Genomic DNA, 57,671 nt, shown 5'->3' on the forward strand with positions numbered 1-57,671 from the left:
GGTACTATTGTAAATCGAAGTAGTATGTTACTTTGCCTCGTTATAGTAATACATTTTTTAAGAAATTACTTTTTATTTTTGAAATTAAAATGGAGTTTCATTAAAAATATAAAAATAGTATATTTAATACCTTTGATTATTGTTTTTTTCAGTATACTTAGCATTGTCTATCCATCTACAAATCCTATATTTTCAAAAATTACATTATCGTTATTTTTGATTTTATTAATTGCCATTCTATATATTCTTGGAAGAGGTTATTTTACTTATAAAATCCCTCAATTTAAGATTTTTCTATTAAGCATTATTATCCCGTTCTTGCCATTTCTTTTTTTGTTTGCGGTACCAGAAATATTTTTTCAAAAGCATTTTCTTTCTGGAGAGGTGTGCTCACTTTTTCTAATGCTCATTCCTTTAAGCTTCTTATTCACTCAACTCACAGAACGTATATTTGATATGGAGTACTTTATATCGCGTATACGCTATTATTTTAATTTCTCATTTGCCTTTACTATTTGGCTTTTGGGTGGATTGTATTTATTGACGGATTTATCAATTACACGTATGACGGAGCTGTTCTTTTTTACGTTTCTCTCCTTAATGGCGTTGTTTTACATTAAGGAGCGGGTTGATTATCGTAAGCGAAAGATTTTGTTTTCTACAAAAGGTGACTATATCCACCGCTTATATACTACCGTCGATAGTATAGGGAGAGTTGTGAAGATTGAGGATTTATTGGAGAAGTTTGTCCAGGAAGTGGTGCTCCAGCTTGAAATGGAAAGTGTTTATGTTCTCACGTATGATTTTCAAACACATCAAGTTACATTAACGAACAAATCCAAGGAATACAATCAACATCAAATTGATGAGGTTTTACTTGAACAATTAGGTTTAGGGGATATTAAAAAAACAGATCATTTCTATATAGCCTTTATTCATCAGGATACAAGTTATAAACGAATTCTTGTTGTGGATCATAATAAATCTATTTATTTGAAGGATGAGGAATTGCTATGGCTGGAATTGTTACTGTTATATTTAAATAACTTTATAGAAAATACTAAAATGGTCGAGGACCTATTAGATCAGTTAAAGCATATGAAAGAGGCAGATAATCGGCAGCTGCCCTGGCTTAATAAATTACTTTGGCTTCGTTTTGAGGAGGAGAAGTATCAGTTAGCCCAAGAGCTTCATGATACGATTTTACAGGAGCAGCTTCATATCGCAAGAGAAATGGATGTCCTGATGCACATGAAGGATTCAGAAAATTTTTCAACTAAACTTGGGAAGCTTCATGAGCATATGATTACCTCCTTAAATGATTTACGAGGATACTGTGAAAATTTAAAGCCTCCTTTATTAGATACATTGGGCTTAAATGCTGCACTTGAGAAGCTTATTCAAAAAGTTCAAAAACGGGCAAATTTCGAATTGCTTTATACAATTGATCGTCTTTATTTAGAGGATGAACGTTTAAATTTAATGATCTATCGTTTGTTTCAAGAATTATTAAACAATGCATTAAAGCATTCCTATGCCAATGCAGTTACCATCCATTTACAAAGCACGGAAGAAGGCTTTGAGGTTTTGTATAGCGATGATGGTGTGGGGTGTAATTTAGATGATATTATACTGACAGAATCCATGGGCATTCAAGGTATGCAAGAGAGGGTTCAGGCGTTTAATGGAAAGTTCGCATTACATAGCAAAGTAGGAGAGGGAATGATGATTCGTATTCGCGTAAGTGAAACTCAGTATCCATATCCTTATGCGTATAGTACGCTGAACCGACCAACTTACATGATTCGAGGATAGCCCGATGAAGCAGAATACGCTATATGCCTACAATTTTCACCTTTTAATCTCTTCATAATTTTTATGAAAGTGGATTAGAAGGCTTTTGTTTTTTGAGTATGAAATAATATCAAAATATTATTATTGTAGAGATAAGAATACAGGAGAATATACACTTTTTTGAATTCTTTTCCCTGAATAAAGGAAATCAGGGAGATGTGGCCGATATAATTCAATAGAAGGATTGAGGAGGTCAACCGATTTGAATAAAAAATTATTTTTAACAGCAGCAGCAATACCCGTAGCACTTATTGTACCAACTGTTGCAAGTGCAGCGGAGACGGTGACGGTCACGGGGCAAAATATTGTAAATGAAACATTAACGGTTCATCAATTACCCAATAATGCCATAGTCAATGCCTACCAATGGTATTATCTAGAAAAGGTAGCTAGTGAAGATGGTTCAAAAACGTCTACGAATAAACCGATTGCAGGTGCTACTTCTGCTTCGTTAAAGGTGCCAGTAGAAGCAGCGGGTAAAACCATTTTTGTGGAGGCTACTACAACTGATGGAAAAAAATATCAAAGTGAGCCAAGAACCATTAATCAATTGGATCTTGCGATTACAACGCCGACTTTAGAGGGCTTTTCGACTTCAGATTTTGTTGCACCTGGCGAAACGGTGAAAGTAGCGGGTGTTACTGTAACGGATAAGGCAGGAGCGAAATTAACAAGCGGTCAAATTACATATAGTTATCAATGGTTTTATCAACTAGGCGAGGGTGAAAATTCCTTCACTATTATTGAGGGAGCTTCAGGTAGCACTTATACTATTCCGAAAGATGCCATAGAAAAGGGAATCAAAGATATTATTGTTAAGGTAAAAGCTCAGGTAGGCACTTCTTTTGTGGAATCGCCACGTTCTGAAGTGATTTCTATATCCAAAGAACCAACAGATACATTATCAAATGATATTAAAAATTTATTAGTGAATGATAACAAATACAATGTTTCTGATATAAAGTCGTTTGAGGAAAAAATTAAGGCATTAGAAAGTAAATATCAAGCATTGTCAGAGCCTGCTAAAGGGAATGTATCAAATTATGCTGTTCTCAAGCGAGCACTTGCAGATGTGGACCTTATCAATAAGTTAAATGAAAAAGTGGACAAGGTAGGGGGAATTAGCGACAAAGATTTGCCTGCCTATATAAAGGAAATTGAAGCGGCCTACGATAAGTTCGATTTATTACAACGTAGCTTAGATGTCAATGATGCTTTATATACTAGCATTAAAAACCTTTTAAATGAGCCCAATGATCTTGAGGAAATAAAAGAAGTCAGAAGACTTAATTTGGCAATCGTTAATTTACTTTCTTATTCGAATGGCATTTCACAGTATGTTCCTTCTGATAAGGATTCCTTACAAGGGGTCGTGAATACGATTGAGGCAGATATTGCTAAATTATCACAAAATTATCGTGGGGCTGTTCAAAACCTAACGATTCTCAATGAGGCTAAAACCGATATTAAAAAAGTGGAGCAATTTATTAAATCATTTGATAAATTATCCTCCAATAATACGCCAAATAAGCAGGTAACGGTTGCCAAGTCTATTCGTTCTACCTATGAAAAATTAACGTATAAACAATTAAAATTAGTGCCAGACAAGTATGGTCAGCTTTTAACGGCAGCTGAAAGTGCGGAAGAAAGTCAAATTGCTACATTAAACAATGATATCGATAGCTATATTGGGGATGATATTTATCCAATCAATCCATCTGCTAGTTCTTGGCAAAGTCATGTCAACAATGTGGCTCGCATGGTAAAAGAATATAAGAGCTTAACAAAAGCATCGGCAGCCCAAATAGAGGGGTATGACAGCCTTGTTACTTTACAAAAGGATTTAAAAACAGCTGAAAAAGTGATTAAAGATATGGATGCTTATCAAAAACTAACGGGCATCAGTGGTGTAACTGAAAGCAAACTGAATTCGAGCTATACGAATACATTAAAAGCTTATAATAAATTGACATCTTTACAGCAATCGCTTGTCTATAATGCTCAAGAGTTTTTACTCAATACGCCAAAAGTTTCTGTTGATGGAAAAGTACCGGCTGATAAGGCTGCAGCAGAGGCTTTGAAAGCAGATATTGTTAAATTTGCGGATGTCACTAAATTTACATTCAATCAATTAGAAAAAGCAGTTGATACGGCAGCACAATCCTATAAAAAGCTGTCATCTGGTGCAAGAAAGTATGTCACTAATAATTATTTACTAACTGCTGCTCAGAAGGACATTACAGGTGTCAAATCATTCTATAAAAAAATTCAAACCGCTAAAGAAGAAACAGATGCGGCGAAACAAGCTAAAAAAATAGAGTCTGTGCAAAAAGCGTATGCTAAATTACCTGCTAATCAACAGCATTTAGCAAAAGAGCAATACGAAGCACTGTTAAAGAATCAAATTATTGATGAAAATGCACCAAATATAAAGCAACTGAATGATGAAATAGCTACTATTGTTTCAAATGATCAGTATTTAGTGTCGATTGATAAAATTAATACTCTGTCTAAGCAATACAGTAGCCTAAGCTCAAGTGATAAAAAGCTGATTACGAATTATGATATTTTAAAAGCGGCAATCGCAGATGTGAAAAAAGCAGAGTCCTTTATGAAGACCTATGAAAAATCATTTAACACTAACCCAAGCACTGTCATCAAGGCATTTGAAAAACTTACATCTAAGCAAGTGAGCCTTATTCCTTCAGATATCCAAAGATGGGTTAGCGAAAAGCAACAAGGTCAACAGCAAACGAATGAACAGGCTTTGACATTAATTGAATCGATCAATTCACTCCTTGTCAATGGTGAGTATATAGCTGGTCTAGAGGATAAAGTAAAAGATATTCGTACTAAGTATGATGCCTTGAGCGCTCAAGATAAAAAGATTGTCAAAAACTATTCGAAGCTTACACAGGCCGAAAGTGATTTGAAGAAGGTTGCCGACGTCCATGCATTGTACAAGGCAGATGGTGATGAGGCGGCTCAAAAAGCCTGGCAATCCGCTTATGGGAAGCTTTCCAAAAAATTAGAATTACTTTATAAAAACATGTATCCACAGGATATTAAATGAGGTAAGCCCCGAGAAACTCGGGGTTTTTCTGTATAGATTTTTTATTTGTCTAGTAAATTGGTTGTCCGCTATACTATGAACAGAAGAGAAAAGAAATTTTTTACATAACTATTGCAGTTTCACAAAGAAGGTAGGAACAAAAAGATGTATAAAATAGGTGTTGTGGGTCCTGTCAAATCCGTCCAAAGAATTATTGCTTTAGCCAGAGAGATTGAACAGGATATGGAATTTATTCCATATATTTATACGATAGCGACAGAGACAAAGCATCTTGTGGAGACCTATGATCAAGATGTGGATTTCTGGCTGTTTTCTGGCTATATCCCCTATAAGATAGCGAGCCAAACAAACGTTTCACAGGATAAATTGGCTCATATCATTTTTTCGGAGGCGGCTATTTATAGAGGATTTTTAGAGCAATCCTATCGGCAAAAGAAGTTTATTGAAAATGTTAGTATCGATATTATACCTTCTCCCTCACAAATGGCTTCAGAGGGTCTAGCGGAGATCCAAAAGAATGTCAATCATATGTATTTAAAGGAATTTGATGTAGCCATTGATCCAAAAGAGTTATTTGATTTTCACTATACACTTTGGCAGGAGGGAAAGATCGATTTTGCCATCACTTGTTATCCATCTGTCGATGAAGAGCTGAAAGATCGAGGCGTTCCCTCCTATTGGGTATCTCCCACAAAAACAGAAATTTACCATACAGTTCAGCTATTTACGGAAAAAATTAAAACATCCTACTATAAAGAAACTCAAATTGGTGCAGTAATGCTTGAAATCAAGGATTTTGATTCCTTAAAGGAGCGTATGAAGCAAGGGTATCGCATCCAATATTTAGAGCTACGTACTAAGGAACATCTACTTCAACTTTGTGAACAAATTGACGGTTCCCTCATTGAAGAGGGGAATGGAAAATATACAATTTTTAGTACAAGGGGAGCCATTGAAGGGCAAATTAAATTTCTACAGGAAAAAATGTATCAGTTATCCATCGAAATGGAAGCAAAAGTAACTGCAGGTATTGGTTTTGCACAAACCGTATTCAATGCAGAACTACATGCTCATCGAGGGCTAAGGCAGACCAAGGAAAATGAGGCCATCGATATCGTTATGATTCAGGATGACGGTACGATTATTGAGTCGGTCGGAAATATGGAAGAGTTGTCTTATTCTTACCGAGCAGAAGATCCCGATATTTTAGAAAAGCTAAAAAAAGGTAATATTAGTATTAAAACGTATATGAAAATCCATGCGCTTGTGCAGAAAATGCGCTGGAAGCATTTTACGACAAAGGATTTAGCAACACAGCTTCAAATGAGTGAAAGAAATGCACAGCGTATTGTTGCGGATTTATGTAGTGTAGATTTAGCAAGAATTTGTGGCGAAGAATTACAGCATTTGCGTGGTAGACCAATCAAAATGTATCAGCTTGTCTAGAAACTAAAAAAATGTTCCAAACCAATGTGTGGTTTGGGACATTTTTTTTTCTAAAATTTTAGGATCGATAAAACAAAGACCAGTCCACAAGTTGTGCGCTTTTTTGAGCCGATCATTCATAGCTAGAGAAGCGACTATCTATTAGAAATTTTCAAAAAAATATTGTTTTTTTGGAGTACTTTGATTATTATACGAATATATAACGAAAATGTCGGTATATAAAAGGGGTTTTGATTTTACTAGATTTGCAAGGGGGCAAGAATCTTAAAGAACAACTGTAGCGGTGATGCAATCACTGCCATAAAGAGAAGGTTTTTGATCATGGGAGGGATATAAATGACAACAAATGAAGTAACGAAAAAATCTAGAAATGTTATCCTTGCGCTATTATTTTTAGGCTGGTCTTTAGGGAACTTAGATCGCTATATTATGAACTACGCAGTCGTTTCAATTACAGGCGATTTGCAACTGGATGCATCTTCTACGGGTATTATTTTAAGCGCTTTCTTTTTAGGCTATGCCATTATGCAAATACCAGGAGGTTGGCTAGCTGATAAATTTGGCGCAAAACGAATCTTGCTAATGGCTGTCATCATGTGGTCAATATTTACCGGACTTACGGCTATTGCCTGGTCTTTAACAGCGATGATTGTTATTCGTTTCTTATTCGGCATCGGAGAAGGTGGATTTCAACCATCTAGCTCTAAGATTATTGCCACGATTTTCCCGAAAGAAGAAAGAGGCAGAGCGATGTCAATTATGCTGACTTCTGGTGGGATTGTTTCGCTAATTGTACCGCTGTTGGCCGCTTATTTATTAGGAACGATTGGCTGGCGTATGATGTTTATCATTATCGGGGCTATTGGAGCGATTATTGCTTATTTATATTGGAAATACATTCAGCTCCCGAAAGCTGAAACAGTAGATGCTGCTGAGACAGGTAGTCCGGCTGTTAAGGTAAGCTTTAAAGAACTACTGAAAACACCGCTCATGTGGAATTTGATTATTGCTTATTTCTGTATTTATGCGGTGAACTGGGGATTAGTATCGTGGATTCCAACCTACCTTCAAAAAAATCGTGGACTAGACTTAATGTCCATTGGTTGGGCACAAACAATTCCTGCTATTACAACGATTATTGGGGTGTATGGTAGCGGATATATTATCGATAAGCTTCCAAGAGGAATGGAAAAGGTGTTAGGCTCTATTTCCTGTGCAGTCATCGGTCTTTTATTGTATTTAATGTTTACAGCGAAAACGGTGACATTATTTATTGGCTATCAAACAGTTGTTTCTATCTTTATTGCGTTTGTCATTACGCTACTACCCGTAATTGTTCTAAAGAAATTGCCTTCGTCTATAACAGGCTCAGCTATGGGGATCGCGAATACAGGCGGACAGCTAGCGGGGTTTGTTACACCTATGGCTATTGGTTTTATGGTCGATGCCTTTAATGGTTCGTTTGATGCAGCCTTTTGGATGTTAATTGGATTCGCGCTCATTTGTATTGTGTCGCTTGTAACGTTAAACGACCAAAAAGGAGCATTATTGAAAGCATAATGAATAAATTGGAGGGACAATAATGAGTTTTCAAGAAAAAATTTCTACATTTATTGAGGCAAAGAAGGATGCTAGTGTGGCATTAAGCGATGCAATTTGGGCTGTACCGGAGCTTCATTTTCAAGAAAAACGATCCATGCAATATATGAAAGAGGCACTCGAAAACGAGGGGTTTCAAACTGAGGTTGGCTTAGCTGGGCTTGATACTGCGCTTGTTGGAACTTTTGGGTCAGGAAAGCCAGTCATCGCCTTTTTAGGGGAATACGATGCACTACCAGGCTTGAGCCAAAAGGGCGGTGTTACCACTCATGAGCCTCTTGAGAATGGGGGAAGTGGTCATGGCTGTGGCCATAATTTATTAGGAACAGGAGCATTTGCAGCAGCTGTTGCCGTAAAAGATTATTTAGAGCAACATCCACAATCCGCAACCATCCGTTTTTACGGTTGCCCTGCAGAAGAAAATGGATCTGGTAAAGCTTATATGGCGAAAGCTGGCTTATTCGATGATGTAGATATCGCCATTTCTTGGCATCCTGGTACGTTTTCAACGGTGATGACTTGTAGCTCTCTAGCAAACTATGCTGTTACATTTAAGTTTACAGGTAAAAGTGCACATGCTGCAGCTGCTCCTCATCTGGGAAGAAGTGCATTAGATGCTGTTGAGCTGATGAACGTTGGGGTAAACTACTTACGAGAGCATATTATTCCAGAAGCAAGAGTGCATTATGCTATTACAAACTCTGGTGGAACATCTCCGAATGTTGTTCAACCATATGCTGAGGTTACCTATTTAGTGCGAGCACCTAAAAAGCAACAAGTGCAAGAAATCTATCAGCGCGTTGAACAAATAGCGAAGGGTGCAACGCTCATGACAGGTACTTCCCTAGAAATCGATTTTGAAGGTGCTGCCTCTAATTTAATAACGAATAAGACACTTTATGATGCCATGTATCAACAAATACTTGAAATTGGCATGCCAGACTATACAATAGAGGATGAACAGTATGCTCAGGCTATTTTCAATACGTTTTCTCCTGAAGTACAAGCCTCTTCATTAGTTGGTCTACATAAAGGTGATGTTCAACAATTACAAGGAAAAGTTATTGCTGATCATATTCCTCGAATGCTCCCTGAATTTATCATGGGTGGCTCTACTGATGTGGGAGATGTTAGCTGGAATGTGCCAACTGTTCAATGTACGACAGTATGTATGGCATTAGGAACGCCACTGCATACATGGCAAGTTGTTTCTCAAGGTGTCACACCAATCGCCCATAAAGGTATGCTACAAGCTGCTAAAATTATGGCGTGTACAGCTATTGAGTTATTGGGTAATCCAATACTGATTGAGGAAGCTAAAAAGGAATGGCAAGAACGTCTTGATGGGGAGACGTATGAATCGTTAATTCCGGAGGGGACAATGTCTCCAAAGCTATAAAAGGATAGCAAAAATATGGATAGAGTCTTCATAGGAGAACTATGAAGACTCTGTTTTTGCACATTTTGAAAGGAGTCCACAGTAATGTCAACACAACCTAGTCACGATCAGCTTGTGGCACAATCGGTCACACAGTTTCGCTCTGCCGCAAAAGAAGGACGGTGCGCTAACTATATCCCTGCATTAGCTAAAAAAGACCCAAATCAATTAGCTATAGCCATTATTGGCACTGAAGGGCATGAAATTAAAGCTGGTGATACGACGGAGTTATTTACGCTTCAAAGTGTTTCCAAAGTAATCACCTTTATACTGGCCTGTATGGATCGAGGATTGCCCTATGTATTAGAGAGGGTTGATGTTGAGCCAACAGGGGATACATTCAACTCTATTATTCGCTTAGAAAGTCATCAGCCAGGAAAGCCCTTTAATCCAATGATTAATGCTGGGGCGATTACTGTCTCCTCTATGATGATTGGTCATTCACCACAGGAGAAGATTGACAAAATCCTGCAATTTTTAGAGCAAATCATAGGTAAGCAATTAAGTGTCAACGAGGAAGTGTTTCAATCTGAGTGGCAGACAGCTAACCGTAATCGAGCACTAGCCTACTATTTAATGGATTCTGGTTTCTTAGACTGCCCAGTAGAAGCGGCTCTTGAGGTTTACTTAAAGCAATGTGCGATTGAAGTCAATGTATCCGATTTAGCAATGATTGGTTTAGTTATCGCTAATGATGGCTATCATCCGCTATTAAAGAAACAGTTATTTCCTAAACAAGTGGCAAAATTAGCAAAGGCTTTAATGGTAACATGCGGTATGTACAATGCTTCAGGAAAATTTGCGGCATTTATTGGACTTCCTGCTAAAAGTGGTGTTTCTGGTGCCATTCTTACTGCTGTCCCAGGCCATGCAGGGTTAGATTCACCATTCCCTGCTGGCTGTGGCATAGGTATTTATGGACCAGCCATCGATCCTATCGGGAATAGTGTCGCAGGTGTCCAATTACTGAAACATTTAGCGACAGAATGGGATATGACCATTTTTTAACGAGTAGAAGATGACTTCAGAGTGAGCTCTGAAGTCATCTTTTTTTCATTTTATATAGAATGAATAGGACAATAAACCAAATAGGTGTTAGGAGAAGAGCTGTACGTGTTGCCTCAGAAAAAAACATCACAATTAATAGGAAAGCAAAAAACGCAAGCACTACGTAGTTAATAAAAGGTGTCAGCGGTGCTTTGAAGCTTGAGGCTTCATGTAGGGCACGATTTTTCCGTTTATAGATGATGTGAGAAATGATGATAATACTCCACACCCATATGAAGCAAATCGCACTAATAGTCGTTGCGATACTAAAGGCATTCTCTGGCATTAGCTTACTTAACAGTGCCCCTACGGATACAACAATTGCAGAAATGACTAGTGCGTTACTTGGAACACTATTTTTATTGAGCTTAGCAAAAGCAGGTGATGCTTGTTTATTTTTACCAAGATTAAAGAGCATGCGACTTGTTGAAAATAAACCACTATTACCAGCAGAAGCGGCTGAAGTGAGCACAACAAAATTAATAATACCTGCAGCAATTGGAATGCCCGCTAACGTAAATACTTGGACAAATGGACTGCTTGTGGCAGACATTTCATACCATGGATTGATACATAGGATGACAAACAGTGCCCCTACATAAAAGAGTAGAATTCGAAATGGTATTTTATTAATAGCAGAAGGAATGTTTTTTTGTGGGTCTGCAGTCTCGGCTGCTGATACCCCTACTAATTCCACACCGACGAAAGCGAAAACAACCATCTGGAAGGCCATTAAAAAGCCATATACTCCATTTGGAAACAGGCCACCGTGGACCCAAAGATTATCTACTGAAACCGTCCCAGAGCTTGTTTGAAAGCCTGTCACTAACATAATTAGTCCAAGGATAATGAGCGCCACAATGGTAATCACTTTAATGATAGCAAACCAAAATTCTAACTCCCCAAATAGTTTGACCGTCAATAAATTCAGTAGTAGTAATACTACTAAACAACCAATAGCTGGAACCCACTGAGGGATATCAAACCAATATTGTGTATAAACCCCTACAGCGATAATATCCGCCATCGCTGTCATGATCCAACAGAACCAGTAGGTCCAGCCTGTTACATACCCTGCCCATGGCCCTATATATTCGGAGGCAAAATCCGTAAATGATGTATATCCTGAATTCGATAATAATAGTTCGCCCAATGCACGCATAACAAAAAAGAGTGCCGTTCCGACAATTAAATAGGCAAGGATGATCGAAGGCCCTGCTAATGCAATGGCTTTCCCAGAGCCTAGAAATAAACCGGTTCCTATTGTCCCACCAATGGCAATAAGCTGTACATGGCGATTTTTTAATTCACGTTTTAATTGTTGCTGTTCCACGTTAATCCCCCCAAAGATGCATAAAAAATGACTGGAAAAATAAAAAAAGAGACTAGTTGTGACACTAGTCTCGGAAAAACGTCAGAATAACAAATACCATTTGATCACGGATGGTTCATGAAATCATTCGTAACCATCGTATGGCATCGCTTAAAAAAGCTGTTATTACTCCTCTGTCCTTTTGCCTGAGATAGTGAACCCTTCGGCGACGCAAATTGCGCTCTCTCCAGAACTGCTCCTGCTATAGTTTGATCCATAGCATTCATAGCTTATTAATTTTTTAACATAAATATTATTTTAAGATATTATATATCCTAGCAGTGCTTTTACAAATATTCAACTAGAAATTTATATTATTTTCAGAAAAATAGAAGAATGTAGTGAATAAATGAAAATTACTAACGATAATTAGTATTTTTGGACATACAAAGATTTCCGAAGTATGCGCAAATGGGTAAATACGAAAGGTTTATGTGAAGAAATGGAGTGGGACAAGTGAGGGGAGAGAGGATCACTATAGTATGAAAGAGTGTAGGAATAGCCACTTAAAATTTTGCAATAGATATAATATAGTAGAAACTCTGAATTTTTTGTATAAAAAGAAGCCGTCTCCTAGTTCTTTGAGACGACTTTTTTTAGGGAAATATTAATATTTTTTGGCTTTTATTTTACCTGTCCAAGTTTTGAAACCGCCTTGAAGTTGGTAAATTTGGTTGTACCCACGTTTTTTAAGAAATAGTGCAGCACGTGAGCTACGGCCTGTATTTTGACAGTATAAATATACTGGTAAATCTGGGCGAATTTCTTTATAACGTTGACGTAATGTTGTGGAAGGAACATTTCGTGCGCCAAGAATGTGACCAGCATAAAATTCTTTTTGTTCACGAACATCGATTAGCTGCGCTTTACGATAGCCTTCAATAAATTGTTCTTGTGTTAAGTTGGTTACAGCTTTTTTGAGTCTTAGTGCATTAATACCGATGTATGCAATTACGACTACTAAAACGACACCGATTGTGATAAGTATGTCCAAGATTTTCTTACCCCTTTCTATCTTCTTTATTATTATAAAAGATGCGCTAGCGATAGTCCAATGAGTTTGATAAAATTAACTAGATTGTGGCGAATTCGTCGATATCGTTTGCAAAGCCACAACTTGAACTGTAACGTAATCTTCGTTAAGGTTGAACCGCAGGTGGGGCCTGAGGTATTTTTATAAATTGTAGGAGATGAACATATGACAACTTGGTATTTTTTAAATTCAGGGAAATGTAGTCCTTCTTTTAATATGGCACTAGATGAAGCATTACTTGATTGGCATAGTGAGGGGTTAATTCCACCTGTCATTCGTTTTTATGAGTGGGAACCGGCAACATTATCAATCGGTTATTTTCAGCAAGCCAAAAAAGATATAAATTTAGATGCTGTACGTGAGCAAGGCTTGGGTTTTGTACGTCGACCAACTGGTGGACGAGCTGTGCTGCATGAGCATGAGCTCACATATAGTGTCATCGTAACAGAAAGCTATCCAAATATGCCGGAGTCAGTGACAGAGGCGTACCGTGTGCTAAGTGAAGGCATCTTGCAAGGTTTCCATAACTTAGGGATGGATGCTTATTTTAGTGTCCCTGATACAGAGGAGAAAAGAGCAGACTTAAAGAGTCCGAAAAGTGCAGTATGCTTTGATGCTCCAAGCTGGTATGAGCTGGTAGTTGAAGGGAAAAAAATAGCGGGAAGTGCGCAAACACGTCAAAAAGGTGTTATATTGCAGCATGGTGCCATTTTATTAGATTTAGATCAGGAGAAGTTATTATCGGTCTTTAATTTTTCGAGTGAAGAAGCGAAGGATCGTATGCGCAGAAAATTACCAGAGAAAGCAGTAGCGATTAACAGTCTTGTGGATGAACCTGTGACAGTTGAACAATGTGTGACTGCTTTTCGAGATGGTTTTGCAAAATCGTTGCAAATTGAATTAAAACCATTTACACTTTCTGAGGAGCAGTTAGAATATGTCCGTGCATTAGAAGAAAAAAAATATGCATCTGATGAGTGGAACTTCAAAAAGTAAAAAATGGTATAAAAAAAATATTTTTAAGCGTTAAATCCTTGCTATTACAAGTAGTTACGATTCTATTGAAAAAAGCAAGAGTTGAATTGAAAATCTATATATAGTATCTTTTTTAAAGACATATACACAATATGTAGTGTTTAACGACACATGATATTGTGTATTTATTTTGTAAGGGAGGCAAAACGATGGTACTCACAAATCATCAACCCGATGTAAACAATCAATTTGAACAGTTAAACAAAGATATCGAACAATTCCCGCAGGTACACCCTGTAACGCCTGATATGCACATCACGCACAAAGGTGTATCAAGACTTGTCATGATCGATCGCTACTCGTTTAAAGACACAGAAAAGAAAACACTAAAAGCCGGTGACTTTGTTGTTTTAACGGTAAAAGCTGATCCAAAGTTCCCTGCACGTGGTTTAGGGACAATTCAAAAGCTGGACATGACTACAAAAACAGCTGATATTTTGATTGAGGAAGATTATCGTAGCGTTTTAGACGATCCACAGGAGCAAGAAACGGGTGTGATTACGCGTTCAATTGACGTGCTAGAGAAGCCTCTTGAGATTTTTTATGAACAAATCGCTAAACGAAATGCAACAGGACTGGCGGTTGTTGAAAAAACACCAGAAAAACGCCAAGAATGGTTTGAAAAATTTTATGAGCAATTAGTGTCCTTAAAGTTCATTCCTGCAGGACGAGTAATATACGGAGCAGGATCTGAAACAGATGTAACATTCTTTAACTGTTACGTAATGCCTTTTGTTGCGGATTCACGTGAAGGTATTAGTGATCACCGTAAACAAGTAATGGAAATTATGAGCCGTGGTGGTGGAGTAGGAACAAATGGTTCCACATTACGTCCTCGCAACACATTGGCACGTGGAGTAAACGGTAAATCATCAGGTTCTGTTTCTTGGTTAGATGATATTGCTAAATTAACACATCTTGTAGAGCAAGGTGGCTCACGTCGTGGAGCACAAATGATTATGCTTGCCGATTGGCATCCAGATATTGTGGAGTTTATTATTTCGAAAATGCAAAACCCACGTATTCTGCGTTACCTAATTGAAAATACAACGGATGAAACAATCATTCGTCTAGCTAAAGAGAAATTAAACTTCAAGCCACTTTCTATGCAGGAAGAAGCTATGTATCAAGGCATTGTAAACTATAAAAGCATTGAAGGTTTAGGTGGATTTGATACAGCCATTATTCGTGAGGCTGAAAATAAATTACGTGATGGTGGCACATATACTGTGCATAACTCAGAGTTTTTAACAGGTGCAAACATCTCCGTAACATTAACAAAAGAATTTATGGAAGCTGTTGAAAACGATGCTGATTTCGAACTGCGTTTCCCAGCGGTTGAAGAATACTCGAAAGAAGAAATGCATGCTTACAACACAGAATGGCATCATGTTGGTGACGTTCGTGAATGGGAGAAAATGGGCTATAAAATCCGCACATATCGCACGATCAAAGCGAAAGAATTGTGGAATTTAATTAACGTATGTGCAACATACTCTGCAGAGCCAGGAATTTTCTTTATCGACAATGCGAATGATATGACGAATGCAAAGGCATATGGTCAAAGCGTTGTTGCAACTAACCCATGTGGGGAACAGCCACTTGCGCCATACTCAGTGTGTAACTTGGCAGCGGTAAACCTTGCACAATTTGCGAATAAAGACAATCAAACTGTAGATTACGAAGCACTACGTGAAACGGTTCGTGTTGGTGTTCGTATGCAGGATAATGTTATTGATGCAACTCCATACTTCTTAGAGGAAAACCGTGTACAAGCACTTGGTGAGCGTCGTGTTGGTCTAGGCGTAATGGGCCTAGCTGATTTACTCATTTATTGTGAGAAAGAATACGGTTCTGAAGCAGGTAATGCTTTAGTCGATGAAATCTTTAAAACAATTGCTGAAACCGCGTATGAGGCGTCTACAGAGCTTGCTAAAGAGCGTGGAAGCTTCCCATTCTTAGTAGGTGCTACTGACGAAGAAACAGCTCGTTTACGTAAAGCTTTCACAGAAACAGGCTTCATGCAAAAAATGCCTGCTCACATCAAGGAGCAAATTTTAGCAACAGGTATCCGTAACTCCCATTTATTAACGGTTGCCCCAACAGGTTCAACAGGAACAATGGTAGGCGTAGCAACAGGTCTTGAGCCATATTTCTCCTTCACTTACTACCGTTCTGGCCGTCTAGGTAAGTTCATTGAAGTGAAAGCTGAAATTGTAAAAGAATATTTAGATCGTCATCCAGAGGCTAGTGAGCAAGAGCTTCCAGAATGGTTTGTAACGGCAATGGAGCTAAAACCAGAGGCACATGCGGATGTACAATGTATTATTCAAAAATGGATTGATTCATCGATCTCTAAAACAGTAAACGCGCCAAAAGGCTATACTGTACAACAAGTTGAAAAAGTATATGAGCGACTATATAAAGGTGGCGCTAAAGGTGGTACGGTCTATGTGGATGGTAGCCGTGATTCACAGGTACTTACGCTAAAAGCCGAAGAAAATGATATGGATCAACTATCATTTGAGGAAGAATTAGTAGAAGAACATACAACACGTCCAGTCGTATTAGTTGATACGATTCAAGCACTAGAGTCCACGACGGTAATTGGCTCGGACGTAGGAAATACATGTCCAGTATGTCGTAAAGGAACAGTCGAAGAAATGGGCGGCTGTAATACTTGTACAAACTGTGGCGCACAGTTAAAATGCGGCCTGTAAATTTTATGTTCTTGTTGCTTTGAATAAAAGAATGAAAACGGTAATAAATTTTGATTAAAAGTAACCTCTTCGGTATTATGGCCGTAAGAGGTTATTTTTTTATATTTTTCTGAAAATTATAGGTCTGATATGACTCCAGTAGAATCAAAACTTATTCGACTAAATGTTCATCATCTATTGTGAGGATATTGAAGAATGGGTTTTGGACAAAGTTCTGGTGCCGATTAGTATTGTACTTAAAGGAAGAGTGGAATACTTTTATAACAATGTTTCTGGTGAAAGGCTGATTATGTTGGAATATATATCCTTATGGTAAAATCTCCATTAAAGCAAGAAAGAATCATTACCAATCAAACATTTATATATATAGGAGTCGCATCAGGAAAGTGTGGATTTACAACAATAATTATAATAATTTCCAATTAAGGGCTGGGAACATCCTCATTACAATTTATGTCTATATTGAAAAGGGAGGTAGCATAATGTGGTTACTATTCGGACTTATTGCTATAGTAGCAACTTTTATAAATCTTTATTTGTATACAACAGGTAAAGATTATAAACTAGCGATGGCAATGGGGTTATCATTTACAGCATTGACACTTTGTTCGGAATATAGTTTTGTATCTAGCTGGGTAAAAGTAGAAGATTGGGCAGCTTTAGAGGATGTAGTACCAGGTATGGAAAGGGCATTATGGTTTTTGACAATTGTTTCTATCTTACTAAATATAGTACCTATACTATTAGAGCTAAAAAATAAAAAATAAAAAATAATACTGATTCGGGTTCATACGGATAAATGGTAAGCAAAATTAAGTTCTCAAAAATGCTTTGGGAACTTCATTCATTTTAACCCAGCTTTATTTCTTCAAAGAAGCGGATAGATATTTTATATTTAACATGCAAATTTGAAGGAGTATACGCCAATTTGTGGAATTAAAATAATGTCCGGTCAATTGTAATAAAGTTTGACGACAACACCTATTTTGTAAAGTACTAGCTAATGACATTTGATTTTAAGGCTTGTTTATTTAGGGTTCTCATACATCCAACTAGATAAAAAAATGGTGAAAGGGGATAAAGTAATGAGTGTAGTAATTTTTAATGGAGAGCGTTCTGAAGAAAGTGTTCTATTTGAAAAGTTGTTATTTTCCCAGAGTAATAAAGTGAGTTTTTCTAGTGTTGAAAATGCTAAACAGTTCATCAAGCAAAGAGCAACTGTGAATAATCAGCCTTATGTCATTGGGGATGATGTTCAATTTTTAAGTGTTAAGGATGAACAAACTTTTGAGGATATGCAAGTTTTTACATTAAATGATCAAAAGTCCTCGAAACAAAAAGTGATTCTCTATATTCATGGTGGTGCTTGGACGAATCAACCGTTAAATTTACACTGGCTGTTCATGGATAAAATAGCACAAGCATTACAGGCAAAAGTTATCGCTCCGATATATCCAAAAGTACCTCATTTTAATCATAAGGACACGTACCAAAAAATACTTCATCTCTATAATAGGATTTTAGAGTCGGTTGAAAGCTCCAATCAATTAACGATTATAGGAGATTCTGCAGGAGGTAATATAGCACTTGGTTTGGCCCAGCTTTTAAAGCAAAACCATTTACCACAGCCACAAGATATTATTTTACTATCGGCTTGTGTTGACCTAAGTCTAGAAAATCCTCTTATCCCTGAATATGAAGAAAAGGACCCTATGCTAGCTAGTGAAGGAATGAGCGTCATCACAAAGATATGGGCAGCTGATAAGGATCTAAAGGACCCATTGATTAGTCCAATTTATGGTGATTTTCAAGGTCTAGCGAGTATTACTCATTTTATTGGCACCCATGAAAGTTTATATCCAGATGCAGTAAAGTTTGATGAACAACTAAGCGAGCAAGGGATTGATATTACAACCTTTGTTTATCCTAAAATGAACCATGTATTTGTTGTCATGCCCATCCCCGAAGCACTAGACGCTCAACAGAAAATTATAAATATTATTCATAGTAAAGTGTTGAAATAGAAAGGGTTACACTAAATAAATAGTGTGGAGATCCCAAGTGTGTTTTGATTTTTCAAAACACGCTTTTTTTATTTCCTGTTTTAATAAACGGATTTTTACGCTAAGCCCCTCACATCTCATTGTTTAAACGAAAATCAAATTGTAAAGCTAGCTTGACATGATAAAAGATGTAAAGTAAACTTTACTTATTACTAAATGTACAGTTTACTTTACATTTAATGAGGAGGCATTATGAAAAACAGAATTCGTGAATTGCGGAAATCGAAAAAGATTACGCAGGAGGATTTGTCTAAGGTAGTGGGTGTCTCACGACAATCAATTATTGCAATTGAATCGGGAAAATTCAATCCATCATTAGAGCTTGCCTACAATATTTCAAAAGCGTTCAACTGCACGATTGAGGAAGTTTTTATTTTCGAAGAGGAGGGAATGACATAATGGAATTTTCTATAGGGGGTATTCTTGGACTGTACGGCGGGATGATTTTTGGCATCCTTGGCTGGTGGTTCGGAAGGAAAAAAGCGAAGAAAAATAGAGGCTTAGATGAAGTACACGACCATATTTGGCAAAAGGCGAAATCTTATTCATGGTATTTGACGTTAGCAGCAATTTATATTTTCTTTTCTTTAGTAGTGTTTGGGATTAAATTAAGCACTGCCATGGTTTTAGCTGTACTTTTATTTGTACACTTAGGGAGCTGGGCGATCATTGGGCTCATTTTGACTATCAACATGTACAGACCAATACCTTTTAAGCCTTCTTATGTGAAGTTAGGTATATGCATCAATGTCGCATCACTACTTATTTTTACCATTATCTCGATCCTAACAAATAATTGGCTGTTTTTATTATTCAGTATTCTGCCTAGTATGATGGGGATATTTACTGCCCTTACAGTCAATAGGAAAGTTTCCAAGTAAGTTTAGTTGTACGTTTCATCCCTTTGGATAGGTTTATCGAGCTGCGATTATGGCATTTAAACGAAAAATGCAAGGCTAGCATCTATATAAAAAAGGCAGTTCCAACAACTTACGTTGGGACTGCCTTTTCCTTAATCATGATTTAATGTTGCTGCTATTTCTGGCTGTTGCTCTACTTGAAGTAGCATATTAAAGGATGCAATGGCAACTTCCACTTGATCATCCTTTGGTTCGCGAGTCGTTAGCAATTGAAGCCATAGACCAGGATAGCCAAGGAATCGTAATACAGGGATATTACGGCAAGCATTTGTTGCCTGTAATACTTCAAATGATATGCCTAGTACTACTGGAATTAATAAAATACGATCTAAAATACGTAGCCATAGCGGGTCAGTTGGCACAAAGAAATATAAGAACATGCCGACAAAAACTGTGAAAAGAATAAAGCTACTACCACAACGATAGTGTAGACGTGATTGTGCTTGGACATTTTCAACTGTAACGTCTAAACCAGCTTCATAGCAGTTGATGACTTTATGCTCGGCTCCATGGTACTGAAATACTCGTTTGATGAGAGGCGTTAACGAGATAAAATATAAATATGTGAGCAGTAATAGTAGTTTAATACCGCTTTCAAGTAAAATTTGGCCCGTTTTTCCTTCAATCCATTTAGAGAAAAAATCAGCTATAAAAACTGGAATTAGTGTAAAGGCAAATTTTCCAAATAAAAAGGAAAGAATACCTACTACAGCAACGCCAAGTATCATTTGAAGTTTGGATCCTTCTTCTTTATTATCTTCTTCTTCACCAGGTACTACATCATAACGATCCCCTGCAAATTGCATATGACGAGAACCTAAGCCTGCTGATTCAATCAACGCGACAACGCCTCGAACAAATGGGATTTTTTTAAGCTTTTGTAAAATAGGCTTTTGTACTTTTTTAAAATGATAATAATCAATGGAATCATCGTTACGACGAATGGCTGTAACTGTATGATCCTTTCCTCCGAACATCACACCTTCTAATTGTGCTTGTCCCCCGTATACAGGTGAATTGCTCAAGGCTAACACCACTCTCTTTATATATTTCAACTGTACCATTGTACTAAATTTAGTCAAAAACCTCTACAGTTACGCATAGTAAATTTTCTATATGGCTACACTAATCGTACATTTTAGGAAATGATTAGTGGGCAAGGGAGGAAATATTGTGAAAATAGGGACAATAACGTCACTTGTAAATGCGCTTGTTTTAGCATTGTGCTTAAAAGGTTTGCATTATTTTAATCTTATTAAATGGCATCCGATTGGTTTTTATAAAAAATGGGGATGGTTTGAAGAAAGCTCTAAATTATTTCACTGGACCTTCTTTATATTTCTTCTATTCATCATCGGATTGTTTGTATATATGACTATGCGCTATGTCTATGTCATTCCGGCGGTCTTTTCTTCGCTACTGCTAGGGCTTTTTGTAACGATTTTATTAGAATGGATTGCATTAGATTTACCATTACAACTTTCTTCCTTTAAAAAGCTTTCGATCCCATTCATTGTTGTCGTGGTTTGCCTTTTACGTTTCTTGTTAGAAACAGCCAATTTTCATCAGAGGGAGCATACGGCGCAAAAAGTAAATTAGTTGCTGTATGCGCCGTGTATGATAAAATAAATGGCAAGTACATAGAAAGAGGCGAATAGAAGCGTGAAGTTATTATGTTTGAATGGACCCAACTTAAATCGACTTGGAAAAAGAGAGCCACATATTTATGGACATGAAACATTGGATGATGTTCAAGAAAATGTTCAAAATCTTGCGGCTTCTTTAGGTGCCACAGTTGAATTTCGTCAATCCAATCACGAAGGGGTACTTGTGGATTGGGTGCATGAAGCAGAAGACGAAAAATATGATGGCATCATCTTTAATCCTGGTGCATATACCCATACAAGCATCGCGTTACACGATGCTATTGCAGGAATTTCTGTGCCAGTAATCGAAGTACATATTTCCAATATCCATAAACGTGAGGCTTTCCGTCATCATTCCTATCTTGCTCCGGCCTGCCTTGGTCAAATTTGTGGACTAGGTACGAAAGGCTATGAACTGGCACTACGTACATTTATCGAGAGGGAGAATTGATTATGTTGAAATTACAAAAGCTACGTAAAGCACTTCAAGAACAAAACATCGATGGTATTTTAGTTACGAATGGGTATAACCGCCGCTATATGACTGGTTTTACAGGGACAGCAGGCGTAGCAATTGTGTCTCAAAATGATGCTGTGTTTATTACAGATTTCCGATATACAGAACAAGCTGCCGCGCAAATTCAGGACTTCCGAATTGTTAAGCATGAAGCAACAATTATTGAAGAAATTGCTACACAAGTAAAGAATATGGGCATCAAATTACTGGGCTTTGAGAGAGATACTGTAAGCTATGGCACATATGAACTGTATAAATCGAATATTCAAGCTGATTTAGTGCCGATTTCTGGGCTAATTGAAAAAATTCGCTTGATTAAGACGGAACAAGAGATTAATATTATTAAGGCTGCGTGTGAAATTGCAGATCACGCATTTACACATATTTTAGGCTTCATCAAGCCTGGTAAAACAGAGCTTGAGGTTTCGAATGAATTAGAATTTTTCATGCGTAAACAAGGAGCGACTCAGTCTTCGTTTGACATAATTGTTGCGTCTGGTCTTCGTTCAGCATTACCACATGGCGTGGCAACGGATAAAGTGATTGAAAAAGGCGACTTTGTTACATTAGACTTTGGTGCGCTATACAATGGCTATATTTCGGATATTACGCGTACTGTGGCTGTTGGAGAACCATCTGAAAAATTAGTAGATATGTACAATGCAGTCCTTGCTTCTCAGCTGTTAGCACTTGAAAAAGTGGGTCCTGGATTAACAGGTATTCAAGCGGACGCTATTGCACGTGACTACTTAAAAGAAAAAGGATATGGCGAAGCATTCGGTCATTCTTTAGGACATGGTATCGGTCTTGAAGTACATGAAGGCCCTGGCTTATCGATGCGTTCTGATGCAGTGCTAGAGCCAGGTATGGCCGTGACGATTGAACCGGGTGTTTATTTACCAGGTATCGGTGGTGTCCGTATTGAGGATGATATTTTAATCACTGAGACAGGAAATGAATTACTCACACATTCGTCAAAAGAACTCATTATTTTATAAACTTTGGAGGAACACAAATGATTTCAGTAAACGATTTCCGTACAGGTCTAACAATTGTTGTTGATGGCCAATTATACCGCGTGTTAGATTTCCAACACGTTAAACCAGGTAAAGGTGCTGCTTTCGTACGTTCTAAATTACGTAACCTACGTAACGGCTCAGTGAATGAAAAAACATTCCGTGCTGGTGAAAAAGTAGAAAAAGCACAAATCGATAACCGCAAAATGCAATATCTATATGCACAAGGTGACGACCATGTATTCATGGACCTAGAATCATACGAGCAAACTGAACTAGCTTCAGCAGCAATCGAGTATGAATTAAAATTCCTAAAAGAAAACATGGAAGTTCATATTCAATCTTACCAAGGTGAAATGCTAGGTGTTGAATTACCAAACACGGTTCAATTAGAAGTAACTGAAACAGAACCAGGCATTAAAGGTGACACAGCTTCAGGTGGTACGAAACCTGCTACTCTTCAAACAGGTCTTATTGTACAAGTACCATTCTTCGTAAACCAAGGTGATGTACTAATCATTAACACAGAAGAAGGCTCTTACGTTTCTCGTGCTTAATTATTAATGATCATTAACCTACTCTTTTTTATTAAAAGGGTAGGTTTTTATTTTTTTCTTATACATTTCTTGTGAAACGATCGGGACATTGTGATAATGGATAGAGAAACTGTCTCTTTTTTTTTTGTCTCCCTCCAAGTTTCTATCATCAGATAGATGGTCATTATTGGGAGAAATGTCTACAATAATCGTAAGGAGTGAGAGTTATGCTACAAACAATACTAGATAGTCAACAACCAATCATTCAAGCACCTATGGCAGGTGTCACATCACCTAAATTCGTTGCAGCTTGTACCGAGGCAGGATTATTAGGCTCTATAGGTGCAGGTTACTTAGATGGTGAACAAACAAAGCAATTTATTCAGGAAGTGAAAAAGCTAACGACAAAACCTTTTGCGGTCAATCTATTCGTACAAGAGGAGCCGCAAATTGATATCGAGGTTTTACAAAAGGCCCGCATGGCACTCCAACCTTTTTATGATGAGCTTGGACTATCGCCTGTACAAAGCGTTGTATCCAAGGAAGTTTTTGCTGGACAAGTCCAAGCGGTTATTGAGGAGAATGTAAAGATCTGCTCATTTACATTCGGTATTCCTTCAGCGGAGGTGCTCCAACAGTTAAAGGAGCATGGGGTATATACAATTGGTACAGCTACTACATTAGCGGAAGCTCAGCTAGTTGAACAGGCTGGCATGGATGCGGTGGTCCTACAGGGCGGAGAAGCGGGTGGTCATCGAGGTTCCTTTACAGCACCACTTCAATTGATTCCTTTATATGACCTACTGCAGCAGGTAGCGGGGAACATAGCTATTCCTATTATCGCAGCGGGAGGTCTCGTGACGAAGGAGGATATTCAGAAGGCTATAGAGAGCGGTGCACAGGCAGTGCAGGTTGGGACGGTTTTACTGGTGGCAGAAGAATGTGAAATTTCTCCGCTTTATAAAAATGCGGTGCTGGCATCAAAAGAACAGGAAACAACCATTACACTCGCATTTACGGGTAAACCAGCAAGGGGTCTAGCAAATGATTTTACTAGACGTATGAAGGATGCGACAGTTGCACCCTATCCGTTGCAAAATTATTTAACGACAACTATTCGTAAGAAAAGTGCTGAACAGGGCAATGCCGAATATTTATCGATGTGGATGGGCGAAAATAGCCATCTTGTTCAGCACACTGGTACGGTCAAAAGTATCGTAGATAAATGGCTATAAAATTTTTACATAGAAGAGATCTCTATACAACTGTATAGAGGTCTTTTTTTTTGTAGAGCGACATATATTGCTGTACACGAGGGGGCGTAGGAATGGAATTACAAGACGTATTAAGAGTTGCTGGAGTGGGACTAGTAGTTGCGCTTCTTCATGTTTTCTTCGATCAAACAGGGAAGAAGGAATTTTCATTTTTCCTATTTTTTATTGCCTACTTATATATGACAGCAGAACTACTCCGATTTTTACGTCTATTTTTTACCGAAATTCTCACATTCTTTCAATGGCTGACATCATCCGGGTAGGGTAAATGGAAATTGTTATCGTTGCTGTTGTCATGCTGCTTTTATTATTGCTGATAAAAGAAGTCATACAGCCACTCCACGCGCTAATAAGTGTGATGTTTTCGTTTTTGCTTTTTGGCATGCTGTTCTCGACACTTTTATTGCCCTTCGTCAAGCAACTTTTAGAAACGCTTGCGTTTTTGCCTTATGCAAAGGCTATTTTAATTAGTGCAAGTATGTTCTATGTCGGGCAATGGGTGTCATTGCTGCTTGTAGAACATAACTATAGGGTGCTCGGGAACATTGTTTTTGCGGCGGTAAAGATTGTTATTTTATTGTATTGGTTCAAAGAATTTTTGGCTGTTTTACAGGAGGTGTCGGCCATTTTACAAAGGCTAAACTAAGGAGCGGAGCCATTGCAGGAGCAAATACTATCGTTTTTAATCGACCCATTCTTTCTCTTGCTCAAGATGACACTGTTGCTTTGTAGTTATGTCATCATGATTTTAATCATCAACATGATATTACCAGAATTTGAAAAAGGGACAAGAATCCTCTTTTTTCTAATTGTGTTAGCTACGATAGGACCAGTTGTTGTTAAATCTTTTACATTAATTGATGAAATTGCACAAGGACTAGCCCATTTATTTACGGCGTTTTATCCTATTTTGACCTCAAGCTTTATGTTATCTAGTAGTATTACAGCCATTGCATCCTGGCAGCCTTTTTTGCTGTTTTTTGTACAAGTTCTCACAATTATTAGTAGTAAGTGGCTTATTCCTGGTGTTTTGTTAGCCATTGTTTTTGATGTATGTAGTGTGATTGTCAAGGAAATATCTTTTACACGGATCGCGGATTTGATTCGCTTTACCATTATGAGTATCGTTTCTGCCTCTGTTATTTGCTACGTCCTATTGATGACTGCAGGAGGAGTGGCAGCGTTTAGCGTCAATGCAGCTGTAGCTGAGCCAGTCAAAAAATTAATTGAAGAAAATATTCCGGTGGTTGGTTCGTTTATAGTTGATAGCTTTTCAATGTTTCAGCATATGACACAATTTACATCCTCCCTTACTAGCATTAGTGCCTTTATCGCAGTTATTACCGTATCGTTTATTCCAACTGTTCAACTTGTTGTCAGTGCCTATTCTTTAAAAATGCTTGCGGCTATTTTAGAACCAATTGCCTTTGATGATATTTGTAGACTACTAGATCAAATTAGTAAATCCCTATTTACCTTATGTGCAGTATCATTTTTGATTGCTTTTTCATTTATGTTCTCTTGTTTTTTCCTCATTGTGTTCGTACAAGTTATGGCAGGGGGGAGATAGATTGATTCTTTTATTGGCATTGCTCTTTGTTTGTCAGATATTTGTGTTTCTAACGGATGATAAGGAAATAATTTCACTCACAAAACTGGTCATCACGTTAGTATTTTTGCAATTGCTATTAAAGATTCCATTTATCAATTCATAGGAAGAAACAAGCGTACATACACTTGAAAAAGAGAAGATGAAAGGAGGCAATGTACAAGTGATGTGGAAAAGACACGAAAAAAAACAACGTCATTAATGGTTTTAATACTGGTAGCTGCCTCCGTTGGTATTTTCATCATTTTGCCTATGTATCAAACGAATTCAACGAACGACAAAGGTTCACCGCTCACGAATGAAGAAAAACTTGAGCAAACACTGAAAGCAATGCAAGGTGTTGGGGAGGTTAAAGTCTATTTTTATTATGGAGAGATGACAGATGACCAAGATGCCAATAAACTATTCAGCCAATATTTTCGAGGGACTGAGCAAGGCGCGAAAAACGTAACAGGAATGCTAGTTGTTTCAGAAGGTGCATCCGATATCTTTGTGAAAAATGAAATTCGTGCAGTCGTCAGTCAAGTGATGCAGTTGCCGATTCATCGAATTATTATCGTTCCAATGGAAAATAAGGAGGAAAAGTAAATGCGCGTACGTAGAAGAACAGTTTGGTTTATGACATTATTAAGTTTAGTAGCAGTCATTTCAGTGTATTATTTGGTTGATCCAGCAAAACAGTTCAATGGTCTTACTATTTTTACGGATGATACATTACAACAAACAGCTGTAAGTGGTGTTACAGATCAAAAAGCAACGAATGATGTGACACAAGAAGTTTCTTCACCGAGTCATTTATTTGAAGAAATGCGTATGCAAGTTAGTGATGAGAGAAGCCAACTTCGTGAGCAGTTAACACAAAAAATTGCTTCAGAAGAATCTTCCGCTGACGAAAAAAATGAGGCATTCAATGAAATGGATGGTCTTATTAAACGAGAATCAGCAGAAGCAATGCTTGAAATGCTCATTAAATCATTAGGCTATTCTGATGCATTTGTTCGTGCTGAAGGAGAAAAAGTTTCTGTTACAGTCATGGCTGAAGAATTATCAAAATCCCAAGCAAATGAAATTATATATTTAGTAAGAACAGAGATGGAAGGCGCAAATGATGTACAAGTAAAGTTCAGCGCGAATAATTATTAAAAATATAGAAAATAATAAATTTTTAGTTTATTCAAAAAGAGTTGTTATATATCAGCGTTATGAAAAGGCTTTCGCTTAGTAAAGGAAAGCCTTTTATTTTGTTCATATTTACTTAATTTTCATTTAACTATTTCAAATTGATTCGAAAAAATATAAAATAGTTATTGTAGTAGATTTTATTTCATAAGGAGAGTTAGAAATGTTCAAAATTCAAGAAATTCGCGAAATTATTAAATTAGTAGATTCTTCTTCAATTGACGAGTTTGTGTATGAGGTAGATGGCGCAAAAGTTAAGTTAAAAAAGAATAATATTGTTGTTACAGAAACTGTAGCACCTAAAAAAGAAGTAGTAGCACCTGTTGTACAACAATCTGCACCAGCAGAAGCTCCAGTAGCAGCACCAGCTAAAGTGGAAGAAGCACCTACTGCAGCGGCGCCAGCGATTAACGACCCATCGCTACATAAAATTGTATCTCCAATGGTCGGTACCTTCTATCAATCACCAAACCCAGATTCACCAGCTTACGTAAAAGCAGGCGACAAAGTAGGGAACGAAACAATTGTATGTATCGTAGAAGCAATGAAATTATTCAACGAAATTGAAGCAGAAGTGCAAGGGGAAATCGTTGAAGTACTTGTGAAAGATGGCGAATTAGTAGAATACGGCCAACCATTATTCCTTGTAAAAGCTCAGTAAGGAGTGCAAATCATGAAAAAAGTTTTAATTGCAAACCGCGGCGAAATCGCTGTGCGTATCATTCGTGCTTGTAAAGAGTTAGGCATTCAGTCAGTTGCTGTGTACTCTGAGGCAGATGCAGACGCATTACATGTGAAATTAGCAGACGAAGCCTACTGTATTGGACCAAAGCTATCAAAAGATTCTTATCTTAGCTTCCCAGCTCTACTTAGTGTAGCTGAAAAAACAGGTGCTGACGGTATCCACCCAGGCTATGGCTTTGTATCGGAGAACGCTGATTTTGCAGAAGCTTGTGAAAACGCTGGCATTAAATTTATCGGTCCATCATCTGATTCCATTAAAATTATGGGTATCAAGGACGTAGCACGTACAACAATGGAAGCAGCAGGAGTTCCACTTGTTCCGGGTACTGGTATTGTGCCAGATATCGAAACAGGTAAAGAATGGGCTGCTAAAATTGGCTATCCTGTAATCATCAAAGCCACTGCTGGTGGCGGTGGTAAAGGGATTCGCGTAGCACGTACAGAAGAAGATCTTGTCAAAGGTATTGATATTACGCAAAAAGAGGCTGCTGCTGCATTCGGTAACCCTGGCGTATATTTAGAGAAATTCATCGAGTACTTCCGTCACTGTGAAATCCAAATTTTAGCGGATGGCTATGGTAACGTCGTGCATTTAGGCGAGCGTGACTGTACTGTTCAACGTCGTATGCAGAAGTTAGTAGAGGAAGCTCCATCTCCAGCTCTTTCTTCTGAACGCCGTGCTGAAATGGGTGCAGCTGCCGTAAAAGCAGCCCAAGCCTGTGACTATGAAGGTGCTGGAACAATTGAGTTCATTTATGACTATCAAGAGGACAAGTTCTACTTCATGGAAATGAATACGCGTATCCAAGTAGAGCACCCAGTAACAGAAATGATTTCTGGTGTAGATCTTGTACAACAACAATTAAAAATTGCATCTGGTGAAAAACTACCTTTCACTCAAGATGATATTCAATTAAATGGTTGGGCTATTGAATGCCGTATTAACGCAGAAAATGCCTATAAAAACTTCATGCCTTCAGCAGGAACTGTGGATACGTATGTAACGCCAGGTGGCTATGGTGTACGTATTGATTCTGCTGTCTATGCAGGTTATACAATTCCACCATACTATGATTCAATGGTGGCAAAACTTATTGTTCATGCCGATACACGTGAAGAGGCGATTGCGAAAATGAATCGCGCGCTAGGTGAATTTGAAGTATCTGGTCCTGGAATCAATACAACGATTCCATTCCACCAAGCATTGATGAACAATGACGTTTTCAAATCAGCACAATTCAATACGAAGTTCCTTGAAGAGAACGATGTTTTGGGTGTAGCAGAAAAAGTGAAGTAAGCGTTCGCTATTTGAAAAGCCTCTAACTTTTACAGTTAGAGGTTTTTTGTTTATCTAGAAAAGATCAGCGTACAAGGGACTTTGATTTAGAAGATATGACAGAAGCTATACAGCTACGAAGCTTTGATGGTACGTTTAAAGTGGAAGATACGATACTCATTACTCCACCAAAGCTAATGATTGATGTAGCTGAATGACATGAGGCTAAGACGGGTGTAGAAATTAAAAGTGCTTTGTTAATGGTGAAAGGGCAAATGCGTCTGTAGGGGTTCGTAAAGCGACAATCAGTGAATATATATAAACTTTTAAACGTTTAGTAGATGTTTGTTCAAGTGGATTATTCTCCCACATTTGATTGTGAGAGCATAGCAAAAGGACTTGATTGTAATGAGGTTGAATCATACTCACAAGCCCTTAGTATGATAACTATTGTTTTGAATGTCGAATGGTTGATCATAGTTCCTATTTTAGTTTTTCCAAAACCTTATCAATATCATTCCACACATAGACGTATTCTTCTAACACTTTTCCACCAATATTAATTTGCACCGTCTTCACATATTCCGCTCCGTAATATTCATAGAAAAAACGTGTTTTATTTTCTGCTAATACTTCTACAAATATTGACTGATACCCACTCTGTTTAAAATACATAAATAACTCTTTCAATAAAAGTTTTCCAATCCTTTTGCCTTGATATTCTTCTAGTAGGTAAATAGAGGTTAAGTCACTTGAATTACGTTCAACGTTTTTTTCTCTAGTTGAAGCAACTGCAAAGCCAACAGTTTCTCCAATTTCATTTTCAGCGACAAGAACATAATTATCTTCTCTGATGATATTTCTTTCCCATAATTTTTCTCGTTGTTCATAGGATAATTTATCTAAAAAACTATCAGGAACAATATTTTTATAGGTTGTCCTCCAACTGTCAACATGAACCTTTCCAATACCTTGTGCATCTTGAATTGTTGCTGTTCTAATTTTCATCTTCATTCCCCCATCATATTTCTATCTTTTCCTTTACTAACAGAAAATTCTTTTTATTTAAAAACATAACATATTAGAGTAAGAGTTGGTAGTTAAATGGAGATTGCAAAATCTTGTAGAAGTGTTCAAAGCGACTGTAGCGCCTATGAGCGTTCTTATGATTGATTTGAAAGCATAAAAAGGACTAGCATATATGAGATTCATCATTCACATAAATCCTACTCCTAATAAACTAAGCGCAACAACTATTCCATTCCACCAAGCATTCATGAACAATGACGTCTTCAAATCAGCACAATTCAATACGAAGTTCCTTGAAGAGAACGAAGTATTGGGTGTAGCAGAAAAAGTGAAGTAAGCGGTCGTTATTTGAAAAGCCTCTAACTTTTTTTGCAGTTAGAGGTTTTTTGTTTATACCATTGTATAATTTGGGTAGAGCAGTTGAGGAGGGGGATCAAGATGCCTGTATATAATAAGCTAGTAAGAGATAATATATTAGAAATAATGGATGCGAAAGGTGTAACTTATCGTGCGCGTACTCTAGAACCAATTGAGCTTTTAACGGAAGTGAAAGCAAAAATGCTCGAGGAAGCTAGGGAGTTTCATGAAGCTACTACTGTACAAGATGAGGTTGAGGAATTAGTAGATATTTTAGAGCTAGTATATACAGCAATTTGTGCACTAGGTGTGAGCTATGAAGAGCTTGAGGCATTCCGTAATCAGAAGAAAATGGAGCGCGGAGGCTTTGACAAGGGGATTTATTTAATAAATGTTGAAGATCAATAATAATCATTTCATGAAGCTTCTTTATAAATTAAAACGGCTTTCGACAGCCAAACCTTCCTTTTTATAGTATAATATATGTAAGTACAGCATTTGTTTGTGATGTGTAAGGGAAAGGATGATATTTGTATGGCAGAGAAAGTAGGACAATCTTTCGTACAACCAACACCTTCTGGAAAAGAAGAGCTTGGAAAAATTGAAGTAGCGGCAGAGGTTATCGAGGTTGTGGCAGGGATCGCAGTAAATGAGGTCGAAGGCATTGCTGCAACACGTGGTAATATTGCGACAGGTGTCGTGGAACGTTTCGGTAAAAAGGTACACAATAAAGGGATTAAATCAGGTGTAACAGAAACGGGTGAAATCGCTATTGATGTATTTTGCTCTGTGAAATATGGATATGCCATTCCTAAGGTAGCGAAGGAAGTACAAACACAGATACGCCAAGCTATTTTTAATATGACAGCACTCGAAACTGCAGAAGTAAATGTGCATATTACAGCGATTCATTTCGAAAAAGAAGAAACTGTAGTACATGAATAAAACTAAAAGGATTGCCCGTAGATGACATATCTGTGGGCAATCCTTTTTAAATTTGGAAATTCATTCATAATATTATATTGTATCGCTGTCCGTTTATAATTCAATATGCTTTGGTTTTCTCCAGAATAACGCAAGGATGACACCAATTACTAAAACAATTGTGGCAAAGTAATATGGATAGTTCAAATTAATATCGAACAATATTCCGCCTAAAATAGGACCGAAAATATTACCAAGGCTTGTAAACATAGAGTTCATACCACCCACAAACCCTTGCTCATTGCCAGCAATCTTAGATAAATAAGAAGTGACTGCTGGACGAATTAAATCGAAACCAACAAAAATAAAGAATGTGACAAATAAGATGGCAAAATAATGATTCACGATAGTCATAGCAAAAGTTAAGACCGCTGAGAGGATCAGCGAATAGCGAATGACATTAATTTCCCCCATTTTCTTTGTCAGCCAATCAAATAGTAATAATTGTGCCAATGCACCTACAATTCCACTACCTGTAATGATAATGGCGATATCTGATGGCGTAAAGGCGAATTTATGGTCGACGAATAAACTAAATAATGATTCGAATGCAGCTAAGCCAAATGATAGGACGAAAATAAGAATAAATGGAATGAAATAAAGCGGGCTAAATACTCGCTTGGCACTCCCTAAAATTGATGTTGGTGTATCTTCCTTATCTCCAGCACGTGTTGGTTCTTTTAATAATACCAATGAAAAGATTGCTGCTATAAGGCCAAGGACACCGGCCGCATAGAAAGGTACACGTGTACCATATTCGGCTAGAAATCCTCCAATTCCAGGACCAATTATAAAGCCTGTACTAATTGCAGCACTCATATAGCCAAGGGCTTTCGGGCGTTGAGATAGTGTTGTAATATCGGCAATATAAGCAGTGACGGCTGGCATAATGAAGGCCGCACTCACGCCACCTAACATTCGAGAAATAAAGAGGACTTCAATGGAACGTCCCAATCCAAATAAAAACTCAGAAAGTCCAAAAATAAAAAGCCCTGCAACAATCATGACTTTGCGGCCAATATTATCGACTAGCTTACCTGCAATAGGTGACACGATCAGTTGCGTAATAGCAAAGGCTGCCACCATATAACCAACGACAGAGCCTGAAATATGAAGCTCATTCATGATGGTTGGTAAAACTGGAATGACTAAACCAATACCTAAAAAGGCAATGAATAGATTCGATAGTAAAATTGCTAATGTTATATTTTGCTTCTTGCTCATAATGTTCTCCTTTTATTCGTTCACGATACATGAAATTGACATTCTACTAGAATATTTCCATGTATTACGATAAACCCTATAGTAACTATAGGGTCAAAAGATTTGTTTTCAATTTGATGATTTTTTATCAGTTTGGAAATTAATGTGGACAGTTATACATAAAGGGAGATTGTATCTTTATTGTATTTTTCGAATCTTTAATTCAACAATGAATTTCTTTTCATGCTCTAAAGTAAGGGTTGCGGGCATATACAGTTCATAAACTTGAGATTCAAAAGCTTCTGACTGAGCCATGACATAATTTCTTAATTTTTCATAAAAAGAAAAGTAGGTATCCGGATGGTAGATAAATGCAATACAGACAAATGTACCAGCAGGTATAATGGTTTGTTCAATATTCGACGATAGCTTCGAAAATACTCGCTCTGTTAATAGCGGGGTGAAAATGGCGTCATAAATAATTGCATTCACATTTTCATAGGGAGCGAGCGGATATATACAACCATAGCGACTATTTAATACACTGCCTTCCTTCTCAATAATTTTTGTAAGTGTTGCGTAATATGTATTGGTACTAGAAGTTGGAGTTAATTTGGTAGTTGTCACTTGTAAAATGGGCATGGCTTCCTCTACTTGTATATATACCTCACCAAAGAAGGGGATATCGATTTGTTCCTGTAATTGCTTTTTGGTTTTTAATAACGTGTTTTTTACTTCATTCAAGCGTGAAATTTTAGTATCAATTCTTTGCTCTTGCTGAGCAAAAAAGTCAAGTAGTTCTTCAGACGTTAATTTGAGCGCTTTCTTTATATCCTCTAACGAAATGCCAATATATTTAAGTGATTTAATGATATCTAAATAGAAAATTTGACTGTCTTTATAATAGCGATAATTGGTATAAGTATCGGTATAAGCAGGCTTAAATAAATCGATCTGATCATAATAACGTAACGTTTGAACGGATAGATTGGACAGTTTGGCAACCTCACCGATTGTATAATAATGTTCCTTCATAATGGCCTCCACTAGTAGTAGCTAAAGAAGTTTCGGATGGCATCAAAGCGAATTTTATGCTTGCACTCTTCGCAATAAAATAGGTGAGCTTCACGTTCTTTCATTTGTTTGTATTGTGCTTCACCTTCTTGGAGCTTGAATGGTTTTTTACAGCTCGTGCAAATAGCTTCATATTGCATTGTGAACACCTCTGTAGATTCTTTCAATTTTCTTTATTATAACATTTTGTGAATTAAACAAGCATTTTGGAATGCTCGAGACGAATTGTTAGATGCGCAAAAAGTTTCTTGAAAAAGGTTTCAGATTATTGAAAACTTGCTTGAAATCGTGTTTCTCAGGCGATTTTATGCTATTATAAACCTTAATGCCACTTAAGAAGGAGAGCTTTACATGAAACGACATGAAGCACGCGAAAAAGCGTTGCAAGTTTTGTTTCAGCTAGACAATACAGATTTAACAGTTGAAGAAGCAATGGGTCATATTAAAGGCCAACCGACAAATGCCTTCTACGAAAAAATTGTTACTGGAACAGCTGAACATTTGGAGGAAATTGATGCTACATTAGAACAGCATCTTGAAAAGTGGTCACTTGCCCGTTTACCCAAAATTGAGAGAACTGTTTTACGCCTAGCTGTATACGAACTGTTATACATGCCAGAAACACCAAAAAGAGTAGTACTAAACGAAGCAATCGAGTTATGTAAAACATTTGGCGATGATAGTTCATCTAAATTCGTCAATGGTGTACTTTCTAAATTTACAGAACAAGAATAATGTGTTGAATTGGAAGGAGTAACGAAGGTTTATGTCAAGTGCAATTATTAATGGTAAAGAGATTGGTCAAGAAATTCGTAATGCTGTAGCAGAGCGTGTAATTCGTTTAAAAGAACAAGGGTTAACACCTGGTTTAGCGGTTGTGTTAGTTGGGGACAACCAAGCTTCAGCTACATATGTGAGAAATAAACAAAAATCTTGTGAAGCAATTGGTATGTATTCGGAACTGATTAAATTACCTGAAGAAACGACGCAAGAGGAATTATTAACACAAATTCAACTATTAAATCAACGTGAAGATATTCACGGTATTTTAGTACAATTACCACTTCCAAAACATATTGATGAGGATAAAGTCATTGCGACAATTGCTGTCGAGAAGGATGTTGATGGCTTCTCACCTGTCAGTGTTGGGAAAATGATGCTTGGCCAAGAAACATTTTTACCTTGTACTCCTTTTGGCGTAATGAAGCTTCTTGAGTATTCAGGAATTGAGATTGCAGGAAAACATGCTGTAATCGTAGGACGCAGTCATATTGTAGGTAAGCCAATGGGGCAACTACTATTGCAAAAAGATGCTACGGTAACGTATACTCATTCCAAAACGCCAGATTTACCTTCATTTACAAAACAAGCGGATATATTAATTGCTGCTGTTGGACGTGCAAACTTTATTACAAAAGAGCATGTGAAAGAAGGGGCTGTTGTAATTGATGTTGGCATTAATCGTGATGACAACAATAAATTATGCGGCGACGTAAACTTTGCTGAAGTAGATGGTATAGCGTCTCATATCACACCTGTACCAGGGGGTGTTGGACCGATGACCATCACAATGTTACTATTCAACACTGTGCAAGCAGCTGAAAATAAGCTTGCTAATTAATAGCCTTTTTATGAAGTCATCTCAATATCATGTTGAGATGACTTTTTTTATGGATTGATTCCAGAACTTTTATGCTAATTTTGACGTCTAATGTAACGTTTGGGACATACATACTTAGTAGGAGGTTTTTATGGAAAATATCGATATTGTGTTAATTGTGAAGCATATCATTATTGGTCTTGTCCAAGGGTTTACAGAACCAATTCCGGTATCGTCAAGTGGACATGTGATGATTGCCAGCGAAATACTAGGGCTTGGTGAACAAGGGTTTACGTTCGCCATTCTAACCAATACAGCATCGTTACTTGCTATTGTTTATATTTATCGTGAGGATATAGTACGATTGATTTCCCATTTTTTCTTGTACTTGAAAACACGTGAGAAGCGCTACAATGCTGATTTTCGTTTTGCCTTGTATATCATTATAGGTTCTATTCCAGCGGGCGTTTTAGGAGTATTATTAAGTGATGTTATTGCAGACAATGTGAGTATGACGACAATTGCGCTCATGTTGTTTGTTACGGGTGCGGCTTTATGGTTGATTCGTAATATGCGTGGGAAGAAAAAAGATGCCGATTTAAGTGCGAAGGATGCCATTATTGTCGGGTTAGGGCAAGCAGTCGCTCTCACACCAGGTATTAGCCGATCAGGTGCGACGATTATTTCAGCTATTGCAGTAGGTATGAGACAGGATACAGCTTTACGTTTCTCCTTTATGCTTTATATTCCAGTAAGCTTAGGTGGGGTCGTATTAGGAATAACTGATTTTTTAGATGAGCCTAATAAAGGTGCGTTAGCGCTTCCTTATGCAGCCACTTTTCTAGCTACACTTATTATGACGTACTTTGCCATGCGTTGGTTTATGGGCATAATGAAAAGTGGTAAACTTAGCTATTTTACGTACTACTGTTTTATTGTAGGAACATTATTATTATTATTTTATTAAAATGTAAAGTCTCATAACAACTGTTGTTATGGGACCTTGTTTTGTTATTCATTGAATAGTCAATTTCTATTAGTTAGAACGTGTTGGAATATGTTATAGTTATTTTTTGATAGAAAAAAGACAGGCATTTTTTCTAGCGAAACTGCATTTAAACGCGTCAACACCAGTAAAAAATGTTATGATAGGTGTAGTTTTTGTAAAAAACTTGATCTTAGTAAAGGAGCCGAAAACATGTCCTCTGCTTCTTATTTAACTGTAAAAGCATTAACAAAATATATTAAACGAAAATTCGATGCGGACCCTCACCTACGCGAAGTGTATGTGAAAGGTGAGCTATCAAATGTAAAAATTCATCAATCTGGCCATATTTACTTTACATTAAAGGATGATGGGGCAAGAATTGCTGCCACGATGTTTAAAACGGCTGCCACGAAATTAGCATTTGAACCAAAAGAAGGTATGCAAGTATTTATCCGTGGTGATGTAAACGTTTACGAAGGCTACGGGACTTATCAGCTATATGTCCAAGAAATGCAACCGGATGGTATAGGTAGTCTATTTGTTGCCTTTAATCAATTAAAAGAGCAATTACAAAAAGAAGGGCTTTTTAAATTAGAATGGAAACAATCGATTCCAAAGTTTCCTGAAAAAATAGGTGTGCTAACATCAACGACAGGAGCAGCGATTCGAGATATTTGTACGACTTTAAAGAGACGTTACCCTCTAGCTGAAATTCTGATTTACCCTACACTTGTACAAGGAGCACAGGCGGCACCAAATATTGTACAAAACATTCAACGTGCCAATCAAGAGGCAACTTGTCAAGTGTTGATTGTTGGACGCGGGGGAGGCTCGATCGAGGATTTATGGGCATTCAATGAAGAAATAGTGGCGAGAGCTATTTTTGACAGTAGAATTCCTATTATTAGCGCAGTTGGTCATGAAACAGATACGACAATTGCTGATTATGTTTCTGATTTACGTGCACCTACACCAACAGCGGCCGCTGAGATGGCAGTCCCAGATCAAGCGGAGCTATTCCAACGGGTACTTTCCCAAAAATCTCAAATTCATCAAATGGTTAGGTCGCAACTTATGGCTGAACGACAGCGTCTTAATAAGCTCCAACAGTCTTATCCACTGTCAATGCCAGAAAGACTATATCGACCGTTTACTGAAAGATTGGCACAGCTCGAGTCAGGATTGCAAACAGCCATGCAAGTAGATTTGATGAAGAAAAGTGCTCAGCTTCAGCAATTACATAGTACGGTGGCACAACATTCACCAAAAAAAGCACTTGCCTTCCATCAACGGGAGCTAGAAGCGCGCATGCAACAATTAACACGTGCTACAACGTATTATGTAGCGAAGCAGCAACAACAATTTGAGGCAACTATTCGAACATTAGAAGCATTAAATCCATTATCCATTTTAACAAGAGGATTTACAGTCGCTTATAAAGATCAACAGATGATTAAATCATCCACTGACGTGCAGAAGCAGGATCATCTGACATTGACTTTCCATGATGGGAAGGTTGTGGCTGAAGTGAAGGATATTTTGCCAAAGAATGAGGGGGAATCGTTGTGACAGAAAAACAACAAACTTTCGCAGAAGCTATGACGGCATTGGAAGAAATAGTTCGCCAGCTAGAACAAGGCGATGTACCATTGGAAAATGCGATTGATTTATACAAGCAAGGAATGGAGCTATCAAAGTTTTGCCATAGTAAACTGCAGCATGCTGAAGAGCAGCTAGTATCTATTGTCCAAGAGACAGGTGAAACAACAGCATTTGATCCACTAAAGGGAGAGAATTAGGAAATGAATGAGCCATTAAAGTACTTTATCGAAAGCAACATACCACAAATCGAAGAAACGATGTTTGCACTTGTTTCAAAAATTGATGCTCCAGTAGATTTAAAGGACTCCATGCTATATTCATTAAAGGCAGGCGGTAAACGCATTCGACCACTTTTTGTATTAGCTGTCCTGGAGCTTTATCAAAAAAAATTACAGGATGGTTTAATTGTAGGATCTGTCATTGAAATCATTCATACGTATTCGTTAATCCATGATGACTTACCAAGCATGGATAATGATGATTTTAGAAGAGGCAAGCCAACAAACCACAAAGTTTATGGAGAAGCACTTGCAACACTGGCGGGAGATGCATTAAACACATTGGCGTTTGGTATTTTAGCCCGTATGGAAGTAACGGCTGAAAAGCGGATCGAGCTTGTTCAATTGTTAAGCGTTGCCGCAGGTGCTGAGGGCATGGTTGGTGGTCAAGTACTGGATATGGAAGGTGAGCAGCGTCAGCTTGATTTAACTGAACTGGAGCAAGTCCATGTTAATAAAACCGGTGCTTTATTAAGATTTAGTATTGAAGCGGGAGCCGTATTAGCAGACGCATCTAAACAAGACCGTGCTACATTGAAGGAATATGCCCATCACATCGGCCTAGCTTTCCAAATCCAAGACGATATTTTAGATATCGAAGGAACAACAGAGGAACTAGGAAAAACGGCTGGGAAAGATGTAGCTAGTGATAAGAGTACTTACCCAGCACTTTTAACGCTAAATGGAGCGAAAGAAAAGCTTGCTGAGCATTATCAACATGCTATTAATGCACTCGATCAATTACCAATAGATGCTAGCTTATTACGAGACTTTGCGGCATATATTGTTCATCGTAAAAACTGAGAGAAAATCAAGGCATTGAAGGAAAAGAATATGCTAGAATAGGTGGGAACGTTTACAAATTGTAAACAATGAAGTGCTCGTACTTTTAGCATATTGATAACACTGCTATAATAGTGAAAACAAATGCGGTGAATATTTTATTGAAAAGGTGTGTGAGAAAGGTGGATTTAAATAAAATAACTAGTCCATCCTTTTTAAAAAACTTAAATAAGAAGGAGCTTGAGCAGGTAGCGCAAGAAATTCGTACCTTCTTAATCGAAAAATGTTCTGTCACAGGTGGACATATCGGCCCGAATTTAGGAGTAGTCGAGCTTACGATCATGTTGCATAAAATGTTTGACAGTCCAAAAGATAAGTTTTTGTGGGATGTTGGCCACCAAGCTTACGTGCATAAAATTTTAACAGGTCGTGCGAGTCAATTTGACACACTACGTCAGTTCAAAGGGCTTTGTGGATTTCCAAAGCGCGTGGAGAGTGAACATGATGAATGGGAAACAGGTCATAGCTCGACTTCCTTATCAGCAGCCATGGGTATGGCAGCAGCACGTGATATTAAAAAAGAACATAACTATGTAATTCCTATTATTGGGGATGGCGCTTTAACTGGCGGTATGGCGCTTGAAGCGTTAAATCATATCGGTCATGCGAAAACGAATATGATTGTTATCCTAAATGATAATGAAATGTCCATTGCTCCAAACGTTGGTGCGCTTCACAGTGTTTTAGGTCGTTTGCGTACTGCCAAGGAGTATTCAAAAGCCAAAGAAGAGCTAGAATCACTTATTAATAAAATTCCGGTATTAGGTGGGAAGCTTGCTTCTACCGCGGAACGACTTAAGGACAGCTTAAAATATTTAGTGGTGTCAGGTGTCTTTTTTGAGGAATTAGGCTTTAAATATCTTGGTCCTATTGATGGTCATGATTTTGAAGCATTGGAAATGACATTATCCCATGCCAAAAAAGTGAAGGGGCCAGTCCTTGTTCACGTAATTACGAAAAAAGGAAAGGGCTATAAACCTGCTGAAGACGATACGATCGGTAATTGGCATGGAACAGGTCCTTATAAAATTGAAAATGGTGCCTTTGTGAAGTCAGAGACTAAAGGACCAGCATGGAGTAGTTTAATTGCAGAAACTGTTCGTAAAATTGCTCATGAAGATGAGCGAGTCGTGACGATCACACCTGCTATGCCTGTCGGGTCAAAATTACAGGGTATTCAACAAGACTTTCCAAATCGTTTCTTCGATGTGGGGATTGCCGAGCAACATGCAGCAACAATGGCAGCGGGTTTAGCTACACAAAATATGAAGCCGTTTTTAGCGATTTATTCAACATTCCTACAACGTGCTTATGACCAAGTGTTGCATGATATTGCGCGTCCTAATTTAAATGTCTTTATCGGTATTGATCGTGCTGGTTTAGTTGGGGCAGATGGTGAAACGCATCAGGGCGTATTTGATATCGCTTTCCTACGTCATATTCCAAATATGACGATTATGATGCCTAAGGATGAAAATGAAGGGCAACATATGGTTAAAACAGCTATTGAGTACGATGGTGGTCCAATTGCACTACGTTACCCACGTGGTAATGGGATTGGCGTTCCACTAGATGATGAGCTTGTCGCATTACCAATTGGTAGCTGGGAAGTTTTACGAGAAGGAAAAGATGGTTCCATTTTGACATTTGGCACAACGATTCCGATGGCCATGCAAGCAGCAGATATGTTAGCGCAGCAAGGGATTGATATCGAGGTGGTCAATGCACGCTTTATCAAACCAATGGATGAGGATATGCTACACCGAATTTTATCCAATCATAAACCGATATTAACCATCGAAGAAGCTGTCCTAAAAGGCGGATTTGGTAGCGGAGTATTAGAATTTGCTCACGACCATGGCTATCTCAATGCAATTGTTGATCGAATGGGTATTCCAGATCAATATATCGAACATGGTAACGTTGATCAACTGCTCGAAGAAATTCATATGACAGCAGAGGATGCAGCAGCACGTATGCAAGTATTACTTCAACAAAAACAGCAAGTAGGTTTAAATAAATAATGACAAAACAACCAAAAGAACGAGTGGATATTTTACTTGTAGAGCGTGGATTATGTGAAACAAGAGAAAAAGCAAAACGTTCCATTATGGCGGGACTTGTTTTTTCAAATGAAATACGAATCGATAAAGCAGGAGAAAAAATTGCTATCGATGCGCCTCTACAAGTAAAAGGTTCCGATTTAAAATATGTTAGTCGTGGTGGTCTGAAGCTAGAAAAGGCCCTACAAATTTTTGATATGTCTGTAGAAGGGAAGCTAATGCTTGACATTGGCTCCTCTACAGGTGGGTTTACAGATTGTGCATTGCAACATGGCGCAAGACATGGCTATGCACTGGATGTGGGATCCAATCAATTAGCGTGGAAAATTCGGTCAGATGAACGTGTTACCGTCATGGAAAAAACTAATTTCCGTTATACTACGGCAGCAGATTTATCTGAAGGATTACCTGATTTTGCTACAATAGATGTTAGTTTTATTTCTTTATCATTAATTTTACCGGTGTTAAAAACAGTATTGCTACCAGGTGGCGATGTGATGGCATTGGTGAAACCGCAGTTTGAGGCGGGAAAAGATAAAGTTGGAAAAAAAGGTATCGTTCGTGATAAAAAAGTCCATCTCGAAGTATTAGAAAAAACAGCGGCAATGGCCACAGAAATTGGATTTGTTGTAAAGGATGCTTCTTATTCCCCGATAACAGGTGGGGAAGGAAATATTGAATTTTTATTCCATTTAGTGAATCCTATTGGAGAAGAAGACATTCCTGCATATACAGCTTTTAATGCACTCGTTGAAGAAGCGCATAATTCTTTAAAATAACACGTGCTCGCTTATAGAGCCGTGTTTTTTCTTGTGCTTTTTTGTTGAAAATGGTAGTGTGATTATACACATATTTAATTATTTATTAGAGGTGGCTACGATGAATAAAGGACAAAGACATATACGAATTCGGGATATTATTGCGAATCATGAAATTGAAACACAAGATGATTTAGTCGATTTCCTAAAAGATGCAGGCTATAATGTGACACAAGCTACGGTATCAAGAGATATTAAAGAACTACATTTGGTGAAAGTACCATTACAGGACGGTCGCTATAAGTATAGCTTACCCGCTGATCAACGATTTAACCCAGTGCAAAAATTACATCGCGCATTAGCGGATGCCTTTATAAGCATTGATGGAGCATCGCATTTTTTAGTCATGAAAGCTCTTCCAGGTAATGCGAATGCGATTGCATCCTTACTAGACCATTTAGATTGGCCAGAAATTTTAGGTACAATTTCTGGAGACGATACCATTTTAATTATTTGTCGAAATGAAAATGAGCGGGAAAATACTAAAAATCGCTTACTAGACATGCTTTAAAAAATGGGGAAATGGATTCAGAGGTGACAATTTGTGTTAAGAGAGCTTAGTATTCGAAACTTTGCTATCATTGAGGATTTGACTGTGAGTTTTTCAGAAGGTTTGACTGTACTAACGGGGGAAACTGGTGCTGGTAAATCTATTATCATTGATGCTGTTCATTTACTTGCTGGTGGACGGGGAAATACTGAATTTATTCGTCATGGGGCAAGAAAGGCTGAATTAGGTGGCTTATTTCAAATTTCGAATTCCACGCATCCTGTGCTGAAAAAATTAGAAGAAGCAGGCATTGAGATTGAAGAAGAGACAGTTATTTTACGTCGTGATTTAAATGATTCTGGGAAAAGTATTTGCCGTGTAAATGGTAAACTTGTGCCATTATCAGTACTGAGAGAAATTGGTGGGAGTCTCATTGATATTCATGGCCAACATGAAAACCAAGAGCTGATGGATGAAAAACAGCATATCAATTTACTCGACCAGTTTGCAGAAGAGCAGCTGCTACCTATTCAAAAAACATACAGCGAACAATATGAAGAATATCGATTGCTGAAAAAGGACTTAGCCTCGATTTCCATCGATGAACAATTAATGGCACAACGCATTGATTTGTATCAATTCCAAATAAAAGAGCTAGAAGAAGCCAATTTAAGGCTAGGTGAGGAAGATGAACTTCATGATGAACGCCGTCGTCTCATGAATTATAATAAAATTTTTGAACGTTCTAGTGCTGCCTATGAGGCCATTCAGGGAGAATCAAAAGGTCTTGATTGGATTGGGAATGCAATGGGTGCTTTGGATGATGCAGCAACAGTTGACGAGCAATTTAAAGAAGCTTCTGAGGCAGTGACATCGGCTTTTTATGCGCTACAAGATGCGGCTTATCAGGTCAAAAATGTATTAGATGAATTGGAGTTTGATCCAGCGCGTTTAAATGAGGTAGAACAACGATTAGCACTATTCCAAAATTTAAAACGCAAATATGGTTCGACTGTGGAGGACATTTTAGCGTATTTTGAAAAAATAAAAATAGAGTTAAATGAACTGCTAAATCGCGATGAAATTTTGCAGGTGAAAGAACAAAGAGTGCTTGAAATGGAATCGGTTCTTAATGAGCTTGCTACAGAACTTTCAATTGTGCGTAAAGCTGCTGCCCAACAGTTAAGTGAAGCCATTATGGCAGAGTTACGGGAATTACATATGGAAAAAGCTAAATTTATTGTCAATTTTGAAGAATTACCATATTTCGATGCAAATGGAAAAGATCAAATTATTTTTTATATTTCTACCAATGTTGGAGAACCGCCAAAGTCCTTACCGAAAATTGCCTCGGGAGGAGAATTATCACGAATGATGCTGGCGCTGAAAACTATTTTCTCTTCTTCTAATGGTATCACATCCATCATTTTTGATGAAGTGGACACAGGAGTTAGTGGAAGAGTGGCACAAGCCATTGCAGAAAAAATTGCTGCGGTATCCATTAATTCTCAAGTGCTATGTATTTCACATTTACCTCAAGTAGCTGCGATGGCTGATCATCATTACTTCATTAAGAAAGAAGTCGAGCATGATCGAACATTTACGTCTTTATCAGAAATTGATCAAAAGGCACGAATTGAAGAAGTCAGCCGTATGATGTCTGGAACAGAAATTACGGCTTTAACACTACAGCATGCAACGGAGTTATTAACAATGGCAGAAGAGCGTAAAAAACAAATGCGTTAACCATATACCAGAAACAGTTAAACCTGTTTCTGGTTTTTTTCTTTTTGCACAAATATTTACCGCTTATAAGAACGCCACAACAACACATAGTAAAAAGACAAAAATGAAAAGGAGGTGTCGTATGAATCGTCGTTGGCGTCAATTAGTCATTTTGCCTATGCTCATCTTTTTGTTAGTGATGCCTATACAAGCTTTAGCCGCCAAAAAGCTTATACCGATGGGTGAAGCCATTGGAATCCAACTTCAATTATCACATGTGTTCGTAGCGCATGATGTACTGTTAGCTTCCAATCAGTGGATGAAAGGTGGCGCAGTGATTGAAAAAATTAATGATATACCTGTAAAATCGCTGGCAGACGCCAAACAAGCTATGGCTAAAGAAGGCCAACAGAAATGGACGATCAATAATGACGGAAAACAAGTTACACTCGAATTACAAAATCAAGAAGCAGAGCATATCATATCCTTCTTAAAAGATGAAACAGATGGAGTAGGAACACTGACTTATATTGATCCAGAGACAAAAAACTATGGTGCACTAGGTCATCAAATTGTTGATTCAACCCTACAAGAGGCCCCTGTATTTAGAGCTGGCTCCATTTTTTTAGCTTCAATTCAACAAATCCGTAAAAGTACGCCTGGCCAACCAGGTTACAAAATTTCCTCCATTGAAAAACATCAGGAACGACTGGGTAGTATAGATAAAAATACTGTTTATGGAATTTTTGGCCGTTGGGAAGAAGGCTATCCACAAAGATTACCCAAAGCGATTGAAATTATGCATGAAAAAGATATAAAAACGGGGAAAGCGGAAATATATACAGCCATTGAAGGCCGAAAAGTCGAAACTTTTTCCATTGAAATAACAAAAGTTGAAAATGAACGACTTGAATTTATAGTTTCTGACGAAAAGCTCATTGAAAAAACTGGTGGAATTTTGCAAGGGATGAGTGGCAGTCCTATCATTCAAGACGGTCGATTTGTCGGTGCTGTAACACATATGTTTGTGGAGGAGCCGAAAAAGGGAGCAGCTCTAACAGTAGCTGAAATGCTAAGAAAGTCTTCTTAAAAAGTGGGATGGCATTTGGTAAAAATCCGCATTTTCCGCAGGCAGAACAGGTGCCCGCTGGAAACTTGCGGGTTTTTATCTTTATGTTAAAAACACTTTGAATTCAACAAGTATTTCTAATAATAACCGAAAGGAGTCATGATATTTAAAAAAACTGTAGTTTTATCTTATTTTTTATCTAAAATAGGTAATAAGAGTGTTTCGACAGTTTGCCAATATTTAGCACAACTTGTCGATATTAAAAGAAAGTATCGGACTACATACTCATTTTTGGAAATGAAAAAGGTTTTTAAACAAAAATGTCGAAAATTCCACAGTGTGCCAAAAACGGCATTTAGGGGTTAGGTTAACGCTTTGGAGTGTTCAAAGCAAGTCCAGAAGGAGGAATTGAAATGACAAAGGTAAAAGTAGCGATTGCAGATGATAATCGTGAGTTATTAAAAACAATGGAGCAATATTTCCAGGGGCATGCCGAAATAGAAATTATTGCTACGGCTTCAAACGGGAAAGTTTGTCTACAAATGCTTGAGGAATTTACACCTGATGTTTTACTTCTAGATATAATCATGCCTCATCTTGACGGTTTAGCTGTTTTAGAATCGATGTATCAAAATGAGAAAATGTCATCAGTCCAAGTAATTATGTTAACTGCTTTTGGCCAAGAAGATGTCATGAAGCAGGCTGTAGATCTAGGGGCATCTTATTTCATGCTAAAGCCATTTGAATTTGATCAATTAGTGCAGAAGATTTTACATTGTGCTGGACAGAAGGCGACACTTCCTAAAAAGACAAGCGTTTTACAACCTACCGTCCCTCAAAAATTAAATCAGCATCAATTAGACAGCACGATTACAGCTATCATTAAAGAAATCGGTGTACCTGCACATATTAAAGGGTATTCCTATTTGCGTGAAGCCATTCAAATGGTATTTGAGGATATTGAATTATTAGGATCTGTGACAAAGATTTTATATCCAGAAATCGCGAAAAAATTCAATACGACACCATCACGCGTTGAACGCGCAATTCGTCATGCTATCGAAGTTGCATGGAATCGTGGTAATTATGAATCCATTTCGTCGATGTTTGGCTACACGGTGCATCACTTGAAATCCAAGCCGACAAATAGTGAATTCATTGCTATGATTGCAGACAAAATCCGCATCGACATGATGGCTAGCTAAACTTAAAATTTTTAGCAATAAACGATAGAAAAACTGATATAGCAATTATACCTCGAGTTTTTATAACGCCATTTTTAGACAGTGTGACCACTGTTTAGAAAGGCGTATTTTTTTGATGGGTATCTATTATCTTATGAGCGATGATACTGATAAAATCGAGTACTGCATGGTAATAAAATTAGAAGCAGGTGATCAAAATGAAAAGTGTCAACTTTCAATTAGATGGAATGGACTCATTAGAAATTACACAACTAGAGGAACATTTATTTGAAGTCCGACTCGTATTAGACGGTAAAATAAGTATGCAATATATGAGTAAGGAGGAATTGGGACAGCTTGGTGCGACCTTTCAAATTGGAAATATAAAGAGCTATCTTGAATAAAGAGCCTTAATATCCGATAATTTTATAGTTCTAAAGAACCTTTATTATTTAATTTTTATGACGATCCTATCCTATAATATATAGAGTAGGAATACTGTTTGTTCAAATTATCCTAATAGAATAACCTTCTATTTAAGGGTAATTTTATTAAGAAACTTAAATGATAAACATTTTTTTAGTATTATACACCTATTTATATTTATTGGAAATAAAAAATAGTTGGATGTTTTAATGATTAAGTAGTACTATTTTCTTTCTCGTTAGTGACAATGGTCTCTAAACAAATGTAAGTGGATTGTATATACTTACATATAGAGGGAAGGAGGAGGTAGCTTGATTCTAGTTCGAAATGAAAACTTCGAAATTTCTGAAGAGAATGGCAAGGTATTTATGCTTACTTTTAGTGCCGGATTTCCATTAAAAGAATTTGATAGCATACTACGTAGTCATCCGCGACTTAAATTATCTAATTTTTCAATTTTAAAAAATGTGCTGTCAACTCAAAACACAAGTCCAGTAGAAATTGGACGCTGGCTTCCAAATATAGAAGCTGAAATTGCCCGTGATAAAATGTCAGCCTCTATTTTTATCTATGAAACAAACGAATATATGGCAAATCATAAAGAAAAGCTAACACAGCAAGTACAAGAAACACTTGCGGAAAATGAAATAGTGCATGGAATATTAGATTTTGATATTTCGAAGGCTGAACCAGGAAAAGCATTTTTAATTGCACAGGGGCAACCACCTATAGCAGGCACGGATGCACAAATTACATACTTACCTAAACCGGAGCGAAAACCGGTTATTCGTGATGATGGAAAAGCGGATTACTTTGATATGAATTTTATCTCAGAAATTTCAGAAGGCTCATGGCTAGGTGAAAAGATTCCTGCTACATTAGGTAAACCAGGGAAAAATGTGCTAGGTGAGGTAGTGGCTGCCGCACCAGGACGAGATTTTCCTATTCGATATGATACAAAATCAGCATATGAAGTGGAAGAGGACGGGAAAATTGTGATCCGCTCGAAAATTGCTGGTGTTCTAGATGATGTGAAAGGTATGATTGGTGTAAACAGACACCTACCTATTAACGGTGATGTGGGTGTTGAAACAGGAAATCTAGAATTTAATGGTTCTCTTAGTATTAAAGGAACAGTAACAAATGGCTATACGGTTATTGCAACTGGCGATATTTCTATTGATGGTGCTGAAGGTGTAAGCGGTGCCAAACTAATTAAATCCATTGAAGGCGATGTTTATATTCGCGGTGGCATTTTTGGTCTAGGCTCAACAGTTGTGGAAGCGGGTGGCAATATTTTTGTCAAACATGTTAACGAAGCAAATTTATTTGCGGCGGATAGTATCCATATAGGCTTCTATGCATTAGGTTCACAACTTTCCGCTCATTCTATTTTCGTGGACGAACGAAAAGGTAAAATTATTGGAGGACGTGCCGTAGCTAAAAATACGATTGTCACTGCCATATCAGGTAACCGATTGGAACGTCGAACGGATTTGATTATTGAAAGTGTCAATAAACAAGAGAATAATTCGATGATGCAGGAAAAAGCTGTTCAGCTTAAAGAGTTACAATCAGAAATTGCAGCCCATGAGTCCAAAATGAAAAGCTTATTACCATTCCTCAATCAAATGTCTAAAGAACAAACCGCGTCTTTTGAAGAGACCAAGCAGGCTTTAACAAAATTAAAGGCAGAAGCTGTTACATTAGATCGTGAAATTAAACTGATAATGGACGAAATGCGTCATATTGGAAAAGAAGAGATTATTGTCACAAAGGAAGCGCATCCAGGAACATATATTCAAATTGGTAAAAAATCATCTTTATTAAGCAAAATGACCAATGGGAAATTTCTGCTAGAGTTTGGTGAGTTAAATGTCTAATTCGTCCTATATTCCAGTGTTTGCACATCGAGGGGCTTCGGCCTATGCGCTTGAAAATACCTTTAAAGCTTTCGAAAAGGCATTGGAGTTGGGGGCTGATGGCATTGAGTTAGACATTCAATTTTCAAAAGAGGGATGTCCAATTGTGTACCATGATCCACAATTGTCAAGATTAGTAGGTATCAATAAACTGGTGAGTGATTGTACGATGGAAGAGTTATTGCGTTTTAAACTCGGAAAGCCTTGGAGGCGTCTTTTTTCATCGGCTAAAATGCCAGCATTTGATGCAGTTTTAGCATGGGCTAAAACAAATAAGCTCCCTTTAAATATTGAATTAAAATCAACCATTCTAGACAATCAAAATGGGCTAAAAGATTTTCTTCAAGGGCTCTCATTACCAACAGGAAGCCACTTCTCATCATTCCATTATGAATTACTGGAAATAGTGAAAAAACATAGGCCCGAATTTGAAACTGCTCTTATAGCCACGAAAAAATTAAAATGGGATTTGTTAGCTGATTACAAAGCGGCTGATACTGTTCATATGCATAAACGGTACTACAAGCCAAGATATTTAGAGGCATGCGTTACAAGCGGCAAAGCCTGTCGTTTTTATGCCATTGATGGTAATGAACCGTTCTTAACGAATCCGCACCATGCTGTGTTAGGTTGGATTACGGATTATCCTGATAAAGTCATCACTACACAGCAGCGAGTATAAAAATAGCTATCCATTAAGTCCATGTGACTTATTTGGATAGCTATTTTTATTTTTTTTGGAAGCGAGGTGCTACTTTTCCATTTTTGCGGTCACGATGTAGTAAAAATCCTGCGAAAAAGCCGAAGCCTATCACAAAGAAAATAACACCCACTACAAATTGTAGCCATAAAAATGGGAAAGGCGAAAGAAGCTTTCCAAATAATGTATCACGCATAAATTTAATGCCGCCTGCAGCCATAAGACCAGGAATAAGCATTACAATAAATGCAGCTAAACGGGCCATGTATACCCCTCCTTATTCCTATGATTAATTGTACCTGTGGATGGGGGAATGTCAAGAAAGGGGAGGAATCAATATAATATTTATTCCTCAAAGCTAGGCAGGGCATAAAGTGGTTTTTGTTACTGAATGTTTAGAAAATTCTTACTTAAATAAGAATGTGTAATAATAGTTGCGAAATTGTGAATTTGTCAGTATTGTAAAAATAAGTGGAGCAATATTATCCATTACTAAACAATTTTTTTCTTCCTGTATAAGGGTCTAAACACCTACTGTAAAATGGGGCTCAGTTTTTTGCTGAGAAGAGGACAATAAGGGAAAGAATTGTTAGATAAAACTTGATTGGGACGGGCATTTGGGGATGCACTTTCCAAAGCAAAGGGGCGAGTTTCATGGAAATCTTCAAGTATATGGAAAAGTATGATTATGAACAATTGGTATTTTGCCAAGATGAAGCATCAGGGTTAAAAGCGGTTATCGCTATCCATGACACAACACTTGGACCAGCATTAGGCGGTGCACGTATGTGGACATATGCTTCAGAGGAAAATGCAGTGGAAGACGCATTGCGTTTAGCACGAGGCATGACTTACAAAAATGCGGCAGCTGGTTTAAACCTTGGCGGTGGAAAAACGGTCATTATCGGTGACCCATTTAAAGATAAAAACGAAGAAATGTTCCGTGCATTAGGTCGTTTCATCCAAGGCTTAAATGGCCGTTATATTACTGCAGAAGACGTAGGTACAACGGTAACAGATATGGATTTAATCCATGAGGAAACAGATTATGTAACAGGAATTTCACCTGCATTCGGTTCATCAGGGAACCCATCTCCAGTAACGGCGTATGGTGTTTATCGCGGTATGAAAGCGGCTGCAAAAGAAGCATTCGGTTCAGAATCATTAGAGGGATTAAAAATTTCTGTACAAGGTCTAGGAAATGTAGCTTACAAGCTTTGTGAGTATTTACATAATGAAGGGGCAAAACTTGTTGTAACAGATATCAATCAGGCAGCAATTGATCGAGTTGTAAATGACTTTGACGCAATTGCAGTAGCTCCAGATGAAATCTACGCGCAAGAAGTTGATATTTTCTCACCTTGTGCTTTAGGTGCAATATTAAATGATGAAACAATTCCACAACTAAAAGCAAAAGTAATTGCTGGATCTGCTAATAACCAGTTAAAAGATTCACGTCATGGTGATTACCTACATGAATTAGGGATTGTCTATGCACCAGACTATGTGATTAATGCTGGTGGCGTTATTAACGTTGCGGATGAATTATATGGCTATAATCGTGAACGTGCTCTGAAACGCGTTGACGGTATTTATGATAGTATTGAAAAGATCTTTGCTATTTCAAAACGAGATGGCATTCCAACATATGTGGCAGCGAATCGTTTAGCTGAAGAACGCATTGCGCGTGTGGCGAAATCTCGCAGCCAATTCTTAAAAAATGAAAAAAATATTTTACACGGTCGCTAATATACAAGGTTTGAAAATTTGGAGAAGTCGCATTGTCGACTTCTTCTAATTTTACCAACAAATAAGAGCATCGTTGTAGTAAAGCTAAAGTTCTTCTTAAGCAAGAATAGACCGTAAGCTAATTGATAGGGTGCTTGTTTAATAGATAGAATACTTTAGCACTTTTCTCAAAAGGGGGAATAAACATGGCTCAAAATTATGATGTTGTCATTTTAGGTGGAGGTACAGGCGGTTACGTTGCGGCCATCCGAGCTGCACAACTAGGCTTGAAAACAGCTATTGTAGAGCGGGAGCGTTTAGGCGGAACATGCTTGCATAAAGGTTGTATTCCAAGTAAAGCCTTACTTCGAAGTGCAGAAGTATATCGAATGGCTAATAAAACAGCTAGTGAATATGGTGTCGATATTGAAGGTGTAACACTGCAATTTGACAAAGTTCAAGCTAGGAAACAAGCAATCGTTGAGCAATTAAGCCAAGGTGTGAATACACTGATGAAAAAAGGTAAAATAGATGTTTATCATGGTACAGGACGAATTTTAGGTCCCTCTATTTTCTCACCAATGCCAGGAACGATCTCGGTTGAAATGTCTAATGGGGAAGAAAATGAAATGCTTGTACCGACGAATGTTGTCATTGCAACTGGCTCAAAGCCGCGAGGTATGGCTGGATTAACAGTTGATGGTCAATATGTGATGAATTCAGATCATGCGTTGGAGCTTGATCATTTACCGAAATCATTGTTAATCGTTGGCGGTGGTGTCATTGGTATTGAGTGGGCATCTATGCTTTGCGATTTTGGCGTAAATGTAACAGTGGTAGAATACGGACCAACTATCTTACCTGCAGAAGATGCAGATATCGTAAAAGAAGTAACAAAGCAGCTTGAAAAGCGTGGAGTTCGCATTGTGACAAATGCCCGTTTAGAGGCAGATACATTCAAAATAGAAAATGATAACGTTTTCATTTCTGCCAAAGTGAATGATCAGGAAGAAATCTTTGACGCTGATAAACTTTTACTTTGTGTAGGACGTGAAGCCAACACGCAAGATATTGGTTTGGAAAATACAGAAATCGAAGTGGAAAATGGCTTCATTAAAGTGAATGATTCTTATCAAACGAAGGAATCACATATGTATGCCATTGGAGATGTGATTGGTGGCTTACAGTTAGCACATGTTGCTTCTCATGAAGGACTGTCAGCGATCGAGCATATTGCGACAGGTAAAACCGAGCATTTAAATGATCTGAACGTACCAAAATGCGTTTATTCATATCCGGAAGTTGCTAGCATCGGTTTAACAGAGGTTGCTGCCAAAGAGCGAGGCCTTTCATTAAAGATTGGTAAATTCCCGTTCAAGGCAATTGGTAAGGCATTGGTAAATGGAGAAGCAGAAGGTTTTGTAAAAATTATTGCTGATGAAGAAACAGATGATATTTTGGGTATTCATATGGTAGGGCCGCACGTGACAGATTTAATTGGAGAAGCATCTTTAGCTAAATTATTGGATGCAACGCCATGGGAAATTAGTCAGGCAATCCATCCACATCCTTCATTAAATGAGGTATTAGTGGAATCAGCTTTAGCAGTTGATGGTCGTGCTATCCATTTTTAAATTTTTCTGAATTTCATAACTAACGTATCCAAATGTGGGGATATAGGATAAGATAGTTATTTCTCTATAATACGAAAGGGGTGTTCGTATGCAAGATGTTCAAATCAAACATGAAGATTTAGGTTTGTCAAATGAAGATGTACTTGCTATGTTCGAAACAATGTTAATGGCCAGAAGATTAGATGAGCGTATGTGGTTATTAAACCGTTCTGGTAAAATTCCGTTTGTTATTTCTTGTCAAGGTCAGGAGGCAGCACAAGTTGGGGCAGCCTTTGCACTAAATAAAGATAAAGATTATATTGCACCATATTATCGTGATATGGGTGTTGTTTTACACTTTGGTATGACACCAAGAGAGCTGATGTTATCTGCATTTGCAAAAGCGGAAGATCCAAACTCTGGTGGACGTCAAATGCCAGGGCATTTTGGTCAAAAGAAAAATCGTATTTTAACAGGATCTTCGCCTGTAACAACGCAGGTGCCGCACGCAGTTGGCGTAGCACTTGCAGGACGTCTACAAAAAGAGGATTTTGTTTCTTTCGTGACACTTGGTGAAGGTTCTTCTAACCAAGGAGATTTCCATGAAGGGGCAAACTTCGCAGGTGTTCATAAATTGCCAGTTATTATCATGGTAGAAAACAATCAATATGCGATCTCTGTACCCGTTGAACGCCAGTTAGGCTGCGCGAAGGTTTCTGATCGTGGAATTGGCTACGGTATGCCAGGTGTCACGGTTGATGGGAAATGCCCATTACAAGTTTACAAAGTGGTAAAAGAAGCAGCGGACCGTGCACGTAATGGAGAAGGCCCAAGCTTAATCGAAACAGTCACATATCGTTTAACAGCCCACTCTTCGGATGATGATGATCGTCAATATCGTACGGCTGAAGATATAGCAGAAGGTAAGGCAAAAGATCCGATTGTGTTATTCGAAAAGTATTTAACAGATGCTGGCGTCATGACTGAAAAAGTACGTACAGAAATTGAAGAACGTGTGATGGCAGAAGTGAATGAAGCGACTGATTATGCAGAAGCGGCTCCATATGCACAACCAGAGGATGCCATGAAATATGTTTATGCACCAGTGGACGGAGGTGACATGTAATGGCAGTTATGTCTTATATTGATGCGATTACATTAGCAATGAAAGAAGAAATGGAACGTGATGAGCGAGTTTTCATTTTAGGAGAAGATGTTGGCCGTAAGGGCGGTGTATTCAAAGCGACTAATGGTCTGTACGATCAATTCGGTGAGTACCGTGTACTAGATACGCCACTTGCAGAAAGTGCTATTGCAGGAGTTGGTATTGGGGCAGCGATGTATGGTATGCGTCCGATCGCAGAAATGCAATTTGCTGATTTCATTATGCCAGCTGTCAACCAAATCGTCTCTGAGGCAGCTAAAATCCGTTACCGTTCTAATAATGATTGGACTTGTCCAATGGTAATCCGTGCACCTTTTGGTGGAGGAATTCATGGGGCACTTTATCATTCTCAATCCGTTGAAGCCCTTTTTGCGGGTACACCTGGTTTAAAAATAGTTATACCATCAACTCCGTATGATGCTAAAGGATTGCTGAAAGCAGCTATTCGTGATGAAGATCCAGTATTGTTCTTTGAACATAAACGTGCTTATCGATTAATTAAGGGTGAGGTACCGCTAGACGATTACACGTTACCAATCGGCAAGGCTGATGTGAAGCGTGAAGGGGATGATGTGACGGTCATTACCTATGGTTTAGCTGTACACTTTGCGCTACAAGCGGCAGAGCGTCTAGCTGCAGATGGTATTTCTGCGCATATACTTGACCTACGCACAGTTTATCCACTTGATAAGGAAGCAATAATTGAGGCAGCAAGTAAGACAGGAAAAGTATTACTTGTTACGGAGGATAATAAAGAAGGTAGTATCATGAGTGAAGTTGCCGCAATTATAGCGGAGCATTGTTTATTTGAGCTTGATGCACCAATTCAACGTCTAGCAGGACCTGATGTGCCAGCAATGCCATATGCACCAACTATGGAGAAATACTTTATGATTAATCCTGATAAAGTTGAACGTGCGATGAGAGAGCTTGCGGCATTTTAACATACCAAGCAAGGCTGATTGAAAAAATGAAAGCCTCAGACGGAAGAACAGATTTTGGCTTAGCCGTTTGAAAGTCAAAATCTGTCTATTTGCCTATCTTCGTTTATTAATTTAGCGCTGCATCAGGTACAATGTCGCCTAGGCTTAATTGATGGGAGGAATAAATGATGGCGGTTCAAAATATTACTATGCCACAGCTCGGCGAAAGTGTAACAGAAGGTACAATTGAAAAATGGCTTGTGAAGCCTGGTGATACAGTAAAAAAATATGATTCTTTAGCAGAAGTTGTGACAGATAAAGTAAATGCGGAAATTCCATCGTCGTTTGAAGGGGTTATTACGGAGCTAATTGCACAAGAAGGTCAAACATTACCAGTTGGTGCAGTCGTATGCTCGATTGAAATTGCAGGGGATAGTGAATTACCACCTCCACCTCCTGAGAAAAAATCTGCTGTAAGCACAGCGATTTTAAATGCAGGTGTTCAAAAGAAACAAGAGGCATCACAATCAGTTTCTACTCCTCCTTTAGCCGCTCCAAAAGAAGCGCGTAAGGACAAAGTGCGTTACTCACCTGCTGTCCTACGACTTGCACAGGAGCATGATATTGCACTCGAGCAAGTTACGGGAACGGGCGAGGGTGGTCGCATTACAAGAAAAGACTTGTTACAACTAATTGAAACGGGCGATATCCCAACTGCAACTAGTGCGGCACCTACGCCAGCAACGAGTCAAGCACCATTTGAACAGCCAGCTCCTGCACAAGCTCAGCATGCAGAAAAACCTGCCGCACCGGTACAACCTATTCAGCCGGGAGATATTGAAATTCCAGTGACGAAGGTCCGTCGTGCCATTGCTAATAATATGGTAAGAAGTGTTCATGAGGCTCCACATGCTTGGATGATGATGGAAGTAGACGTGACAGATTTAGTTGCTTATCGAGATAGCCTAAAAGGTGAATTTAAGCAAAAAGAAGGCTTTAACCTTACATATTTTGCCTTCTTTGTAAAAGCAGTGGCTCAAGCCTTGAAAGAATTCCCAATGATGAATTCGATGTGGGCTGAGGATAAAATTATTCAAAAGCATGACATCAATATTTCGATTGCAGTAGCGACGGATGATGCATTATTCGTGCCTGTTATAAAACACGCGGATGAAAAATCCATTAAAGGAATTGCTAGAGAAATTCATGAGCTTGCTAACAAGGTTAGAACTGGAAAATTAGCCATGGATGATATTAAAGGTGGTACATTTACCGTAAATAATACGGGAGCATTTGGCTCTATTCAATCAATGGGTATCATTAATTATCCACAAGCTGCTATCCTTCAAGTGGAAAGTATTGTCAAAAAACCAGTCGTTTTACCTGGTGGAATGTTTGCCGCTCGTGATATTGTGAATTTATGTTTATCATTAGATCATCGTGTGTTGGATGGACTAGTATGTGGTAAATTCCTAAATAGAGTAAAAGAAATACTCGAAAATACAAATAAATCTTCGACGTCAGTCTACTGATGACTTGTCGGAAACCTGCTGTATAAGGGTTTCCGATTTTTTTTATGCTTTCCGAGTCGCAATTTGTCATGTAGAATAACAAATAGAAACTACTAAGGGGGGAAGCTGATTAAGCGTCCGCATGTCAAACAACATGAAAAATATTGAATTTGAAAAGCCGGCCTATTCAGACTGGCAAGATGCAGCAATCAAAGCTTTAAAGGGGAAACCATTTGAGTCTCTATTCACGAAAACAAATGAGGGTGTTACACTACAGCCCATGTACACACAAGAAAGTTTAGTAGCTAAGCTTGGTGATGAGCTTGATCGACAAGTTGCCACAATTCGTTCCCTACAAAATAGTCAAGCATTTCAAGTAGCTCAGCAAATTCATGCTGATACGAGTGAAGCGTTTTTTGCACAGCTTGATGACAGTTTAGCTCGAGGTAATGAAGTTATTACCATTGATAGTCGTGTTAATTTTGACTGGACAGAAGATGTATTGGTCAAATTAGCATCATATTTCTCAGAATATTCATTTAAAATTACTATTAAAGATACAAAAGACCCATTATTAACAGTGTTTGACAAAATTGCTTTGGATCAACGAGAAGCTGTGAAAGGTTTCATCGTTTCGAACGAACCAATCTCTTTATATGCTTTTCCGAGCGTGCGCTCAGTCGGCGCTAACACAGTCCTTTATCACAATGAAGGTGCCAACGCCGTTCAAGAATTGGCCTATGGACTTGCATTAGCAGCAAAATTTGTAGAACAGGAAGAAAGCTTTGAAGCATTTTCAAAGAAATTTTTTGTATCCTTTGCTGTTGATACGCAATTCTTTACAGAAATTGCAAAACTCCGTGCTTTTAAAGTACTTTGGAAAGCGTTCTCATCTGCCTATGATGTTACAGAAAGTGTAAAAATTCCAACTGTTGCTGAAACATCTTTAAGAAGCTTCTCTAAATTGGATGTTTATGTG

Annotated in this window: 56 protein-coding genes and 1 riboswitch (1 of these 57 cut by a window edge); of the genes, 48 read left to right on the forward strand and 8 right to left on the reverse strand. The window is 37.9% G+C overall.

What is annotated here, in order from left to right; genetic code table 11:
- Positions 1-540 precede the first annotated feature (540 nt).
- The 6 genes from C9J29_RS25060 (at position 541) to C9J29_RS10925 (ending at position 10,418) form a co-directional block, all read left to right on the forward strand.
- Positions 541-1,815, forward strand: a complete 1,275-nt coding sequence (locus C9J29_RS25060) for a sensor histidine kinase (protein WP_307723795.1) — start codon at positions 541-543, stop codon at positions 1,813-1,815.
- 241 nt (positions 1,816-2,056) lie between these two features.
- The gene (locus tag C9J29_RS10905; protein ID WP_107922148.1) at positions 2,057-4,927 is read left to right on the forward strand and encodes a hypothetical protein; all 2,871 of its coding nucleotides are present in this window, start codon (positions 2,057-2,059) and stop codon (positions 4,925-4,927) included.
- A 144-nt stretch (positions 4,928-5,071) separates the two neighbouring features.
- On the forward strand, positions 5,072-6,373 hold the full coding sequence (locus C9J29_RS10910; RefSeq protein ID WP_008180156.1) for a hypothetical protein: 1,302 nt from the start codon (positions 5,072-5,074) through the stop codon (positions 6,371-6,373).
- Between the two features lie 336 nt (positions 6,374-6,709).
- Entirely contained in the window at positions 6,710-7,933 is a 1,224-nt protein-coding gene (locus C9J29_RS10915; RefSeq protein ID WP_008180157.1) for an MFS transporter, read from the forward strand.
- A gap of 22 nt (positions 7,934-7,955) precedes the next feature.
- Positions 7,956-9,371 (forward strand): M20 family metallopeptidase, encoded by a 1,416-nt coding sequence (locus C9J29_RS10920; protein ID WP_008180159.1) that lies wholly within the window; start codon positions 7,956-7,958, stop codon positions 9,369-9,371.
- Positions 9,372-9,455: 84 nt separating this feature from the next.
- Positions 9,456-10,418 carry a glutaminase gene (locus tag C9J29_RS10925; RefSeq protein WP_008180161.1) on the forward strand — a complete coding sequence of 321 codons (963 nt, stop codon included), beginning with the start codon at positions 9,456-9,458 and terminating at the stop codon, positions 10,416-10,418.
- A gap of 34 nt (positions 10,419-10,452) precedes the next feature.
- On the opposite strand, the gene C9J29_RS10930 is transcribed toward C9J29_RS10925, so the two are convergent.
- Both C9J29_RS10930 and C9J29_RS10935 read right to left on the reverse strand, forming a co-directional pair.
- Complete coding sequence (locus C9J29_RS10930) at positions 10,453-11,790, reverse strand: amino acid permease (protein WP_107922149.1); 1,338 nt, start codon at positions 11,788-11,790, stop codon at positions 10,453-10,455.
- Positions 11,791-11,953: 163 nt separating this feature from the next.
- Positions 11,954-12,030: riboswitch (glycine riboswitch) on the reverse strand.
- A 406-nt stretch (positions 12,031-12,436) separates the two neighbouring features.
- Positions 12,437-12,823, reverse strand: coding sequence for a rhodanese-like domain-containing protein (locus C9J29_RS10935; protein WP_107922150.1), 387 nt, complete (start codon positions 12,821-12,823; stop codon positions 12,437-12,439).
- Positions 12,824-13,027: 204 nt separating this feature from the next.
- Between C9J29_RS10935 and C9J29_RS10940 the strand changes: the two genes are divergently transcribed.
- The 6 genes from C9J29_RS10940 to C9J29_RS10965 all read left to right on the forward strand — a co-directional run bounded on the left by C9J29_RS10940 (position 13,028) and on the right by C9J29_RS10965 (position 19,561).
- The gene (locus C9J29_RS10940) at positions 13,028-13,858 is read left to right on the forward strand and encodes a lipoate--protein ligase family protein (RefSeq protein WP_025116068.1); all 831 of its coding nucleotides are present in this window, start codon (positions 13,028-13,030) and stop codon (positions 13,856-13,858) included.
- A gap of 188 nt (positions 13,859-14,046) precedes the next feature.
- Positions 14,047-16,617 (forward strand): vitamin B12-dependent ribonucleotide reductase, encoded by a 2,571-nt coding sequence (locus C9J29_RS10945; RefSeq protein ID WP_089986081.1) that lies wholly within the window; start codon positions 14,047-14,049, stop codon positions 16,615-16,617.
- A gap of 482 nt (positions 16,618-17,099) precedes the next feature.
- Positions 17,100-17,384, forward strand: coding sequence for a hypothetical protein (locus C9J29_RS10950; protein WP_008181839.1), 285 nt, complete (start codon positions 17,100-17,102; stop codon positions 17,382-17,384).
- Between the two features lie 318 nt (positions 17,385-17,702).
- Positions 17,703-18,641 carry an alpha/beta hydrolase fold domain-containing protein gene (locus C9J29_RS10955; protein ID WP_089986079.1) on the forward strand — a complete coding sequence of 313 codons (939 nt, stop codon included), beginning with the start codon at positions 17,703-17,705 and terminating at the stop codon, positions 18,639-18,641.
- 231 nt (positions 18,642-18,872) lie between these two features.
- Entirely contained in the window at positions 18,873-19,079 is a 207-nt protein-coding gene (locus tag C9J29_RS10960) for a helix-turn-helix transcriptional regulator (protein WP_090002494.1), read from the forward strand.
- Positions 19,079-19,561 (forward strand): hypothetical protein, encoded by a 483-nt coding sequence (locus tag C9J29_RS10965; protein ID WP_089986077.1) that lies wholly within the window; start codon positions 19,079-19,081, stop codon positions 19,559-19,561. Before C9J29_RS10960 ends, C9J29_RS10965 begins: the two co-directional genes overlap by 1 nt.
- A gap of 131 nt (positions 19,562-19,692) precedes the next feature.
- Here the strand turns inward: C9J29_RS10965 and C9J29_RS10970 are convergent, their stop codons facing one another.
- A complete protein-coding gene (locus C9J29_RS10970) occupies positions 19,693-20,664 on the reverse strand; it encodes a DUF1385 domain-containing protein (RefSeq protein WP_051998125.1) in 972 nt (323 codons plus the stop codon).
- Positions 20,665-20,773: 109 nt separating this feature from the next.
- Between C9J29_RS10970 and C9J29_RS10975 the strand changes: the two genes are divergently transcribed.
- From C9J29_RS10975 to accC, 12 genes are all read left to right on the forward strand, one after another.
- Positions 20,774-21,199: a hypothetical protein gene (locus C9J29_RS10975; RefSeq protein ID WP_089986076.1), complete on the forward strand. Its 426-nt coding sequence runs from the start codon at positions 20,774-20,776 to the stop codon at positions 21,197-21,199.
- A gap of 63 nt (positions 21,200-21,262) precedes the next feature.
- Entirely contained in the window at positions 21,263-21,697 is a 435-nt protein-coding gene (gene aroQ, locus C9J29_RS10980; protein WP_036126950.1) for a type II 3-dehydroquinate dehydratase, read from the forward strand.
- A gap of 2 nt (positions 21,698-21,699) precedes the next feature.
- On the forward strand, positions 21,700-22,761 hold the full coding sequence (locus tag C9J29_RS10985; protein WP_008179857.1) for a M24 family metallopeptidase: 1,062 nt from the start codon (positions 21,700-21,702) through the stop codon (positions 22,759-22,761).
- A 17-nt stretch (positions 22,762-22,778) separates the two neighbouring features.
- Entirely contained in the window at positions 22,779-23,336 is a 558-nt protein-coding gene (gene efp, locus C9J29_RS10990) for an elongation factor P (protein ID WP_008179859.1), read from the forward strand.
- 206 nt (positions 23,337-23,542) lie between these two features.
- Positions 23,543-24,550, forward strand: coding sequence for an NAD(P)H-dependent flavin oxidoreductase (locus C9J29_RS10995; protein WP_107922151.1), 1,008 nt, complete (start codon positions 23,543-23,545; stop codon positions 24,548-24,550).
- Positions 24,551-24,642: 92 nt separating this feature from the next.
- Positions 24,643-24,852 carry a hypothetical protein gene (locus C9J29_RS11000; protein ID WP_008179863.1) on the forward strand — a complete coding sequence of 70 codons (210 nt, stop codon included), beginning with the start codon at positions 24,643-24,645 and terminating at the stop codon, positions 24,850-24,852.
- A 5-nt stretch (positions 24,853-24,857) separates the two neighbouring features.
- Positions 24,858-25,235 (forward strand): hypothetical protein, encoded by a 378-nt coding sequence (locus tag C9J29_RS11005; protein WP_008179865.1) that lies wholly within the window; start codon positions 24,858-24,860, stop codon positions 25,233-25,235.
- Positions 25,236-25,247: 12 nt separating this feature from the next.
- Positions 25,248-26,159 (forward strand): stage III sporulation protein AE, encoded by a 912-nt coding sequence (locus C9J29_RS11010; RefSeq protein WP_036126944.1) that lies wholly within the window; start codon positions 25,248-25,250, stop codon positions 26,157-26,159.
- Between the two features lie 207 nt (positions 26,160-26,366).
- Positions 26,367-26,786, forward strand: coding sequence for a hypothetical protein (locus tag C9J29_RS11015; protein WP_008179869.1), 420 nt, complete (start codon positions 26,367-26,369; stop codon positions 26,784-26,786).
- Complete coding sequence (locus C9J29_RS11020; protein WP_008179871.1) at positions 26,787-27,341, forward strand: SpoIIIAH-like family protein; 555 nt, start codon at positions 26,787-26,789, stop codon at positions 27,339-27,341.
- A 199-nt stretch (positions 27,342-27,540) separates the two neighbouring features.
- Entirely contained in the window at positions 27,541-28,038 is a 498-nt protein-coding gene (gene accB, locus C9J29_RS11025) for an acetyl-CoA carboxylase biotin carboxyl carrier protein (protein ID WP_008179873.1), read from the forward strand.
- Positions 28,039-28,050: 12 nt separating this feature from the next.
- On the forward strand, positions 28,051-29,418 hold the full coding sequence (gene accC, locus C9J29_RS11030) for an acetyl-CoA carboxylase biotin carboxylase subunit (RefSeq protein WP_008179874.1): 1,368 nt from the start codon (positions 28,051-28,053) through the stop codon (positions 29,416-29,418).
- A 462-nt stretch (positions 29,419-29,880) separates the two neighbouring features.
- Here accC and C9J29_RS11035 read toward each other — a convergent pair whose 3' ends face one another.
- A complete protein-coding gene (locus tag C9J29_RS11035; protein ID WP_089986074.1) occupies positions 29,881-30,405 on the reverse strand; it encodes a GNAT family N-acetyltransferase in 525 nt (174 codons plus the stop codon).
- Between the two features lie 193 nt (positions 30,406-30,598).
- Here C9J29_RS11035 and C9J29_RS24315 point away from each other — a divergent pair, with 193 nt between their 5' ends.
- The 3 genes from C9J29_RS24315 to C9J29_RS11045 all read left to right on the forward strand — a co-directional run bounded on the left by C9J29_RS24315 (position 30,599) and on the right by C9J29_RS11045 (position 31,728).
- Positions 30,599-30,763 carry a hypothetical protein gene (locus C9J29_RS24315; protein WP_164908727.1) on the forward strand — a complete coding sequence of 55 codons (165 nt, stop codon included), beginning with the start codon at positions 30,599-30,601 and terminating at the stop codon, positions 30,761-30,763.
- Positions 30,764-30,864: 101 nt separating this feature from the next.
- Positions 30,865-31,191 (forward strand): nucleoside triphosphate pyrophosphohydrolase, encoded by a 327-nt coding sequence (locus tag C9J29_RS11040; RefSeq protein WP_090002492.1) that lies wholly within the window; start codon positions 30,865-30,867, stop codon positions 31,189-31,191.
- 126 nt (positions 31,192-31,317) lie between these two features.
- Positions 31,318-31,728, forward strand: coding sequence for an Asp23/Gls24 family envelope stress response protein (locus C9J29_RS11045; protein ID WP_036126940.1), 411 nt, complete (start codon positions 31,318-31,320; stop codon positions 31,726-31,728).
- 93 nt (positions 31,729-31,821) lie between these two features.
- Here the strand turns inward: C9J29_RS11045 and C9J29_RS11050 are convergent, their stop codons facing one another.
- The 3 genes from C9J29_RS11050 to C9J29_RS11060 form a co-directional block, all read right to left on the reverse strand.
- Positions 31,822-32,991, reverse strand: a complete 1,170-nt coding sequence (locus tag C9J29_RS11050) for an MFS transporter (protein ID WP_008179884.1) — start codon at positions 32,989-32,991, stop codon at positions 31,822-31,824.
- A gap of 177 nt (positions 32,992-33,168) precedes the next feature.
- Positions 33,169-34,005, reverse strand: a complete 837-nt coding sequence (locus tag C9J29_RS11055; protein WP_043990664.1) for a MerR family transcriptional regulator — start codon at positions 34,003-34,005, stop codon at positions 33,169-33,171.
- Positions 34,006-34,016: 11 nt separating this feature from the next.
- Complete coding sequence (locus tag C9J29_RS11060) at positions 34,017-34,184, reverse strand: DUF2197 domain-containing protein (protein WP_083796517.1); 168 nt, start codon at positions 34,182-34,184, stop codon at positions 34,017-34,019.
- Positions 34,185-34,395: 211 nt separating this feature from the next.
- On the opposite strand from C9J29_RS11060, the gene nusB reads away from it, so the two are divergent.
- From nusB to C9J29_RS11140, 15 genes are all read left to right on the forward strand, one after another.
- Entirely contained in the window at positions 34,396-34,779 is a 384-nt protein-coding gene (gene nusB, locus C9J29_RS11065; RefSeq protein ID WP_008179889.1) for a transcription antitermination factor NusB, read from the forward strand.
- A gap of 31 nt (positions 34,780-34,810) precedes the next feature.
- The gene (gene folD, locus C9J29_RS11070) at positions 34,811-35,665 is read left to right on the forward strand and encodes a bifunctional methylenetetrahydrofolate dehydrogenase/methenyltetrahydrofolate cyclohydrolase FolD (RefSeq protein WP_089986073.1); all 855 of its coding nucleotides are present in this window, start codon (positions 34,811-34,813) and stop codon (positions 35,663-35,665) included.
- A 130-nt stretch (positions 35,666-35,795) separates the two neighbouring features.
- Positions 35,796-36,611, forward strand: a complete 816-nt coding sequence (locus tag C9J29_RS11075; protein ID WP_008179894.1) for an undecaprenyl-diphosphate phosphatase — start codon at positions 35,796-35,798, stop codon at positions 36,609-36,611.
- 231 nt (positions 36,612-36,842) lie between these two features.
- The gene (gene xseA / locus C9J29_RS11080; RefSeq protein ID WP_089986072.1) at positions 36,843-38,201 is read left to right on the forward strand and encodes an exodeoxyribonuclease VII large subunit; all 1,359 of its coding nucleotides are present in this window, start codon (positions 36,843-36,845) and stop codon (positions 38,199-38,201) included.
- On the forward strand, positions 38,198-38,431 hold the full coding sequence (xseB, locus tag C9J29_RS11085) for an exodeoxyribonuclease VII small subunit (RefSeq protein WP_008179899.1): 234 nt from the start codon (positions 38,198-38,200) through the stop codon (positions 38,429-38,431). Before xseA ends, xseB begins: the two co-directional genes overlap by 4 nt.
- A gap of 3 nt (positions 38,432-38,434) precedes the next feature.
- Positions 38,435-39,316 carry a polyprenyl synthetase family protein gene (locus C9J29_RS11090; protein ID WP_089986071.1) on the forward strand — a complete coding sequence of 294 codons (882 nt, stop codon included), beginning with the start codon at positions 38,435-38,437 and terminating at the stop codon, positions 39,314-39,316.
- A gap of 161 nt (positions 39,317-39,477) precedes the next feature.
- On the forward strand, positions 39,478-41,379 hold the full coding sequence (gene dxs, locus C9J29_RS11095; protein WP_043990667.1) for a 1-deoxy-D-xylulose-5-phosphate synthase: 1,902 nt from the start codon (positions 39,478-39,480) through the stop codon (positions 41,377-41,379).
- Positions 41,379-42,197: a TlyA family RNA methyltransferase gene (locus tag C9J29_RS11100; protein ID WP_008179905.1), complete on the forward strand. Its 819-nt coding sequence runs from the start codon at positions 41,379-41,381 to the stop codon at positions 42,195-42,197. Before dxs ends, C9J29_RS11100 begins: the two co-directional genes overlap by 1 nt.
- 100 nt (positions 42,198-42,297) lie before the next feature.
- Positions 42,298-42,747 carry a transcriptional regulator AhrC/ArgR gene (gene ahrC / locus C9J29_RS11105; RefSeq protein WP_008179906.1) on the forward strand — a complete coding sequence of 150 codons (450 nt, stop codon included), beginning with the start codon at positions 42,298-42,300 and terminating at the stop codon, positions 42,745-42,747.
- 33 nt (positions 42,748-42,780) lie between these two features.
- A complete protein-coding gene (gene recN, locus C9J29_RS11110; protein WP_107922152.1) occupies positions 42,781-44,472 on the forward strand; it encodes a DNA repair protein RecN in 1,692 nt (563 codons plus the stop codon).
- A gap of 121 nt (positions 44,473-44,593) precedes the next feature.
- Complete coding sequence (locus C9J29_RS11115) at positions 44,594-45,541, forward strand: SpoIVB peptidase S55 domain-containing protein (protein ID WP_008179909.1); 948 nt, start codon at positions 44,594-44,596, stop codon at positions 45,539-45,541.
- Between the two features lie 392 nt (positions 45,542-45,933).
- Entirely contained in the window at positions 45,934-46,725 is a 792-nt protein-coding gene (spo0A, locus tag C9J29_RS11125) for a sporulation transcription factor Spo0A (RefSeq protein ID WP_008179911.1), read from the forward strand.
- Positions 46,726-46,922: 197 nt separating this feature from the next.
- On the forward strand, positions 46,923-47,108 hold the full coding sequence (locus tag C9J29_RS11130; protein ID WP_008179914.1) for a hypothetical protein: 186 nt from the start codon (positions 46,923-46,925) through the stop codon (positions 47,106-47,108).
- A gap of 333 nt (positions 47,109-47,441) precedes the next feature.
- Positions 47,442-49,013 carry a DUF342 domain-containing protein gene (locus C9J29_RS11135; RefSeq protein ID WP_008179917.1) on the forward strand — a complete coding sequence of 524 codons (1,572 nt, stop codon included), beginning with the start codon at positions 47,442-47,444 and terminating at the stop codon, positions 49,011-49,013.
- Entirely contained in the window at positions 49,006-49,734 is a 729-nt protein-coding gene (locus tag C9J29_RS11140) for a glycerophosphodiester phosphodiesterase (protein WP_107922155.1), read from the forward strand. The genes C9J29_RS11135 and C9J29_RS11140 overlap by 8 nt, the downstream gene beginning before the upstream one ends.
- A 46-nt stretch (positions 49,735-49,780) precedes the next feature.
- Here the strand turns inward: C9J29_RS11140 and C9J29_RS11145 are convergent, their stop codons facing one another.
- Positions 49,781-50,017 carry a DUF2627 family protein gene (locus tag C9J29_RS11145; protein WP_008179922.1) on the reverse strand — a complete coding sequence of 79 codons (237 nt, stop codon included), beginning with the start codon at positions 50,015-50,017 and terminating at the stop codon, positions 49,781-49,783.
- A gap of 389 nt (positions 50,018-50,406) precedes the next feature.
- On the opposite strand from C9J29_RS11145, the gene C9J29_RS11150 reads away from it, so the two are divergent.
- The 6 genes from C9J29_RS11150 to C9J29_RS11175 form a co-directional block, all read left to right on the forward strand.
- Positions 50,407-51,501 carry a Leu/Phe/Val dehydrogenase gene (locus tag C9J29_RS11150; protein ID WP_089986068.1) on the forward strand — a complete coding sequence of 365 codons (1,095 nt, stop codon included), beginning with the start codon at positions 50,407-50,409 and terminating at the stop codon, positions 51,499-51,501.
- Between the two features lie 185 nt (positions 51,502-51,686).
- Entirely contained in the window at positions 51,687-53,114 is a 1,428-nt protein-coding gene (gene lpdA / locus C9J29_RS11155; RefSeq protein WP_089986067.1) for a dihydrolipoyl dehydrogenase, read from the forward strand.
- Positions 53,115-53,202: 88 nt separating this feature from the next.
- Positions 53,203-54,219 carry a thiamine pyrophosphate-dependent dehydrogenase E1 component subunit alpha gene (locus tag C9J29_RS11160; RefSeq protein ID WP_008179928.1) on the forward strand — a complete coding sequence of 339 codons (1,017 nt, stop codon included), beginning with the start codon at positions 53,203-53,205 and terminating at the stop codon, positions 54,217-54,219.
- The gene (locus C9J29_RS11165; protein ID WP_008179931.1) at positions 54,219-55,202 is read left to right on the forward strand and encodes an alpha-ketoacid dehydrogenase subunit beta; all 984 of its coding nucleotides are present in this window, start codon (positions 54,219-54,221) and stop codon (positions 55,200-55,202) included. Before C9J29_RS11160 ends, C9J29_RS11165 begins: the two co-directional genes overlap by 1 nt.
- A gap of 167 nt (positions 55,203-55,369) precedes the next feature.
- Positions 55,370-56,713 (forward strand): dihydrolipoamide acetyltransferase family protein, encoded by a 1,344-nt coding sequence (locus tag C9J29_RS11170; protein ID WP_107922156.1) that lies wholly within the window; start codon positions 55,370-55,372, stop codon positions 56,711-56,713.
- Positions 56,714-56,834: 121 nt separating this feature from the next.
- Positions 56,835-57,671 carry the start of a methylmalonyl-CoA mutase family protein gene (locus tag C9J29_RS11175; RefSeq protein ID WP_107922157.1) on the forward strand. It continues 867 nt past the right edge of the window, so only the first 837 of its 1,704 coding nucleotides appear in the window; the start codon lies at positions 56,835-56,837; the stop codon falls past the right edge of the window.

Source organism: Lysinibacillus fusiformis (genome assembly GCF_003049525.1).
GTDB lineage: Bacteria > Bacillota > Bacilli > Bacillales_A > Planococcaceae > Lysinibacillus > Lysinibacillus fusiformis.

Excerpts from the sequence above, each read along its gene's own strand:
- C9J29_RS10940 (WP_025116068.1), top strand. The coding sequence starts at position 13,028 with ATGACAACTTGGTATTTTTTAAATTCAGGGAAATGTAGTCCTTCTTTT.
- accB (WP_008179873.1), top strand. The coding sequence starts at position 27,541 with ATGTTCAAAATTCAAGAAATTCGCGAAATTATTAAATTAGTAGATTCT.
- C9J29_RS10920 (WP_008180159.1), top strand. The coding sequence starts at position 7,956 with ATGAGTTTTCAAGAAAAAATTTCTACATTTATTGAGGCAAAGAAGGAT.
- C9J29_RS10960 (WP_090002494.1), top strand. The coding sequence starts at position 18,873 with ATGAAAAACAGAATTCGTGAATTGCGGAAATCGAAAAAGATTACGCAG.
- C9J29_RS11055 (WP_043990664.1), bottom strand. The coding sequence starts at position 34,005 with ATGAAGGAACATTATTATACAATCGGTGAGGTTGCCAAACTGTCCAAT.
- C9J29_RS11035 (WP_089986074.1), bottom strand. The coding sequence starts at position 30,405 with ATGAAAATTAGAACAGCAACAATTCAAGATGCACAAGGTATTGGAAAG.
- C9J29_RS10985 (WP_008179857.1), top strand. The coding sequence starts at position 21,700 with ATGTTGAAATTACAAAAGCTACGTAAAGCACTTCAAGAACAAAACATC.
- C9J29_RS10955 (WP_089986079.1), top strand. The coding sequence starts at position 17,703 with ATGAGTGTAGTAATTTTTAATGGAGAGCGTTCTGAAGAAAGTGTTCTA.
- C9J29_RS10945 (WP_089986081.1), top strand. The coding sequence starts at position 14,047 with ATGGTACTCACAAATCATCAACCCGATGTAAACAATCAATTTGAACAG.
- C9J29_RS11005 (WP_008179865.1), top strand. The coding sequence starts at position 24,858 with ATGGAAATTGTTATCGTTGCTGTTGTCATGCTGCTTTTATTATTGCTG.
- C9J29_RS11000 (WP_008179863.1), top strand. The coding sequence starts at position 24,643 with ATGGAATTACAAGACGTATTAAGAGTTGCTGGAGTGGGACTAGTAGTT.
- C9J29_RS10965 (WP_089986077.1), top strand. The coding sequence starts at position 19,079 with ATGGAATTTTCTATAGGGGGTATTCTTGGACTGTACGGCGGGATGATT.
- C9J29_RS11130 (WP_008179914.1), top strand. The coding sequence starts at position 46,923 with ATGAAAAGTGTCAACTTTCAATTAGATGGAATGGACTCATTAGAAATT.
- C9J29_RS11170 (WP_107922156.1), top strand. The coding sequence starts at position 55,370 with ATGGCGGTTCAAAATATTACTATGCCACAGCTCGGCGAAAGTGTAACA.
- C9J29_RS10910 (WP_008180156.1), top strand. The coding sequence starts at position 5,072 with ATGTATAAAATAGGTGTTGTGGGTCCTGTCAAATCCGTCCAAAGAATT.
- C9J29_RS10925 (WP_008180161.1), top strand. The coding sequence starts at position 9,456 with ATGTCAACACAACCTAGTCACGATCAGCTTGTGGCACAATCGGTCACA.
- folD (WP_089986073.1), top strand. The coding sequence starts at position 34,811 with ATGTCAAGTGCAATTATTAATGGTAAAGAGATTGGTCAAGAAATTCGT.
- C9J29_RS24315 (WP_164908727.1), top strand. The coding sequence starts at position 30,599 with ATGAGATTCATCATTCACATAAATCCTACTCCTAATAAACTAAGCGCA.
- C9J29_RS11045 (WP_036126940.1), top strand. The coding sequence starts at position 31,318 with ATGGCAGAGAAAGTAGGACAATCTTTCGTACAACCAACACCTTCTGGA.
- spo0A (WP_008179911.1), top strand. The coding sequence starts at position 45,934 with ATGACAAAGGTAAAAGTAGCGATTGCAGATGATAATCGTGAGTTATTA.
- ahrC (WP_008179906.1), top strand. The coding sequence starts at position 42,298 with ATGAATAAAGGACAAAGACATATACGAATTCGGGATATTATTGCGAAT.
- C9J29_RS10970 (WP_051998125.1), bottom strand. The coding sequence starts at position 20,664 with ATGGTACAGTTGAAATATATAAAGAGAGTGGTGTTAGCCTTGAGCAAT.
- C9J29_RS11090 (WP_089986071.1), top strand. The coding sequence starts at position 38,435 with ATGAATGAGCCATTAAAGTACTTTATCGAAAGCAACATACCACAAATC.
- lpdA (WP_089986067.1), top strand. The coding sequence starts at position 51,687 with ATGGCTCAAAATTATGATGTTGTCATTTTAGGTGGAGGTACAGGCGGT.
- C9J29_RS11100 (WP_008179905.1), top strand. The coding sequence starts at position 41,379 with ATGACAAAACAACCAAAAGAACGAGTGGATATTTTACTTGTAGAGCGT.
- C9J29_RS11075 (WP_008179894.1), top strand. The coding sequence starts at position 35,796 with ATGGAAAATATCGATATTGTGTTAATTGTGAAGCATATCATTATTGGT.
- C9J29_RS11160 (WP_008179928.1), top strand. The coding sequence starts at position 53,203 with ATGCAAGATGTTCAAATCAAACATGAAGATTTAGGTTTGTCAAATGAA.
- C9J29_RS10950 (WP_008181839.1), top strand. The coding sequence starts at position 17,100 with ATGTGGTTACTATTCGGACTTATTGCTATAGTAGCAACTTTTATAAAT.
- C9J29_RS11165 (WP_008179931.1), top strand. The coding sequence starts at position 54,219 with ATGGCAGTTATGTCTTATATTGATGCGATTACATTAGCAATGAAAGAA.
- nusB (WP_008179889.1), top strand. The coding sequence starts at position 34,396 with ATGAAACGACATGAAGCACGCGAAAAAGCGTTGCAAGTTTTGTTTCAG.
- accC (WP_008179874.1), top strand. The coding sequence starts at position 28,051 with ATGAAAAAAGTTTTAATTGCAAACCGCGGCGAAATCGCTGTGCGTATC.
- C9J29_RS11145 (WP_008179922.1), bottom strand. The coding sequence starts at position 50,017 with ATGGCCCGTTTAGCTGCATTTATTGTAATGCTTATTCCTGGTCTTATG.
- C9J29_RS11040 (WP_090002492.1), top strand. The coding sequence starts at position 30,865 with ATGCCTGTATATAATAAGCTAGTAAGAGATAATATATTAGAAATAATG.
- C9J29_RS11060 (WP_083796517.1), bottom strand. The coding sequence starts at position 34,184 with ATGCAATATGAAGCTATTTGCACGAGCTGTAAAAAACCATTCAAGCTC.
- C9J29_RS11140 (WP_107922155.1), top strand. The coding sequence starts at position 49,006 with ATGTCTAATTCGTCCTATATTCCAGTGTTTGCACATCGAGGGGCTTCG.
- C9J29_RS11115 (WP_008179909.1), top strand. The coding sequence starts at position 44,594 with ATGAATCGTCGTTGGCGTCAATTAGTCATTTTGCCTATGCTCATCTTT.
- efp (WP_008179859.1), top strand. The coding sequence starts at position 22,779 with ATGATTTCAGTAAACGATTTCCGTACAGGTCTAACAATTGTTGTTGAT.
- C9J29_RS11020 (WP_008179871.1), top strand. The coding sequence starts at position 26,787 with ATGCGCGTACGTAGAAGAACAGTTTGGTTTATGACATTATTAAGTTTA.
- C9J29_RS10915 (WP_008180157.1), top strand. The coding sequence starts at position 6,710 with ATGACAACAAATGAAGTAACGAAAAAATCTAGAAATGTTATCCTTGCG.
- C9J29_RS10995 (WP_107922151.1), top strand. The coding sequence starts at position 23,543 with ATGCTACAAACAATACTAGATAGTCAACAACCAATCATTCAAGCACCT.
- xseA (WP_089986072.1), top strand. The coding sequence starts at position 36,843 with ATGTCCTCTGCTTCTTATTTAACTGTAAAAGCATTAACAAAATATATT.
- C9J29_RS11050 (WP_008179884.1), bottom strand. The coding sequence starts at position 32,991 with ATGAGCAAGAAGCAAAATATAACATTAGCAATTTTACTATCGAATCTA.
- C9J29_RS11150 (WP_089986068.1), top strand. The coding sequence starts at position 50,407 with ATGGAAATCTTCAAGTATATGGAAAAGTATGATTATGAACAATTGGTA.